We start from the raw sequence: 56,890 nt of genomic DNA, 5'->3' as shown, positions 1-56,890 counted from the left end.
TCGGCGTTGGAGACCTGGGCGCGCGTGGCCTCCGCTACCCAGGCGGACGGCAGCAGCCGTTCGCCCTCCCAGACGCCTTCCCGCAGGTACAGCTGGCCGAGTCGGGCGACGGCGTCGGTGGTGGCGTACAGGCCGGTGAAGCCGATCTCGCGGCCGGCCGGGTACTGGAGCCAGGTCACGTCCCCTATGCCGAGCGGATCGAACAGGCGCGGACGCAGGTACTCGGTCATCAGCCGGCCCGTCACACGCTGGACGATCGCGGCGAGCGAGTACGTCGCGGGCTGGTTGTACGCGAAGACGGTGCCCGGGTCGCGCTCCGGCGGGATCCGCAGGAACCCGCGCACCGGTTCCTTGGGGTCCCCCCACCACGGCCTCGTCCCGGCAGTCGGCGAGGTGACCGCTGGCCATGGCGGCGACATGGCGGACCAGCATCGCGCGGCTCCGCGGATCGGTGATGTCGGCGTCGAACTCCGGGAAGTACGAGACCACGGGGTCATCGAGGTCCAGCAGTCCTTCCGCCGCGGCCAGCCCGGCCGCGGTGGCCGTGAAGCTCTTGCTGAGGGAGTACAGGAGCTGCCGGCGCTCGGGCGTGTACGGGGCCCACCAGCCTGACGCGACGACATGACCGTGCCGCAGGATCATCAGGCTGTGCGGTTCGATGTCCGGTGCGGCCTCCAGGGCGTCGAGGAACGCGTGGATACCTGAGGAGTCGACGCCCTGTGCGGCGGGGGCGCTCACGGGCAGTGCGCGTGCGCTCATACAGACGGCCCTCCGGAGATCGGCGGTCGCCACCGGCACGTCCTGGTGGCGGCGCTGGGTGCACGGCCATCCTTCCCGCGGCGGGCGGGCCTGTCCACGACACGGCTCGCGGCGCGGGGCTTGGGTGGAGGACCGCGATCCCGGACCAGCCGGTCAGGTCGCCGGCAGACGGCGGCCGATGGCGGGCAGCGAGGCGCTTGAGCACGCGGTCGGGAGGCGTGGCCCTCGGCCTGCTGTGCAGGTGAGGACGGCGTCGAAGCCCACCGCGGGGCGATCGCCGCCGGGAAACCCCTTCCACAGTTGGACAGCCGGGACCTGGCACCGGCCCGCACCAACAAGGAGACGAGGAGAGGAGGCGGGAGACGATTAACCCGCCTCGAGCCCTTCCCTCAGCCCGATCAGGAAGCTCGGAAACGCATCGCCCCATATGTGGCCGTGTCCCTCCCCGGTCGGCAAGGCGGGAGCGAGCACCAATCGACCCGCCTCGCGATGTGTGCGCGTTATCGCGCCAAGCGCCAGACACCAGACGCCAGACGCCGCCAACCCGAGCAAGGCCCGCAACAAGGCGGCTCTTTCGGTCGGGTTGAGTCACAAAACGATGTTCTCCGTATATGTGAACCAGTGCGTTTGGGACCGAGCCGGACGGGGGCTCGGTCCTGTCCTGTCGGGCACGGCCTGGGGGGCCTTGCCTTCGGAGGGTGAGCGGTGGCTGAAAGCCGACACCTCGCAGGACCGAGTACAGCAAGGAGCAGGTCATGGCCAACAGTACGGAGACACATGAGCCGCAGGACGAGAGCGGGTCCCTGCCCGCCGACGGTGCCGTGTTCGTCGACACGAGTGGTCGACGTCGTTCGGTGCTCCGGGGACTGGGATGGGTCATCGCCGTCTACTGTGTCTCCTTCGCGGCGACCCTGGTAGTGGTAATAGCCGGCGGGAGCGCCGCGGCGCCCTGGCTGCCCATCACGGCCGACGCGGACGAGGTGCAGAACGCGGACCGGGCAGCCGGGCCCGCGTTCTCGGCAGGGCCCGTGAGCCCGCGGCCGAAGGCCGCCGACACCCCGCCCGCCGGGGAAGGCGACGCGCCTGAATGGACCGCCGACGGACCCCTCGGCGCCGGGGCCACCGAGAGCCCCGACGGGGCCGCGGAGCTGCTGATGGCATCGAAGTCGCCCGCGGCGGAGGTGGGTTCGTCGACCCAGCGGCCGGCGCCCGGTCAGAGCCGGACCACACCGGAGTCGACGAGCCCGCGGCCGGCCACACCGTCCGCGAGCGTGTCCCCGCCGGAGCCGACGGGGGACGCCACTCCCGCCCAGTCCCCGGAGCCCCCGGCGACCACGGGCGGACCGGGTGGCGGCACGGCGTCGCCCACGACGGGTCCGAGTGCCGGACCCACTACCGGACCGAGTACCGGACCGACGGCGGATCCGACGCCCACCGACGGTCTGGCCGGCGGAGTCGCTGACGTCCTGGCCAGTGCCTCGGAGCTCCTGGTATCGAGCTGAGCCGAGCCCAGCCGGAGCTCGGTGCGGCGCACACGGACGCCCCGGCGCAACATGCTCGGCCCCCTCGGGCCGGATGTTGCGCCGGGGCGTCCTTCGCTTCAACTCCCCGCTCAACTCCCTTCCGCGCATTTTCTGTTATCGCTTCGGGAGTCGTTGCGTCTCCTGTCCGTAGTGCGCAGCCGCACGCCCCTTCCCCACGTGCGGCTGCGCCTCGCAACGCCCTCGAGACGCTAAGACCGAAGCACGTGACAGCACTGATCAGCCGTCGGAGCATGCTGAAGATCACCGGCACCGCGGCGGGCGCCGCCACCGTAGCCGCCGCCGTCCCCACGACCTCGGGCCTCGGCGGCCGGGAACGCCTTCGCGCACCCCGGAATGCTGCACGCCCGGGCCGACCTCGACCGCATGGCTGCCAAGGTGAAGGCGGGCGCCGCACCCTACACGGCGGGCTTCGCCAGACTCACCGCCAACCGCCACGCGCGGAGCGACTGGAAACCCAACCCGCAGGCCACGATCTCCCGGGGCCCGGGCGGGCCGCAGAACTACACGATCCTCTTGGAGGCCCTCCGACGGATCCGGGAGGCGACCGGGGACACCCCGTTGCTGTTCAACCAGATCGCGGGCGGGAAGTCGCCCCGGCTCTCCCTCACCGACCTGTCCCGTGTCGGCGTCGACATGGCCATCTACAGCACGCCCTGTCTGTTCGCCGCGCACGAGGCGATCGACCGGGCCCTGACAGATCTGAAGCGGGACGACGGGCTGCTGCGCGATGCCGGCGCCCCGGGCACGGTGGGCGTACGCGCGGCCACCGAGCTGCTCGAACGCAACATCAGCCGCCACCACCGCGGCACCCCCTGACCAGGCGCCACCACCGGCCACCCGCTGACGCGGCGCCACCACCGCCCACCCGCCACCACCGCGCAGCCGCCACCACCGCGCAGCCAGTGACCGGCAAGGGCACGAGCGGACGGGGGACGGGGTTTCGGGGGTCGGATCGAAGCGGGGCCGGTCAGCCGGCGCCCGGGCCCGGGCCCGCCTCCCGCTCCAGGAAGCGGATCACCTGACTGGCGAGGCTGTCCCCCGCCGCGCTGGGCCGGGCCTCCGTGTCGATCGGGCCCTCGTGCAGCCCGATCCCGCCCGCCCACAGATAACGCTCGTCCCAGTCGTCATCGATCTTCGGCTGCACCTGGACATCCAGCCGGTTCAGGGCGGCTTCCGGGCCCGCGGCGTACAGGACCGCGGTGACCCGCCGGAGCGGGTAGACGTCGAAGCCCTCGACGAACTGCGAGTTGCGCCAGTCCAGGAACGCGGCTTCGCCGTCGGTGCCGAGCCGGACCTCGATCTGGCCGTCCTCGAGGTGGACGCCGCACCGGCGGGTGCTCCGGTTCTCGACCGTCACCCGGAAGCGGAAGTACGTCAGTCCCGCGGCCGCCTCGTCCCGGCCGCGCGGCGGCTCCGCCCGCTCCAGGCCGTGGACACGGACGCGCAGACCGGCATGCCCCTCGCACTCCTGCCAGTCACCCAGCACGTTCGGCTCGTCCACGCTTCACCTCTCACCTCAACAACCAGGCGCTTCCTATCCGTGCGCTCGACGCACTGTCAAACGGATCAAGAGCGCTTCGGCCGCCCGCGGCAGCACCCTGATCAGCGATCAAGCCTTGGACAGCCAGAACCCGACCGTCGACCCGACGGGCGTTTGTGGGTGCGTGCTGCACATCACGTTCCCGCGTGCCGGCCCGGGCCGCCGGCGAAGACCACCGTGCGACGGATGTGCCGTGTCCGTGTCAGGGGGTCGCATGCCATCCTGGGAGCGCGGACCATGGCGGATCATGACGGGATCGGGAGCGGCGGAGTGACGACTGTGGCCCGACCGGGGCGGACCAGGATCATCTGGGATCGCTTCGCCGCGTCGGACCCAGGGCTGCTTCGGCTCATGGCCGGGCTGCGGACCGTGGCGGCGATCGCGCTCACCCTGCTGGTCCTGGCGCTGTTGGACACCGCGGTGCCCCACCTGGTGGCCGGTGCGATGACCGCGATGGTGACGACCTTCGGTATCCGGGAGAAGAAGCGCGCCGCGCAGTCCCTCACCCTCGCGCTCGGCTTACCCGTGGCGGGGGCCGCCGTGTCGCTCGCGGCGCTGCTGCGCACCCATGTCGTCGCGGGTGACCTGGTCTTCCTCGCCCTGATCTTCGCCGCGGTCTACGGCCGCCGGTTCGGCGAGCGCGGCACCACACTGGGCCTGATCGGGTTCCAGGTGTACTTCGTCTCGCTGTTCGTCGGCGCCACCGCGGCGGAGCTGCCCGAGTTGTACGGGGTGATGGCCGTCGCCTTCGTGTGCAGCGCGGTGGTGCGCTTCGCGGTGGTTCGGGAGACCCCGCAGCGGGTGCTGGACCGTCTCCGAAAGGCCTTCCGGACGCGTCTGGCGCAGCTGCTGGCCGCCCAGATCGAGCTGCTGGACGCAGCGCCGGAGAACCCGGAGAACATGGAGAAGGCCTTCGACGAGGTGCGGCACGGCACGGCACGCCTGCACGAGAGCGCCATGCTGATCCAGGGCCGGCTGGAGGACGGCACGCAGGACGCCGCGACCGCGGCGCTGGTGCAGCGCCGTATCGCCGACGCGGAGATCGCCGCCGAGCGCCTGGGCGTGCTCCTGCTCAACGCACGCAGCTCCGAACGGGCGGACACGCTCACCCTGCATCTGCCCGACGCGCCCCTGCCGGCGCCCGGCACCCGGCTGCGCGCCCAGGACGACGTCACCAAGACCGTGCGTCGCGACCTGCGCGCGCTGCATCTGCTCGTCACGCATCCGGTCTCCCGGGAGCGCGGGACCGCACTGGCCCATGTGCGCAACCGGCTGCTCGGCTACCGCGACGAGGACAACGTGCCGTCCGGCCCGCCCGCCGTGCAGGAGGTCTTCCGCGGGATCGGTGAGATGGCGCGGGCGGTGCTGGGGCTGCGGATCGCGCTGGACGGTCCGCAGGACGACTCCGACGACACCCCGGCAACAGCCCGTTCCCGGGAGGAGCTGGACGCCGAGGACGTCGGCATCGCGGGGGCGGAGGAGGTCGAGAAGGACGCGGCGGACGACCAGGCCACGGGTCTGCGGCGGCCCACGACCCGCGCCGCGGTCCAGGTGTCCGTGGGATCGGCCCTGGCCATCCTCGGGGGCGAGCTGCTGTCCGCCCAGCGCTGGTACTGGGCCGTGCTGACCTGTTGGGTCGTCTTCCTGAACACGGCCTCGACCGGGGAGGTCCTGGTCAAGGGCTATCGCCGCCTGCTGGGCACCGTGTTCGGCGTGGTCGCCGGAGCGGCCCTGGCCGGGCTGGTCGGCAATCACACCTGGACCGCCTTCGCGCTGGTCCTGCTGCTCGTCTTCCTGATGTTCTTCACCGCGCCGCTGTCGTACGCCCTGATGTCGTTCTTCGTCACGGCGATGCTGGGGCTGCTGTACACCCTGCTCGACACCTACAGCGTCGAGGTGCTCGTGCTTCGTATCGAGGAGACCGCGCTGGGCGCCGTCTGCGGAATCATCGCCGCGGCAGTGGTGCTGCCGGTGCCCACCGACCGCCGTACGGACGAACTGCTCGCCACGGTCCTGGAGAAGCTGCGCGAGGTCAGCGTGGCCGCGGTGGAACAGCTCAGCGGCGGGCCCGCGGCCGATCTGCTGGACAAGGCGCGCGCCCTGGACAAGGCCCTGGACGATCTACGGGCGTCCACGCAACCGCTGACGCATGCGATCACTCCCCTGCGGGCGCGCCGGCAGACCGCGCGCTATGTCGTCGCGCTGCTGGAGACGTGCGCCTACCACGCCCGTGCGCTGGCTGCGACGGCCGAGCTCGTGCCGTACAGCAGGACCGTCGCCGCCGACCCGCGGCTGAAGCGGGTGGGAGAGCGGATGGCGCACAACATCGACGTGCTCCTCGCCCATGTCCGTGAGGAGTCCGGCGACGCTGCGGTCGAGTCCGGCCCCAGCATCGCCTCACTGCTGGAGGCCGGCGCCCCGGGGGCCCCGCCGCGCGGCAGCATCACCCGTCGTGTGCTGCGCCATCTGCAGCGCCTGGACGAAGGGGTGGTCGGGCTCGCCCGTGTGCTCGGCGCACCTCGGGCGGGCGCCGGGCGCACCGGGCCGGCCTCGGCCGACGGGGGCGAGGCCCGTGCGCAGGGGGGAGCTCTGGGCGGGTAGGGGCGGAGGGCAGAACCGGCCCACAACGGGCAACCCGCATCGCCCCTCGCTACGATGAGGCGAAGTCCCGCCCGTCGTCAGGGCCTGTGGACGCGGGGGCAGCCGAGTCAGGAGGGCCGCCGTGAGCACGATCGCGGTGAAGTCCGCCCAACTGGAGAACGGGCCGCTCCTCCCCTACGCCGAGGCGGGCTACCCGGGCGGGGTGCCCGTCGTCTTCGTCCATGGAATCGGGGACTCGTGGTGGAGCTTCGAGCCGGTGCTCAAGCAGATGTCCACCGCGCTGCACGCCTACGCGCCGACCCAGCGCGGTCATGGGGACGCCGAGCGCCCCGCGCAGGGGTACCGGCCGCGCGACTTCGCCGACGACCTGGTGGGTTTCCTCGACGCGGTGGGGGTCGCGCGTGCCGTGCTGGTGGGGGCGTCGAGCGGTGGAGTGCCCGCGCGGATCGTCGCGGGCAGCCATCCCGACCGGGTGGCGGGGCTGGTGCTGATGGGCGCCCCGGCCACGCTCGCGGACAGCCCCGGTCTTCTCGCCCGCTGGGAGTCGGTGGGCGAACTGAGTGACCCCGTGCCGCGCTCCTTCGTCGAGGAGCTGCTCGGCGGCATGGTGCACCGGGCGGTGGGGCGCGGCTTCCTGGAGACGATCACCGAGGAGAACCTCAAGGTGCCCGCCCGGGTGTGGCGGGAGTCCGTGCGCGGACTGCTCGAGACGGATCTGGCGGCGACCCTGCGGGGCATCCTCGTACCGACGCTCCTGCTCTGGGGCGAGGAGGACGCCTACCTGCCGCGCTCCGAGCAGCAGCTGATCCTCGACGCCCTCTTCGACGCGACACTGCTCGGCTACCCGGGCGTCGGCCACGCCCTGTACTGGGAGCAGCCGCAGCGGGTCGCGCAGGACATCACCCGGTTCGCCACGCAAGTGGTCCGGGCCTCCGGCTAGGTCCTGTCGTCAAATTCCCGTCGTCCGCCCGGAGGGCGGGCCGCGCGGCGTCATGGGGGTCCCTCCGGCCGGAGGCTGGGGGAGTGCCGGGCGGAAGTCCTCGTACCGGATGTACTCGGGCTTTCGCCCGGTGCGGCGAGTGGGGGTCCCCCCTGCTCGAAGAGCTTGGGGGAGCGTGCATGGCGTCGCGCGGCAGACGGGAATTTGACGACAGGGCCTAGGGCTGGCCTAGGGCCTGTCGGGGCAGGCCCCACGTGCCGGGCCCCCGGTTCCGCCTCGCCCGGGTGTGGCCCACGCGGCGAGAGTTCGATGCGCTCGGAGCATGACCTCGGGCACCGGGGAAAGGCGAGTGTCATGTCCGACATCCAGAGTGATTCAACGCAGTTGCGTGCGCAGTACTCGGTCCAGGTCTCCGCCGACCTCGAACGCAACGAACAGGAACAGCAGCGCATCGGCGCCGAAGTGGCCGGGCTGGAGGTGCAGTTGGAGCAACTGCGGCGCGAACAAGCGCTGCTGGCGAGTATGGAGCAGGCCTTGGGCGGCCCGGGCCGAGCGGCTGCCGAGCCCGGCCGGAAGGCCGGCCGTCGGGGGCGGGCTTCGGCCGAGCCGGGCCGGAAGACGTCCCGGGCGCGTCCGGCCCGGGGGGCGGCCGAGCCGGGGCGGGGGCAGAAACCGGCCGCGAAGGCGCCGGGGAAGCGTGCCACGGCAAAAGGTGGTCGCGGCACGTCCGGGGGCACCGGCGGCACGCCTGGGAGCAGGCGGGCCTCGGTGACCGGCGCACGCGGCACGTCCGACGCCAAGCGGGCCACGGGCACGCGGACCACAGGCGGGCGGGCCACGACCGGGGACAAGCGGCCGTCGGCCACAGGCGGGCGGGCCGGCAGCAAACGGGCGTCGGCCACCAGGGCCCAGGCCACGACCGGGAGCAAGCGGGCCGCCGTCCCGAAGTCCGCCGCCACCAGCGGCCCGGCGTCCGCACGGCCGACGCTCGTCGAGCTGGTGCGCGGCCGGTTGCGCGAGCAGGGCGAGCCGCGCTCCGCCGCCGAGATCGCCTCGGCGCTCGACCGCGCCCACCCGGACCGCGCCGTCAAGACCACGGTCGTACGGACCACCCTCGAAGGCCTGGTCGCCAAGGGCGGTGCCGAGCGCACGAAGCAGGGCGGCTCCGTGTTCTACACCGCGGCGCACGGTCCCGCGGCAACCGAAGCGCCCCGCTAGGAGCGTCGTTCCCGGCCCGGTGGTCCCCTCCCTCGGTGACGACGAGGCATGGCAGTCACAGCCTTGGGTAGTCGGAAGGGCGGTTGTGCTGCGGCTGCGGCCGCGTCGGAAAGGAGTGCACATGGGAACAGCGGTGACGAGAGAAGTGAAGCCGTCCACGTCCGCATGAAGAAGGCTGGGAAGGCGAGGCGGCGAACGAGTCGCGCGGGAACGATGAGACTGCCTTCTGAGGAGTTCCAGGATCGTCATACGACCTTTGACGGCGAACTGCGCAATGTGACCGATGCGCGTCTGGCCGCAGAGGGGTTCCTTGACGCCCTGGCCGACACGACGCCGCCGGGGGCGCCGGAGTACTGGGACGACATCCTGCTCGTGGTGTCCGAACTGGCCGCCAACGCCGTCCAGTACGCCCCGGGCCCCTTCGAGTTGACGATGCGTCGGACCTATGACGGGGTGCATGTGACGCTGCACGACACCAGCACCACACCGCCCGCGCCCCGGCCCTTCCGCCCCAACCAGGGCGGTGGCGGCATCGGCTGGCACCTGATCCACACGCTGTGCGACCAGGTGAGCGTCGTGGTGCAGGACGACGGCAAGGACGTGCACGTCTTCCTGCCCTGGTGACGCCCTGTCCCTGGTGACGCCCCGTCCCTGGTGACGTCCTCCCCGGGTGACGCCCCTGTCGCTGCGTCGCTATGACGGCCGGGGCCCGGGCCCGGGTCAGGCCGGCTGCCTCGGCGGCAGGCTGCGGTAGTAGTCGCCGACCGTGCCGAGGTAACCGGGATCGAGGGTCTCCCGGTCGGTCTTGAACCGAGGGGCCGCCTTGATCTCGTCCTTGCTGCACAGCACGGTGATCTTCCGCGCCTGCGCGTCTATGCCGGTGACGACGCCGACGGGTACGAGGACGCTCTTGCCGAAGACCCACATCCCGGTGTCCACGATGAGATGCCGCATCCCTGAGGCGTCGGCCTGCCGGTCGACCCGGCCTATCGTCCCGTCGGTGGCCTCGACGGTGTATCCGGCCAGGGACTGACCGTCCATGTGACCGCTCTCCGGTGCGTACGACCACATTCTGTCGCTGGTCATCGCCTTCCCCCTTCGTCCCGCTCGCTCGACTCGTTCCGCGCCGACCGTTGGTCCGCCGATGGTTCCCCGTTTGGATACCGCCATCTGCGCTCAGAGCAGCAGATACCCTCCGCCCGGGCCGGAAATTCCGGAAGTCGAGTTCTGGCCAGGACCTTCCGCAAAGCAACGCAGTACGGCGGGGCTACCGCGTACCTGGAAGTGACGCGTGCCACACCTCGGAACCCATCCTCAACGGGGTCACGCGGGTGCCCGGCGATCGCGCGGTGGTGCGCCCCGTCGCAGGGATCGCCCGGCCATGCGCTCCCCGGAGCGGGCCGCCGGGCGGAGGCCGGCGGACAGCGCCACGTCGGCCACTCCAGCCATTTCCGGCCACTGGCCACTCCGGCCACTCCGGCCACTCCGGCCACTCACACACTGACTGCCGCCCGCCGTTGCGGGACACACCCATGCGCCCAGAGCCACCACCATGCGCCTCGCCGGCCACCCACGGCACCTCGTCACGACCATGCGGCACCTCGTCACGACCCCACGGCACCTCGTCGGGGACGGCACCTCGCCGCAGCGGCGCGCACCCAGCGGCTGCGCCGCGCCCCGTTCTATGTCCCAGCCGACGCCCTGCCCGCCTCGGCCGCCACCGTCGTGCGCAGCGGTGGAGGGGTGGGCAGGGGGGCGTACGCTGCCGCGAGCTGTCGGCGGGCGACGGCCAGCGCCTGGCCGACCTCACGCGTGCCCGTCGAGACGCATAACGTGTAGGCCAGGTCCTGCGCACGCCCGCTCGTCCCGGACCTGGCGTCCTCGGCTCCTTCGGCCGCCAGCGCCTCGTACTCCTCGACGAGCTTGCGCAGGATCGCGGGATGCGGCATCAGTACGTGTCTCACCACTCTCTCTCACTCCTTGATCGGTGTTCGCCTGAGACGGCTGTGACAGGCGGATGGTGGTCGCCAGTCGGCCGGTGGTCAGTCGGCGGTCGGCCGGTCGGCGGCCAGTCACGGTCGGTCGGTGGTCGCGGTTCGGGCGAAGGCGGCGTCAGGTGGGGCGCGGCCCCGCGGTGTCCGACGGTCCCGGCTGTTCCCGTCGTCCGAGCACCTCGTCGCGCACCCGCGCACAGCTGCGGCTGATCAGCCGCGAGACGTGCATCTGCGAGATACCGAGCTGATCGGCGATGCGGTTCTGCGTCATGTCCTCGAAGAAGCGCATGTAGAGGATGGCGCGCTCCCGCTCGGGCAGGCGGCGCAGCCCCTCCTTCGCGGCCTCGCGGTCCACGACGACGTCGTACGAGGAGTCGGGCGCGCCGAGCCGGTCCGCGAGGCTGTGACCGTCGTCGCCGGACGACAGCTCGGCGTCCAGGGACAGCGTGCTGAAGCTCTCCAACGCCTCCAGCCCCGCTCCGACCTCCTCCTCGGTGAGCCCCGTGTGGGCGGCGATGTCGGCGACGGTGGGCTCGCCGCTGCCCGGGCTCTGGGAGAGCTCCCGGCGCGCGACCCGCACCTTGTTGCGCAGGTCCTGGACGCGGCGCGGGACCCGCAGCGCCCACATCCGGTCACGGAAGTGTCGCTTGATCTCCCCCGTGATGGTGGGCACGGCATAGCTCTCGAAGGCGCCCCGCTCGGGGTCGAAGCGGTCGATGGCCTTCACCAGCCCCAGGGCCGCGACCTGGCGCAGGTCCTCGATCGACTCACCGCGATCGCGGAACTTGCCCGCGATGCGATGGGCCATGGGCAGCCAGGCAGTGACGAGTTCGTCGCGTACGGCGTCTCGCTCCGGTCCGTCGTCCAAGACCGCCAGGCGGGCAAAGGCCCCCGCGGTGTCGGGGGCGTCGTCGTGGTCCCGCTTGCCGTCGGCGGCGGGACGGGGGGACGTACCAGAACGGCTTGCACACGTCTCAACGAGCATGTGGAATCGCTCCTGAACGATGTGGTCTCGGGGTGGGTGGCGGGGACGGCACCCGGGCCCGTCGAGGGGTTCCGGAGCACAGTCGTTCGTTCCCGCCTACGCGCCTCTGGTCCGAAGCACGAACTTCCGCTTGCCCCACGCTTGCGTGCACAAACAACTCTCTGTGCGCGAGCGATGGCGACTTCCCGCACGCGGTCCCGGAAACCCGTCCGCTCACCGGTCCTGCGCCTGGTGCGCGCACGTGTGCCGCGCCCGCTGACCTCAGGTTCCCACGGCCGCCGACACCGGGAAAGGGCCGATGGCACACATGAACGCCTGTATGTCGACTCGATTCGGGGGTAAGCGCAGAGCGCACCGGGATCAGCGCTTGTTGGAGGTATGTCATGTCTGTGGCCCAGAACCCTCTGTCGATCGAGGTGACACTGCCCCGTGAGGACACGGCGCTCATCACGGTCGAGGGCGATCTGGACATCGACACCGCGACAGAGCTGCAGCACCATCTGGCGAACCAGTTGCACCACGGCCGCCGGCATTTCCTGCTCGATCTGTCGGCCGTGCCGTTCATGGACTCGTCCGGCATGAACATCGTCCTGCGGGTGTACCAGGAGACACGGGGGAACTCGGGCAGTGTGCATGTCATCTCCCCGACCCCGGCCGTGCGCCGGATCCTGGACCTCACCGGCGTCAGCATCACCGTCCCGACGGTCGGCAGCGTCGAGGAGGCACTGGCGGCGGTGGAGTCCCGGTCGGCCGCGGACTGAAGGCAAGGCGGAGCAGTCCCGGTAGCCGGAGCGGCCCGGAGGGCGGAGCGGCCGGCCGCCCGGTCCGGTCCGGTCCCCGAGGACCGTGGATCCCGCCACGACGGCCCTCGTCCGTCAAGGCGCACCCATGGAAAACAGTTGCCGTTTGACAACTATGACCACGAGGCAACAAAGTGAGCGAAGGAAATCGCGGGAAGGGTGTGGATGTGCAGGTCAGGCCGTACGGACGTCGCTCGCGTCGTCTTCCTGGATCTGCGCTTCCGCGGCGGCACAGAACGCTTCCAGCCCCTCCAGCAGCGCGGACCGTTGCGCGGTGGGCATCTGCTCCAGGACCGACTGCAGGGCACGCTCCCGGCGGGCGCGCAGCTCCGCGAGGAAGGCGCGTCCGCGGCGGCTCAGGTGCAGCCGCAGTTCGCGACGGCTCACGACACCGGGCCTGCGGTCCACGAAACCCACCGCCTGCAGCCGGTCGCACAACCGGCTGGTCGACGGGGGCGTGGAACCGAGCGCGTCGGCAAGGGTGCGCAGATTGACGCCGTCGTTGTGCTCCAGGATGAACAGCACGCGCAACTGGGAGGCGGAGACCGGAGCCGTCGAGGCGCGGCCCCACAGTACCTCCAGCAGCTCCGCGGCCTCCGAGGTCACACGCGCCACCTCATCGGGCCACGGGCGCGAGGAGGAGGTCGTCACGGTCCCACTCTCCCAGGCTTCTCGAACGCTGTCAGCCCGGCAGGTAGGGCAAGCCGCGCGTAACACCAGATAACGAACAGAGGCGAACCGGCGAACGACCCCCGCGGGAGACCGCGGGGCCGTTCCGTCGGCGTGGACAGAATGGCATAACCGACACCGTGAACAGATTCGTGGCAGCCGAGCGCACACTTCGCTCCGCGGCTCCGCACCAGTTGCCCGACGCGGTCCGCGAGGCCCTCACGCGTGCCTACGCGGCCCAGACCGTCGAGTTCTTCATGGCCGACTACGGCCTGACCGTTCTGCAGCCCGTCGCCGCGTCCCCGAACCCGCTCAAGTCGCTGCCCATCCACAACAGCGCGGCCGGGCGGGCGTTCGTCTCCCAGGAACCCTTCGTCGAGCACCTCGGGGAGGACGGGGTACGCGTCCATCTCCCGGTCACCGTGCGCGGGGACCGCCTCGGCGTACTGTGCGTCGTCCTGCCCTCCGCGGAGCACGCCGAGGAGTGCCTGCCCCAACTGGCCGACGTGGCCGAGGTCCTGGCGCACGAGGTGATCGTCGCCGAGCGGGACACCGATCTGTACCAGCAGGCGCGCCGCAAGGACCGGCTCACCCTCGCGGCGGAGATGCAGTGGCAGCTGCTGCCCGGGCGCTCCTGCTCCCGCGCGGAGTACGCGCTCGGCGCCCAACTGGAGCCCGCCTACGCCATCTTCGGCGACAACTTCGACTGGTCCACCACCGAGGACCGGCTGATGCTCTACATCACCAACGGCATGGGCCAGGGCATCGAGGCCTCCTTGCTGACCAACCTGGGCATCAACGCGCTGCGCAACGCCCGCCGCGCCGGCATCTCCATCGCGGACCAGGCCGCCCTGGCGGACCAGGCCATCTACGCGCAGTACCGGGGCGCCGGCTATCTGTCGGTGCTGCTGCTGGACCTGGATCTCGCCACCGGCCGGCTGCGGGTCGTCGACGCCGGGTCGCCGCGGATGCTGCGGCTTCGCGAGAGAAGCGTCACACGCGTCGACTTCGAGGCCCAGCTCCCGCTGGGCATGTTCGAGGAAACGGACTACGTGGCACAGGAGTTCACCGTCGAGCCCGGCGACCGGCTGGTCTTCGTCAGCGACGGGGTGTACGCCGTGGCCGCGCCCGGCGGGGAGCAGTACGGGGAGCGTGCGCTCGCCCGGGCCATGACGTCCACCAGCCTGCTCCCCGCGGCGGAGGTGCCCGGGGCGCTACTGAGAGAACTGACCGGCCATCGGGGCAGACCCGTGCCCGACGACGACGCGCTCGTGGTCTGCCTCGACTGGTACGGACGGCAAGGGCCCCGCGACTGAGCGGTTCCGCGGGACCGAGGAAACGGACGAGGTGTCATGGTGGATCACGCCGCCACTACCGTTGTCGTGCGGCAAGAATCATCAGGAACCAGATCGGCATCTCGTCGCTCCCCGCACCGGTCGGGGAACGCGACGCATGTGAGGAGAGAGGCTCGTGCCGGAGCGGGAAGCGGCAGGAAACCAGCAGACACCGGAGCACGCGGTCGGGGACTTCCTGCTCCGACGGCGTGAGCAGATCGCCCAGCGGTGGGCCGACGCGGCGCTGTTCCGCACCGTGTTCACCGTCTCCCGGGACGAGGCGGTGGAGGCGGGCCGGGCTGTCGCGGAGGCGCTGGCCGCGGCCGCGGCCGCCGGGCGTGTCGAGGATCCGGAGGCGAACGCCTTCGCGGTCGTGCGCGAGCAGCTGTCGCGGACGGCGGCGTCCCGCTCGCGCGCAGGATCCACCATCGCCCAGATCTCGGCGGAGGTGGACGCCCTGCGGCCGCCGGTCACCGATCTCCTGCGCGCCGACCTCGCCGACGCATCGGCCGAGCGAGTGCTGGAGTGCACCACCGCGCTCACCGTGCTCATGGGCACACTGCGGCTGGTCGTCCTGGAGACGGTTATGAGCGCCGGGCAGGAACTCATCGACCGACAGCGTCTGCAGCTGCTCGAGGTCGCCACCCCCGTGATCAAGCTGTGGGAGGGCATCGTCGCCGTACCCCTGATCGGCACCCTCGACAGCGCCCGCAGCCAGGTGGTCATGGAGACGCTGCTGGATTCCGTCGTCGAGCAGCACGCACGCTTCGCGATCCTGGACATCACCGGAGTGCCCACGGTGGACTCGCTGGTGGCGCAGCATCTGATGAAGACGGTCGCGGCGGCCCGGCTGATGGGCGCGGAGTGCATCGTCTCGGGCATCCGGCCCGCCATCGCGCAGACCATCGTCCACCTGGGCATCGACCTGGGTTCGGTGCTCACCCGGGCGAGCCTGGCCGACGCCCTGGCCTACGCGCTGCAACAGCAGGGTGCCGACATCGTCTCCGCCGTCCCCTCCCCCGCGAGTCACCGGTGACCGGCTCGTTTCCCGTTCCGCACGGCGGACATGTGCCCGTGCTCAAACTGGGTGACGTACTGCTCGTCACTCTTCAGGGTGATCTGCACGACGGCACGGCGGAGCAGCTCCAGCAGGACATCAGCCAGGCCGTCGCGGACCACGGGGTGACCGGTGTGGTCCTCGACATCTCGGGCGTCGAGATCGTCGACTCCTTCCTCGGCAGGGTGCTCGCCGAGATCGCCGCCAAGGCCGGCTTACTCGCCGCGCAGACTGTGGTGGCCGGGATGCGGCCTGCGGTGGCGATCACCCTGGTGGAGCTGGGCCTCACCCTGCCCGGCCTGCGCACAGCGCTGAGCACCGAGGACGCCATGCGGCTGCTGAGCGCGGAAGCCGAACAGGCCCCGCAGGCCGCGAAAGGCGCGCAAGGCGCGCAGACCTGGGTCCCCCGTTCCGGGCGCACATGCCGGGAGAGTCCGTGATGCAGACCGCCGGCGGCGTCTCCGCCTGCCTCCCCATCCACTCGGACATGGATCTGGTGTGGGTACGACAGCACGTACGGCAGGCCGCCGCCCAGCTGGGCTTCGGCCTGGTGGAGCAGACCAAACTGGTGACCGCGGCCAGTGAGCTGGCCCGCAACACCCTGGTGCACGGAGGCGGCGGACAGATGGAGTGCGCACCGCTCGAAGGACGCTCGCCGGGTCTGCGGCTGACGTTCTCCGACGACGGCCCTGGCATCGCCGACCTCGACCAGGCGCTGCGCGACGGCTACACCTCGGGTGACGGCCTCGGTATGGGCCTGGGCGGTGCGCGGCGGCTGGTGCACGACTTCTCCGTCGACAGCCGTCCCGGAGCGGGCACCACCGTCACCGTGGCCGTCTGGAAGTCCGGCGCTCCCCGGCCCCGCGAGGAGCGCTGATGCCCCGCGTCTGGGAGGTACCGGTGCACGACTCGACCCGGGTCCGCGACGTGCGCGTGGCCGCGGAGGAGGCGGCCGGCCACGCCGGGCTCGACGGGGACCGCACCGCCGCCGCGGCACTGGTGGCCACCGAGCTGGCCACCAATCTGCTCAAGCACGGCGGGGGCGGGCACGTACTTCTGGACATGGTGCGGACGGTCCCGGAGACGGTCTTTCCCGAGGCGGTCCCTCCGGAGACCGGGGCGGTCCTTCCGGAGACCGAGGCGGTCCCTCCGGAGACGGTTGACTCTCCCACCGCGGCCGATCGATCCGACGGGCCCCGTGGGAGGTCCCCCGGCTCGTGGGCCGACGAGAGCGGGGAAAGGCCCGAGAGCCCGGCTGAGGTGCAGATCGTGGCGATCGACCACGGCCCGGGCATGGCCGACGTGGAAGCCGCCCTGCGCGACGGCTACTCGACGACCGGTTCGCTCGGCGCGGGCCTCGGCACCTGCCGACGCGTCTCCGACGCCTTCGACGTGCACAGCGCGCCCGGACGGGGCACGGTCACGATGGCCCGGATCGGCGCGCGGCGGGATCGCCGCGCCGCACGGCCCACCCTCCCTCCGGTGCGGGCCGGCGGGGTCAACGTGCCCTTCGCCGGCGCCGAGTACTCCGGCGACGCCTGGGCCTGGGCCCGGGCCGGCGACCGGGTCACGCTGATGCTGGCCGACGGGCTCGGCCACGGCCCCGAGGCGGCGCGCGCGTCGACCGCGGCGGTGCGGGAACTGCGCCGCTCGGCCCATCTGGCGCCCGTGGAGCTGCTCCGGCGACTGGACACCGCGCTGCGCACCACCCGGGGCGCGGCCGTCGCGGTGGCGCAGGCCGACCTCGGCGCGGGGCGGCTGGACTTCGCCGGGCTCGGCAACATCGGGGCCCGGCTGCGCCGCGGCGACACCTGGCAGCCCCTGCTCTCCCACCCCGGCATCGTCGGCGCTCACCGCCCACGGACCCTGCACCGGCACCGGACGGAGTGGGACGCCGACTGCCTGCTGATCATGCACAGCGACGGTCTGCCCAGCCGCTGGAGCCCCGGCCCGGCCGCCGGCCGCACCACCCTCGACCCGGCTGTGCTCGCCGCGGTGATCCTGCGCGACGCCAGCAGTTCCGCCCGGCCGGTGCGCGACGACACCACCGTCGCCGTACTGAGCCCGACTCCGCCGGACCGCACCTCATGACACGTATCTGGGACATCGCAACCGCGACCGACGCCGCGCGGGCACGGATCGCCACGGCACGGCTGGCCGCCGCGCACGGCGTGCCGGCCGTCGAGCGCACCCGCCTGGTGACCGCGCTCACCGCCCAGCTGCGGCAGTGCCTCACCAAGGGCGGCGTCTGGCGGCTCACCCTGCGCACCACCGCGTCACGGGCCGAGGGCCGGCGGCTGGTCGTCGTGGTGGACCCGGCCGAGCTGTGGCCCGGCGAGAGGCATCGTCCGTGGCGCATGAACGTCGCCTGCCCGGAGGAGGCGGGCTCCGCCGACAGCGGACACGTCGCCGACGATCCGGCCGGGCTCGCGGAGGCCCTGTTCAGCGCCGACGAGGACGCGGCCGAACTGCTGGAGAAGCTCGGCGAACAGGAGGAGCTGGTTGCCTTCCACCGGGAGGAACTGCACCAGACGAACCAGGGTGTGCTGGCCCTTCACGCGGAGCTGGACGCGGCCGGCCGGGCGCAGCGCGAGCTCTTCGCCGCCGAGCGCAGGGCCCGCAACGAAGCGGAGAACGCCCGCGGCAGACTGACGTTCCTCGCGGACGCCAGTGCCGCCCTGACGGCCTCCCTCAACCATGACGAGATCGTGCGCCTGCTGCCGACGCTGCTGGTGCCGCGCTACGCCCGGAGCGTCGACGTGTGGCTGCTCGACGGGGAGGAGGACGGCCCGGGCCGGGGCACTCCGCGTCCGGCCGCCGCCGTCCTCGCGGCCCGCCGGGCACGCCCCCTGTACGCCGCCGACCACCCCGGCGGCCTGCCCGGCGTGGACGACCATCCGCCCTCGGCGCTCGACCCCACCCGGCCCCTGCTCTGCGTCCCCCTGATGGCCCGGCGCACCGCGCTGGGCGTGCTGACGCTCTCGCCGCCCGGGGAGCGCTGGGACGCCGACGACGCCGTGATGCTGATCGAGCTCGCTCGCCGCGCCGGTGTCGCCCTCGACAACGCCCGGCGGTTCGAGCACAACCGCGACATCGCCGAGACCCTGCAGCGCGCCCTCCTCACCGACCTGCCCACCACACCGGGCCTGCGCCTCGCCGCGCGCTACCTCCCGGCCACGCGTGGCCTGAACATCGGTGGCGACTGGTACGACGCGTTCCGCCAGCCCGACGGCAGCCTGATCACCGTCATCGGCGACGTCACCGGACACGGTCTGCACGCGGCGGTGATGATGAGCCAGCTGCGCACCGCGCTACGGGCCTACGCCGTCGACGGCGGCAGCCCCGGGACCCTGCTCACCCGGCTGCACCGCTTTCTGCACCATCTGCAGCCCGACCTGTACGCGACGGCCGTCATCGCCCGGTTCCACCCGGACGATCCCACTCTGACCTGGGCCGCCGCCGGTCATCCCCCGCCGGTCCTGCGCACCCCCGAGGGGCAGGTGCGGATCCTCGACGCCAAGCCCGGGGCGATGCTCGGTATCCCGCTGCGGCAGGAGATCCAGGACCACACGGAACCGCTGCCGCCGGGATCGACGCTGGCCCTGTACACCGACGGGCTGGTGGAGCGCCGTGCGCGAGGCATAGATCCGGGTATCGAGCGGCTCGCGGCGGCGCTCGGCGCCTTCCGGCCCGCCGATCTCGACGACGATCTGCACGGCTCGGCCGACCGGCTCCTCAACCCGCTGCTGCACGATTCCGAGCGGGACGACGACGTGTGTCTGCTGTTGTGCCACATCAACAGCGGGGCGGCTCCGGCGGGATCCGGTGCGGCGCCGCCCACACCGCCGCTGTGACCTCAGCCGTGGTCGTGCGGTCGCGCCGCCGTGGCCGCACGATGACCGTCCTCCTGGAGGATTCGGTGGCCGTCCTCCCGGCCGCTCGATGAGCATTGTCCGGGCCGCTCGGTGGCCGTTCCGGTCAGTGTTCGGTCGCCGAGTCCCGCGGGGGCCGGGTGGCCGCACGGGTGCGTCGGGCCTCGTGGAAGGCGCCGAAGTCCTGTTCCAGCGCGGTCCGCCGCACCGGGGGCAGGGCGTCCAGGATGTCGGCGAGGGAGGCCGCGAGCCGCTCGGTGACGTCCGTGAGCAGCCGCCGCCCCTGAGCGGAGATCACGAGCTGCACCTCGCGCCGGTTGCGCGGCTGCACTCTCCTGTGCAGCATTCCGGCCGCCTCGAGCCGGTCGCAGAGCCGGCTCGCTGTGGGCAGTCCGATGCCGAGGTGCTCGGCCAGCGCGGTGAGGTTCAGTTCCGGCCGGTGGCTCACGACCCGCAGGGCCCTGAGCTGACGCGCGGACAGCCGGGGGGAGGCGTCCTCGACGGCCGCGAACCAGAGCCCCACCAGGTCCTCCACCGCGTCGACGACCCGCCGGGCGACCGCGTCGGGAGCCCCGGGGTCCTGTGCGCAGCCCATCCCCTCATCCTCCGCAGACCATGGCGTGCTCAGGCCCCTCCGAGACCCTTGTCATGCTCAGGGGCTACCCGAAGCGTCCGCCTGTACACAGCCGTGGCCCGAGGGAGCGGAAACGGCTTACGGAGCGTATTACCGTCCAGTAATGTGACGGGCGCCGGTGACCGCCCCTCTGTGCACGGAGACACGACGCCCCGCTCGCCCCGCTCGCCGATCATCCTCGCGGGCCTGCTGGCCACCGCGGGCGTCGCCCACTTCGCCGTACCCGAACAGTTCGACGCGACGATCCCGCGCGCCTTGCCGGGATCGCCCCGGGGCTGGACGTACGTGAGCGGCGCCGCCGAACTCGCCCTCGCGGCCGGAGTCGCGCATCCACGGACACGGCGGACCGCGGCGTTCGCCGCCGCGGCGTTCTTCGTGGCGGTGTTCCCGGCCAATGTGCAGATGGCGGTCGACTGGCGGGACCGCCCCGCCCCGCAGCGGGCCCTGGCCTTCGGCCGGCTGCCCCTGCAGGTGCCGCTGGTGCTGTGGGCGCGCCGTGTGGGCCGCAGGTCCTGAGCACCGACCCGGGGATGGGGGCTGCCGGGCGGGCACCGGTCCGGTCCCGTCATGTGGCGGGTCGGATCGGGCCGGTTCCGGACCGGTGAGCGGATGGGCCGACCGACGCCTCAGAAGTCCGTCGGCAGCCCGCTCACCTCGGCGATGCCACGCAGTTCCTCGTCCCGCTGGTGCCGTTCGCGGATGTAGTCGGCGATCTCGCGGCGGCGTTCGGGATCGGCCGCGGTGTCGGGGTCGGTGACGATCCTGACCGGCCCGGTGCCCTCGACTTCGATGCGGATCACTTCGTTGTCCAGGCGTCCGGTGACAGCTGTGGCGATGACCAGTGCGGCCTCGTCGCGGATCTCCTCGGACACCCTTTCGGCGCGCTCACCGTCCAGACCGAAGTCTGCGGGTAGCTGCCCCTCCTCCTCGATCGCCTGGAGCATCGGTTCGACCATGCTGAGCAGGACCTCGTAATCCTCGGGCGCCATACGCAGACGCAGCAGACCGAGGTGGACCTCCACGGGATGGCCGTCCGGCGGAAGATGCGATTCAGTCATACGGGCCGGGTTCCCCGATCCGGCGGTAGCTCTCAGCCCGGCGGCCACATTCGTCGCGACTCGCGCACAAGGGGGCCCGAGATGCCGAATCGGCTCAGGGGAGGGACAGGTAGCTGCGGATCGTGGTGCCGCGCTCGCCGCTGTGCACGCGGACCAGATCGGAGAGGGAATTGACCAGCAGCAGTCCGCGGCCGCCGATCTGGGCCGGTGCCGCCGGGCGCCGGCCGGCCAGCGGATCGGTCAGGCGGCCCCCGTCGGCCACCTCGCACACGAGCCGGGCGTCCTCGGCCCACAGCCGCAGCGTGCCCGAACCGCCGCCGTGCACCACGCTGTTGGTGGTCAGCTCCGCCACGATCAGCGCGAGGTCCTGCAGCCGGCCCGCGGCCATGCCGAGGGCCCGGGCCTCCTGAAGCGCGAAGTCCCGGGTGACGGCCAGGGTCCCGGCGGTGAAGTCGGCCGTGGCCGTCGCCGACGGATGCGGCAGTGCCTCGTTGCAGCGCTCGAGGACGCCCTCGACGTCGTAGGCGGCGCTGTTCACCTCGGTGCCCCCGGTGATGACGACGGGGTGTGTGGCGTAGGCGTCGGCGATCGCCCGGGCGGGCAGGCCGACCGCGTCGTACGGACACAGGATCGTCACCTCGCGGCCGGTGAACGCCCTGTTGATCAGTGCCTCGTGCTGGACGCAGGCCGGGTACTCGAGGGTGCTGCGGCCGGGCCAGACGGGTTCGCCGATGATCCGGACCCGGCCCTCGCTCCGGCCGTCGGCGAAGGCGCGCAGCACCGAGGGGATGATCCGTCCCGGGTTGCGGCCGGCCCGGGTCATGTCCACGAAGTACACGGAGTCGGCCTGGGTTCCCAGCGCGTACCTGATCAGCCGCAGCCGGTCGGGCGGCGCCGCCACCGCCGTGGACTCACCGGAGGCCAGACCTTTCAGCAGAAAAGGGACGGTGCCGTCCACGTACTCCTCGTCGCCCCGGTAGAACAGCGCGGGGTGTACGAACGGTTCTCCGGCGGTGGTGGCCGTATGGGTCATGACACCACCTCGATCGTCGGAAGTCCGGGCCAGAACATCTCGAGTACGCGCCGCAATTCGGGAGGGGGCCGGTCTAGGACGATGCGTCGTCCCTCCGCCAGCGTCTGCGCCGCGTGCGCGAGGTCCGTGACACCCGCCACGTCGACGAACGTGATCGCGGACAGTTCGAGGTGGCAGGTGACGTCCGGGCCGCCCGCCAACTCCCGCAGGGCCTGCTGCCAGGCGGGCCGGGTGCGGGAGCTGATCTCACCGGCGGCGCGCAGCCCCGGGCGGTCGATCAGCGACTGGAGGCGCAGCGGGACCAAGTGGCCGCCGGGTGCCGCAGGGGCGGCGTCGTCCGCGCCGCGACTGCCGTCCGTCATACCCTCGCCCTCGCCCAGTGATGCGCGCACCGTCACCCGTCGGCGCTCCGGCGAGCCGTCCGCAGCCCGGCGGGCGGCGACCGGCGCCAGAAGCGCATGCGACAGTGTGTCATCTTCCGAGGAGTGCGCGCCGGGGCTTTGCGTACGGCCCGTGCCGTCCGGCAGCCGCGCGTCCGGCCCGCGGTACGGCAGCAGCCGCCCGGCCCACCGGGGCCCTCCGTTCGGGACCGCGCTCGCGTCCCCGGGCACAGGTTTTTCGAGGAGGGTCATCCAGGACGGCTCCTTGCTGCTTCCCACTCGACTGGTGTGACGTCCTTGTAGACGCCTCTTGTGACGCTTCCACCTGTCCGGTTTCCCCGTTCCCGCGGATCGAGTCGCCGCGCGCCTCGGTCGTCGCCCAAGTGGCGGCCTCGGTTGGACAGGAAGACGATGGGGTGATGGGGCAAGAGTTGGGCATGTCCAGAACGGAGGCGTCCCGATGCTGGAGATAAAGACGGTCGACAAGCCGGACGAGCGGCGCGACTTCCCCCGCGGCCATCTCGAAGCCGTCCATCTGAGCGGACTGGACTTCGCGGTGGGCACCTTCGAACCCGGGTGGCGCTGGTCCGAATCGGTGGCTCCGATCGCCGGGACCGAGAGCTGCGAGATCCACCACAACGGATACGTCGTCCAGGGGCGGATGCACATCCGCATGGACGACGGCGGCGAGGGCGAAATCGGCCCGGGCGATGTGTTCGTGGCCCCGCCCGGACACGACGCCTGGGTGGTGGGCGACGAGCCGGTGGTGCTCTACGACTTCGCGGGCAGCATGGCGCAGGACTACGCAAAGGGGCAGTGACCCGGAGGGGCCCGGGGCCGCCGCCCCGGGCCCGCTTCACCTGGATCCCGCTTCCCGAGCGTGTCTGGGGCGCCCCGCCGACCGGGTGTCCGGGCGGGTCGGAATCCGCCGGTCTGACGCGGCTTCGTCGCACAACTCCGCGGAGTCCGGTGTTGCGAATGTGAGGCCGCGTCAGGAGCGTGGCGCTCAGCGACCACGTGGATGCGTGAGGTCCACCACCGCGTGGCCGTCGCCGAACAGCGCGTGCCGGACGGCGTCGGGTTCTCCCGCGACCAGCCGCGCGGCCGGCTGCCCCACGATCTGCGCGGCCGGGTGTCCGGTGAGTCGCCGGGCCCCCTCGCTCCAGCCCGTGACGATGCCCCGTGCGTCGATCACCGCCATGGCGTCGCCGGCCGGGATCGCTCGCTCGTCGATCGCTCGCTCCTCCTCGCGCGGCGACTTCACCATAAGTACAAGAATGGTCCTATAAGGGGACAGCAACAACCCGGATCCCGGGCAATTCCCGCTCATTACGCCTTGCACACCCTTGACTTCGCAGGGCTCGCGGGCGACATTCCTCACTCACTCTGCATCACGCACGGCCTCGCAATCCTCTGCCGACATCCTTTGATGACTCTGGAGCGACCTGCATGTCCACCAACACGGACTCTGCGAGACCCAGCTCTTTATTCGCGGCGGCATCCGCCACGAGACCCCCCGTAACCACCCCCGCGACCACCGCCGAGACCGTCGCCCGGGCGTCCGGTGCCGGCCCGTCCGCCCCGGACCCGGGGCCCTCCCGGCGCCGGGTGCTCGCCGCCACGGCGACAGGGGCCGCCGGGGCGGCCCTCACCGCGGGTTTCCCGGGCACCGCCGGCGCGGCCGATCTACCGCCGCTCGGTACGTACGACGTGGTGGTGATCGGTTCCGGCGCGGCCGGCATGACCGCCGCTCTCACGGCCGCCAAGAAGGGCCTGAGCTGTGTCGTCGTGGAGAAGGCGGCCACCTTCGGCGGATCCACGGCGCGCTCCGGCGCGGGTATCTGGATCCCGAACAACCCGGTGATCCTCGCCGCCGGTGTCCCCGACACGCCGGCGAAGGCCGCCGAATACCTCGCGGCGGTGGTAGGCCCCGAAGTCTCCGCCGACCGTCAGCGGGCCTTCCTCTCGCACGGCCCGGGCATGATCTCCTTCGTCATGGCCAACAGCCCGCTCAAGTTCCGTTGGATGGAGGGCTACAGCGACTACTACCCGGAGCTGCCCGGCGGTCTGCCGAACGGCCGCTCCATCGAGCCCGACCAGCTCGACGGAAACATCCTGGGCGCCGAACTCGCCCGGCTGAACCCGCCGTACATGGAAGTCCCGGCCGGTCTGGTCGTGTTCAGCGCGGACTACAAGTGGCTCGCCCTGGCCGCGGTCAGCCTGAAGGGCGTCGCGGTGGCCGCGGAGTGCCTGGCGCGCGGGACCGCGGCGGCGCTGCTCGGCCAGAAGCCGCTCACCATGGGCCAGTCGCTGGCGGCGGGGCTGCGTGCCGGACTGCTCTCCGCGCGGGTACCGGTGTGGCTGAACACCCCGCTCACCGACCTCCACATCGAGGGTGGGGCGGTCAAGGGCGCGGTCGTGACGCGGAACGGTTCGCCGGGGCTGATCCGGGCCCGGCGTGGGGTGATCGTGGGCTCCGGCGGTTTCGAGCACAACGCCGCCATGCGGGACCAGTACCAGCGGCAGCCGATCGGCACCGAGTGGACGGTGGGCGCGAAGGAGAACACGGGGGACGGTATCCGCGCGGGCCAACGGGCGGGGGCCGGGCTGGCGTTGATGGACGACGCCTGGTGGGGGCCGGCTATCCCGCTGCCGGACCAGCCGTACTTCTGTCTCGCCGAGCGGACTCTGCCGGGCGGGCTCCTGGTCAACCGGGCCGGGGCGCGGTTCGTCAACGAGGCGGCTCCGTACAGCGATGTCGTGCACACCATGTACGACGAGAACCCCACGGACCCGGCCATCCCGGCATGGCTGATCGTCGACCAGAACTACCGCAACCGGTATCTCTTCAAGGACGTCGCGCCGACCTTCGTGTTCCCGCAATCCTGGTACGACTCCGGCGCCGTCCACAAAGCGTGGACACTGGACGCCCTGGCCACCTCCATCGGCATTCCGGCGGCCGCACTGCGTACCACGGTGGACCGTTTCAACGCCCTGGCCCGCGATGGCAAGGACACCGATTTCCGCCGCGGGGACAGTGCCTACGACCACTACTACACGGATCCCGCGGTCCGCCCGAACTCCTGTCTGGCGCCACTGTGGCTGGCCCCCTACTACGCCTTCAAGATCGTCCCCGGTGATCTGGGCACCAAGGGCGGTCTGCGTACGGACGCCCGCGCCCGGGTACTGCGGCCGGACGGCTCGGTGATCCCCGGGCTGTACGCGGCGGGCAACGCCAGCGCCGCGGTCATGGGCCACAGTTACGCGGGCGCCGGTTCGACCATCGGCCCCGCGATGACGTTCGGTTACATAGCGGCGCTGGACCTGGCGCAAACTCCCTGATAGAGCAGTAAAGGGCCCGGACTTTCACCAATCGCTCGCCCAAAAGGCCATGCGGAGGGATCCAGGGATAATTCTCCGGGCGCCCGTCCATGGAATATCGGCGCCCTTGATCCGATGTTCGACGGGCCGAACCATTCGGCCCGTCGAACGCAATTCTTTCGGCGGGTCGAACGCGTCTGTGAAAAGGGAACCGCCTATTGACTGGGGGGAATTGGGCCCACCACACTCGCGCTCTGCCGCTCCGATTTTGGCGCAAACGCGATGCACCGGAGGCGAGGTGTGACCACCTGCCGACGGCTGGTCGGCGTGCGCGTGAGTACGCCCCCTGGGACGGGGGGTACGCACGCGGAGCGGCCCGGACGAGTTCGACGCGACCGAGGAGAGCCGCACGTGCCCATTCGAGACAGCGCCCGAGACGGCGACAGACCCCCCACCCCGCTCGCACCGTCCCGCCGCGGCGTTCTGAGGGCCATGGTGGCCCTGCCGGCCTCGGCACTCGTCGTCGGGGAACTCCCGGGGCTGCTCGGCACCGCCGCGGCGGCCGCGCCGAGCGCGGGCAACGCCACCCGCTACACCATCGTGCCGTTCCTGAACAGCAACGACGGCACCGTGAACGTCTACCAGGCCGACGACGCCACCGACTTCCGGCTGCTCAAGGCGAGCGCCTACACCCCGCCGAGCAACCGGATCCGTGACGCGAGCATCTTCCGCCACACGGACGGCTATTACTACATCACGTACACCACGCATACCTGGCAGGACGTCAGCACGACCATCGGCTTCGCCCGCAGCTCCGACCGGGTCAACTGGACCTTCCTGTACGACTACACCGTCCCGATCGCCAACCTGTCACGTGCCTGGGCGCCGGAGTGGTTCGTCGACTCCGACGGCAGCGTGAACATCATCGTGTCGTGCTCGGTCACCAGCGACCAGTGGATCTTCACCCCGTATCTGCTGAAGGCGACCAACTCCTCGCTCACGGCCTGGACTTCACCGGTCGCCCTGTCCGGTATCGGCGCCAACCACATCGACACGTTCATCGTGAAGATCGGTTCCACCTACCACGCGTTCCCGAAGAACGAGACGACGAAGTACATCGAATACGCCACCGCGTCCAGCCTCACCGGCCCGTACACCATCAGCAGGACCGGCAACTGGGCGGGCTGGGGCGGCACCCGTGAGGGCCCTGCGCTGATCCAGCTCGACAACGGCGGCTGGCGCATCTTCTTCGACGGCTACGGGGACAGCAGTTACTACTACAGCGACAGCTACGACACCTTCGCCACCTGGACCGCTCCGAAGAAGCTTCCCGCCGTCTCCGGCACCGCGCGGCACTTCACGGTCATCAAGGAGACGGTGTCCGGTGGCCCGAGCATCACCAAGAACGTCACCCGCTCCTTCCGGTCGGTCAACTTCACCACCCGCTACTGGCAGGAGCAGTCGGCGCTGCTCAACCTCCCCGTGGTGAGCAGCTCCAGCACCACCGCGGAGAAGCAGGCGTCCACCTTCACCGTCGTGGCCGGTCTCGCCGACGGCAACGGCTACTCGTTCCGCAACGCGGCCGGCAACTACCTGCGGCACTACGACTTCCGGGCCCGCTTCGACGCCAACGACGGCTCGTCGACGTTCGCGAAGGACGCCACCTTCATCGCCCGCACGGGCACGGCCACCGGCTCGGTCCGCTTCGAGTCGTACAACTACCCCGGCTACTACCTGCGGCACTACAACTACCAGCTGCGGGTCGACCCGTCGGACGGCACCGATCTGTTCCGGCAGGACAGTTCGTTCGTGCCGGTCACCGCCTGGGCATGACCGGGCGGGCACCGCACCGGTGACGGCTGGGCCCGGCGAACGTTCGCTACGTGCGCCGGGCCGCGGCCAGGTTGAGGGCGAGCACCGCCGGGACCTCCTCCCGCGACCAGGTGCCGTCGTCGCCCGGCCTGTCCAGGAAGGCGCCCCTGCCGGTGTCAGGCGTCGTGGGCGAGGTCCGCCAGTGGTTTGCCGGAGAGGCGGAAGATGGTCAGCTCCTTGCCCTGCACCGAGGGGATCTCGGCGCCGAGCGACCGGTAGAAGGCGGCGGTCGGCTCATTGGTGACACGCCCCCACCACTGCATGTGGCGGTAGCCGCGCTCGGCGCACAGGCCGGCCAGCGTGCTCAGCAGGGCCGTGTCGACGCCGCGTCCGACCGCGTCCGGCCGGACGTAGATGTCGTCGATGTGGATGGCGGTACCGCGCCAGGTGCTGTAGACGAGGCACCACAAGGTGTAGCCGACGAGTTCGCCCGTCTCGTCGTCGACGGCGAAGTGGGCGAAGGCGACCGGGTGGGGACCGAACAGGGCCTGGCGCAGCTCGCTTTCGTCGGTGCTGATCTGCTCGGTCGCCTCCTCGTTCTCGGCCATCCCGCGCACCATCGCGTGAAGCTGCGTGACATCCTCGGCCGTGACTGGACGAATCATCTCTGCCATCCCCTGGTCCTGTCGGTATGACGCACGAACCCCGGACGGCGCCGCGGTGGTCCGGTGACCGCGACCGCTCGGCGGCGGGCGCCGGTTCGGGCGTCCCGGCGGTCGGCCGGGCGTTCGCGCTCAGGTTCGCATGCACGTGCGGGTGCCATCGGCCGGCCGGAGATGTACTGGTGGAATTCCCAGTCTTGCCGTGCCCGACTTTCCAGCGGGACGCCTCCGAAGGTAAATAGTTGGTCGTACCACATGGCCGTACGGGAAAAGAAGACCCCGGCGGACCCCGGCCGGCATTCTCGGAACTTCCATTGTTTTCCCCACCATCCGCCGGCCGACGTATCCGGTCGACGGATCCCATGTCCAGAATGCGTTGTCCGGAGGCGGCCTGCAGGTGAGATGAGAGAACCCGACGGTCGCGGTGGCCACAACCAACGATTCAACGCCCAGAGAGGCAGCCATGATAGAGCCGGTACGGTTCGAGCTCAGCGCCCGGGACATTCCCGAGACCTGGTACAACATCGCCGCCGACCTCGACTATGTGGCGCCGGTGTTGAGCCCGGCGACCGGTAAGCCGGTCACGCGTGACGAGATGGCCCGCACAATGCCGGAGGAACTGGTCGATCAGGAACTCAGCAGGGAAGCCGAGTTCGAGATCCCCGGAGAGGTACGGCAGTTCTACGCCCGTTGGCGGCCGGCGCCGCTGCTGCGCGCCCGCGGCCTGGAGCAGACCCTGGACACACCGGCGCGGATCTACTTCAAGTACGAGGGTGTGGCGCCGACCGGCAGCTTCAAACCGAACTCAGCGATCCCGCAGGCCTACTTCAACAAGAGGGCCGGCAAGAGCGGCCTGATCGCCGAGACCGGTGCGGGACAGTGGGGCAGCGCGGTCGCCTTCGCGGCGTCCCTGTTCCGGATGGACGCCAAGGTGTTCATGGTCAATGTGAGCTTCCAGCAGAAGCCGCACCGGCGTGCGCTGATGGAGACCTTCGGGGCGAGCTGCACACCGAGCCCCAGCATGGAGACCGAGGCCGGGCGGGCGGTTCTGAAGGAGCACCCGGATCACCCGGGGAGCCTGGGCATCGCCAAGTCCGAGGCGCTGCAGGTCGCCTTCTCCGACCCGCGCTGGGGCTACACCCGAGGCAGCGCCCTGAACCATGTGTGCGCGCACCAGACCGTGATCGGCCAGGAAGCGATCCTGCAGATGGAGATGGCCGGGGACTACCCGGACGTCGTGGTCGGCTGCGCCGGCGGCGGCAGCAACCTGGCCGGTCTGGCCTTCCCGTTCCTGCGCGCCCAGTTCCACGGCGGGCCGCGCGTCCGGGTGGTCGCCGCCGAGCCGGCCGCGTGCCCGACGCTCACCCGGGGCCGGATCGCCTACGACTACTCGGACACCGCCGGGCTCACCTCACTGACCCGCACCCACACGCTTGGCCACCAGTTCGTGCCGCCGTCCGTGCACGCCGGCGGTCTGCGGGCGCACAACATAGCCCCGCTGGTCAGCCGGGTCGTGGAGGAGGGACTGATGGAGGCGGTCGCGCTACGGCAGCGCGACTGCTTCGAGGCCGGTGTGCTGTTCGCCCGCAGCGAGGGCATCGTGCCCGCGCCCGAGTCGACCCACGCGATCCGCGGCGCGGTGGACGAGGCGATCCGGTGCCGTGAGGAGGGTGTGGGCAGGACCATCCTGTTCGGCCTGTCCGGTCACGGAAACTTCGACCTGAGCGCCTACGACCGTTATCTGGCCGGCACCCTCGCCGACGACAGCATCGACGCCGGCGCCCTCGAGCAGGGCCTGGACAGCATTCCCGAGACGGCGAACACGTGACGCAGCCCGGCTCGCCTTCGAACCGCGAGCACGAGGGAAGGGACGGGACCATCGCGTGAAACGTGTGAGCGCCCTGCAGTTCGTGGCCCTGGGAATCATCTGGGGCTCCAGTTACCCCCTGATCAAGGTGTCCGGCGAAGGGCTGAACCCGGGTCAGCTCGTGCTGGCCCGGCTGCTCCTCGGGGCGGTCGTGCTGATCGGCATCGGCGCGCTGACCGGGGCCAGGCTGCCCCGCTTCGGCTTCGTCTGGGTGCACATCACCGTCACGACCATCCTGGGCATGGTCGCCCCGTTCCTGCTGCTCGCCTGGGGCGAGCAGCACACCAGCGCCGCCATGGCCGGTGTCCTCACCGGAGCCACTCCGTTGCTGACGCTGGCGCTGGCCACCGTACAACTGCGCAGTGAACGGGCGACGGTGCGGCGCAGTGCCGGGCTGGCGCTCGGCTTCACCGGAATCATCGTGGTCATCGCGCCATGGAACGGGGCGACGGGCACCGTGGGCGGCCAACTGGCCTGTCTGGCGGTCGCCGGGATCTACGCCGGCCATGCGGTGTTCGTGCGCAAGTTCCTGTCCGACCGCGGTATCGCCCCGATGTCCTCGGCGAGTGCCCAGATCCTGGTCGCGCTGGTCATCCAGGCGGCGTTGCTGCCGTTCCTGGGCTGGCGCACCCCGTCGTTCACCTGGTCGGTCTCCCTCAGCATCGTGCTGCTGGGAGTGTTCGGCACCGGACTGGCCTATGTGCTCTACAACCGGCTCATCGCGGACATCGGCGCCACCGGCGCCTCCTCGGTCAACTACCTCGTTCCGTTCATCAGTCTGGTCATCAGCGCCGTCTTCCTCGGGGAGACGATCAGTTGGAACGTGCCCGTCGGCGGCGTGGTGATCGTGGCGAGCATCCTGGTCGGCGAGAACCAACTGCGGCTGCCGCGGCTCGGGCGCGGCCCGGTCGTCTCCGGGCCCGAGCCCCGGTTCGCGACGGTCGTGGAAGCCGTCGAGGCGGAACCCGCGGGCCGGGCCGGGCGCACTCCCTGACCGGCCGGGGCGGGCATCCGGGGCAGCGCCTTCACCAACCGCAACCGGGGCAGCCCGTTCACCAACCGCAACCGGGGCAGCCCGTTCACCAACCGCAATCCGGGCAGCGCCTTCACCAACCGGGGCACCCATCACCTCGGCTTCTTGTCCAGGATGTTTGGAGGTTGACGTCACAGATGCCCACCACCGATCCCGGCACCCGGCCGGTCCGGATCGCCGTCCTGGCCCGCCGACCGCTGCTCGTCACGGCACTGCGGGCCCTCATGGCCGGGGAACCGGAGCTGGAGGCGGTCGGGGAGGCCGCCTCCGGGCCGCAACTGCTGCACCTGCTGGACACCGAGGGGCCGCGGGTCGTGCTGATCGACGACTCCGATCCCGGCTGGGATACCGGCGACATACTGCGTGCGGTCATCCAGCAGACCTCCCGTGAGGTCGCGGCGGTCGTACTCATCGACCAGTGCGCCGACGACACCTTGCTGGAGTACCTGTGGGCCGGGGCGGACGGCTTCGTACAGAACGACGCGGCGCTGAGCGAGATCGCCACCACGATCCGTGCGGTCTCGGCCGGCCACGCGATGCTCCCGCCGCCGCTCACCAGGCGGCTCGTGGAACTTCTGGTGCGGCGCGTCCCGGTGCGGGCCGGGCCGCACCAGGTGCCGACGCTGACGTCACGGGAGCGGGAGATCTTCGATCTCATAGCGGCGGGCATGTCCAACGGCGAGGTCGCCCAGGCCCTGGTGCTGAGCGAGAAGACCGTCAAGTTCCACGTCTCCAACCTGCTGCGCAAGCTCGGCGTACGCAGCCGGGCGCAGGCCATCGTCCGCGCGTGGGACGGAGGCGTTCTCGCCGGCCGGCAGAGCGGGGACTTCTAGCGCTCCCATTCGGGGCGGCGGGCCTTTCGGTACTCGGGCGGATCTCGGCACTCGGGCGGATCTCGGTACTCGGGCGGCTAGCGAGAAACGTTCGTACAAAGCCTCGTCCGGGCGGCGTGGACCGGTTGAATTCCTCCCGGTCAACGCCGCTCCGACGGGGCTTCTTGCTTTTCCGAAAAAGGTCAGCAGTAATTCACCCGAAGCACCTGTCACGGATTTAGCGGGTCGCGAGTGGAGCTCCTCGAAAAGGAGTCTGAAATACAGGTCCAAGGGACTGGTTGAAAACCCCGCCTCTGGTCCGAAGAAAAGCGCAAGCCCGCGCTGTCACGATGTACCTGACGGTTTATCCGGTCGGTGGACACGAACCATGGGTCCTCCGGTTCTCGATCGATGGGGGGCCATGTCCAGATCGCTGGCAGAAGACGTCTTGGCGCGTGCAAAGCACAGCCCGGACGAACCGGCACTGCTGTTCGGCGGCGCCGGGGACCGGGTCGTCACCTACGCCGAACTCGTCGCGACGGCGAACCGGATCGGCGCGCAACTCGCCGACCGGTACCCCGACCTCCGCCGACCGCTCGCGCTCCAGTCGGCGAAGTCGCCGGCGGCGATCGCCACGGTGCTGGCCTGCATGCACGCCGGACGGCCACTGCTGCTCGCCTCCACGGAGATCGGCCGCGGACTCTTGGCCGATCTCGTGGAACGCAGCGGCTGTCAGGCGGTGCTGGGGATCGCCGACGAGGGTCTGACACACGGTCCGGGGGCCGCCGACCCGCACGCCGCCCCGGTGCTGCCGCCGGACACCAGCCTGCTGCTGACCACCTCCGGCTCCACCGGCACTCCCAAGCTCGTACCGCTGGGCGCGCACGGCATCGACGCCTTCGTCTCCTGGGCCGGCAGCGCCTTCGCACTGGGCACCGGAACACGGGTGCTCAACTTCGCCCCGCTCAACTTCGACCTCACGCTCCTGGACATCTGGGCGACGCTGCGGCACGGCGGTTGTGTCATACCGGTGGACCACGACCGGTACGTCGACCCGAGGCGCCTGCTCGGGCTGCTGGCGAGCACCCGGCCGCACGTCGTGCAGGCGGTGCCGATGTTCTTCCGCCTGCTGACCGAGGCGGGCGACGGATCCGCGTTCCCGGAGGTGCGCGAGCTGCTGCTGACGGGTGACCATGTGCCCCGGTCGGTGCGGGCCGGGCTGTCCCGGCTCTTCCCGGCGGCACGGATGCACAACGTGTACGGCTGCACCGAGACGAACGACAGCATGATCCACACCTTCGGCGCCGCGGAGGCCGCCGACCGGGACGTACTGCCCCTGGGCAGTCCCCTGCCGGGGGTACTGGCCGAGGTGCTCCTCGCCGACGGCGAGGTCCTGCGGGGTGCCGGCACCGGTGAACTGGTCGTCTCGACGCCGTTCCAGACCAGCGGATACCTCGGCGAGACCGGGGCGAAGGACAGGTTCACCGTCCGCGGGGGCCGCACCTGGTACCGCACCGGCGATGTCGTCACCCGCTCCGCTGTCGGTGAACTGGCCCTGGTGGGCCGCACCGACTCGCAGGTCAAGGTGCGCGGCGTACGCATCAACCTGGAGGAGATCGAACAGGTCCTCCAGGCCCACGAGGGCGTCACCGAGGCGGCCGTGGTGGCCGTGCCGCACCCCGTCTCGGGACGTGCACTGCACGCGTTCGTCAGACCGAGCGACGACGCGGTGACCGGACTGCGGCTGCGCAGCTACTGCGCCGCCAAGGTCAACCGGGCTGCCATTCCCGCCGCCTTCCACCTGATGACCGACCCGCTGCCGATCGGGCCCACCGGCAAGGTGAGCCGTCGACTCCTCCTGGAGAAGATCGAATGACCATCCAACGCGACATCACCGCGCACATCGTGGCGGAGTACCTGCCCGGCACCCCCGCCTCGGAGCTGGACCCGTCCTACGACCTGCTGGAGACCGGCGTGATCAGCAGCCTGGATCTCCTGCGGTTCATCGAATGGCTGGGCGACCGCTACGACATACCGTTCGCCGACCTGGAGATCTCCCCGGACGACTTCCGGTCCGTCGCCGCCATCGAGAAGGCCGTCCAGCGCTTCGCGGGCGTCACCGCCCCCGAGTAACCCCCCGCTCCTTCCGACATCCACACTCAGGAGAAAGACAGGGAAACATGTTCATTCGCGAGAAGGCGAAGGTCACCCCGGTCGAGTGGGGAAGCGGCCCGAGCCACCGCCTCCTGGTCGAGGCGGACAACATGGGCTTCGGCATCTGCCACACCGTCGTCCGCGCGGGCACCAAGTCCCGGCTGCAGTACCGGCGCCATCTGGAGGCGTGCTACTGCATCGCCGGCTCGGGCCGCGTGGAGGCCGCCGACGGCAGCGTCGCCCAGGACCTCACCCCCGGTGTGCTGTACGTCCTCGACGACCACGACGCCCACTTCCTGATCGCCGCTCCCGACCAGGACCTGGAACTGGTCAGCGTGTTCAACCCGCCGCTGAGGGGCGACGAGCGCCACACGCTCAGCGACGAAGCCTTCTCCGAGTACTGAGGAACGGACCCCCGTGATGATGCGCTGGAGCGAGGAACAGCAGGAACTGCGTGAGGCGATCGGCGCCGTCGCCGCGAAGCTCGGCGCCGACCACCTCGAACGGGACCGGACCGGCACCTTCGACCGGGACGGCTGGCAGCGGCTCAAGGACGTCGGCCTGTTCGGGCTGCCCTTCGACCCGCGCCACGGGGGCCTGGGCAAGGACCTGCTGACCACCGTCCACGTGCTGGAACAGCTCGGATACGGCTGCCAGGACTCCGGGTTGAACTTCTCGGTATCCACCCACATGGTGAGCACCGGCGTCCCGCTCCAGCGCTTCGGTTCCTCGGCGCTCAAGGCCCGCTACCTTCCGGAGATCTGTGCCGGCACGATGATCGGCGCGCACGCCATCACCGAACCCTCCGGCGGCTCGGACGTGATGGGGATGCACACCACCGCCGTCGTGGACGGCGACGACTTCGTCCTCAACGGCAGCAAGGCGTTCATCAGCAACGGTTCCATCGCCGACCTGATCGTCGTCTACGCCCGTACCGGCGCGCCAGGGGATCTCGCGGGGATCACCGCCTTCCTGGTGCGCCGGGAGTCGCCGGGCCTGTCGGTCGGCAGCCCCATATCGAAGATGGGACTGCGCAGTTCACCGCTGGCCGAGGTCTTCCTGGACGACGTCCGGGTGCCCCGGGACCATGTGGTCGGCAGCAAGGGCGCCGGTTTCCTGATCTTCGACCACGTCATGAAGTGGGAGATCCTGTGCGGCTTCGGGATCATCGTCGGGGAGATGCGCCGGCGGCTGGAGCGGTGCGTGGAGTACGCCCGGACCCGTACCCAGTTCGGCTCGGTCATCGGCGCGAACCAGTCGGTCGCCAACATGATCGTCGAGATGCGGATCGATCTGGAGACCTCACAGAAGTGGATCTACGACACCGCCGAGAAGCTGCAGTCCAAGGCCGACGTCGCCAGTGACATCGCCATGACCAAGCTGGTGGTGAGCGAAGCGAACGTGCGCTCCGCGCTGAACGCGATCCAGGTCTTCGGCGGTTACGGCTACGTCAGCGAGTACGGGGTCGAGAAGGACCTGCGGGACGCCGTCGGCGGGCGGATCTACTCCGGTACCTCGGAGATCCAGCGCCACCGTCTGGCCTCCCTCATGGGGCTGAACCGTCCGGTCAGGTCCGCGTAGGACCTGCGAGAGAACCGCGAGAGGACCTGGAAGGGGCCAGCGACAGAACCCACTAGAGGACCTGGACGGGGCCTGCGAGAGAACCCCCGCAAGGGACCGGCCGAAGGCCCCCTGCACAAGGACCTGGAAGGAATCCCGAGAACATGGCAGAGCACACCGGTGTCGCCGATCCCGCGGCCGGCACCGTCACCGACGCGGCCACGCTGGCCGCGACAGAGTTCCTGGACCACACCTCGCCGACCGTCCGCGCGTTCGTGGACAAGACCCTCGCCCGCGCGGCCGACACCGAAACCGACATCCAGAAGGCCATAGCCCTCTACTACGCAGTCCGGGACGGCATCACCTACGAGGTGTACGGCGCCGATCTGACCCGGCACGGCCTGAGCGCGACCGGTGTGCTGGAGAAGGGCTTCGGGTTCTGCGTGCACAAGTCCATCCTGTACGCGGCCGCACTGCGCGCCGTGGGCATCCCGAGCCGGGTCTACTACGGCGACGTGCGCAACCACCTCGCCTCCCCGCGCCTTCGCGAGCTGGTCGGCGGAGACGTCTTCCGCTTCCACAGCCTGACCGTCGCGCACCTCGACGGCACCTGGGTGAAGGCCACCCCCGTCTTCAACAAGCTCCTCTGCCGGCTCTACAAGATCAAACCGCTGGACTTCGACGGCCGGACCGACAGCCTTTACCACCCGTTCGACGACAGCGGCCGACGGCACATGGAGTTCCTGCGGGAACACGGCTCCTTCGACGACGTCCCCTACGACCTGGTGGTCGGCGGGATCCGGCAGGCGCACCCGCGACTGTTCGCCAGTGCCCACACCACCGTCGCCGGCTCACTGGCCGACGAGGCCGAAGCCGCGACGGCATGACAGGGCGTCCGGTGCGGCCCGCCCCGGTCCCCCCGCCGGGCCCGGCCGCACCGGACGGCCCGTCACCCGCCGGAACCCACCCGCAGAAACGGAGGTCACTGTGCCGACAGTGGCGGAGAACCTCGGCGACCTCACCGGCTACGCCGAGTACGACGACTGGGTGCACACCCTGCACCGCAGCCATCCCGGAGGGCATCTGGTCCTGCCGGGTGCCTGCCTGAAGTGGTACGACATCCGCGGTGCGGAGCAGGACGCCACACCCGCGGTGAGCGAGGAGGCGCGGGCCTTCCTGCGGGCCGAGGAGGCGGCCGGACGGCTGGCTTTCCGCAAGGAGCTCGGCTACGTGCTGCTGCACCGCTGCGGCGACAACTACTTCATGCAGGTCTGCGTGTGGCGCGACCGCAACGAGCTGGTCCAGGCGATCTACGCCCGGACCGGCGGCGGCTTCGTCCCGTACGAACAGGAGCCCGGTCTTCAGCTCGCCACGCAGGACGTCGTCGAACTGGACGTGACCGGACACGAGCGCCGCGCCTGGTCGGTCTATCTGCGGTCGGCGCGTGACACCGCCGCGAAGCGGGCCTACCTCGACGACTTCGACACCGAGCGGCCGGTCGGGTGACCGCCCGACGACGTGCGCGGTGCCGGCCCGGCCGCGGCACTTCGGCGGGGTCGGCCACAGCACTGGCTGCGGTCGGTCCCGTCCGGGACGACAGCGAAAGGCAGGAAGCACCGTGTCCGTTCCCCCGGTCGCCGACCAGGCGTTCCGCCCTCGCCTCATCGGCGAGATCCGCCACGACCGTGCCCTGATCGTCGCGGCCGTGGAGGAGGAGGCGGCACATCTGGACGGCCGGTTCCCCGTCCTCGTCACCGGGATGGGGAAGGTCAACGCGGCGGCGTCCCTCGCGCTCACGCTGTCCCGGGACGAGCGGCCCCGCGAAATCGTCAATCTGGGCACGGCGGGAGCGCTGAAGGAGGGTTTGCTGGGAGTCCACGAGGTCTCCCGGGTCGTCCAGCACGACCTCGACACGGCGCTGTTGCAGCAGATCGGCGGCCGTGTCTACGGCGCTCCGCTCGACCTGGCCCCTTCGCCGGGGCCGACCCTGGCGACCGGGGACACCTTCGTCACGGACTCCGCCGTCCGCGAACGGCTCTCCCGCGAGGCCGATCTCGTCGACATGGAGGGGTACGCCGTCGCGACCGTGGCCCAGCACCTCGCCATCCCCGTACGTCTCGTCAAGTTCGTGAGCGACCAGGCCGACGAGAGCGCTGGCACGACCTGGCCCGAGGCCGTGGACCACGCGGCCGGGGTCCTTGCCACCTGGGTGGAGGACCACGTCGCATCGCCGGGCGCACCCCGCTGGCTCCCCCTTCCCGCACCCACGTCCGCCACCTTCACCGTCCACCCGCTGTCCGCGCCCCGCGCCTCGTAGGGCCTCGTCGCCGACAGCCGCCGCACCCAAGGGAGCGTTGTGTCCCGTCGCCTGTTCACCTCGGAGTCCGTCACCGAGGGCCATCCCGACAAGATCGCCGACCAGATCAGCGACACCATCCTCGACGCGCTGCTGCGCGAGGACCCCACCTCGCGTGTGGCGGTGGAAACGCTGATCACCACGGGGCTGGTGCATGTGGCCGGTGAGGTCACGACCAAGGCCCACGCCCCGATCGCCCAGCTCGTCCGCGAGAAGCTCCTGCAGATCGGCTACGACTCCTCCGCGAAGGGCTTCGACGGCGCCTCGTGCGGGGTGTCCGTGTCGATCGGCACACAGTCCCCGGACATCGCGCAGGGTGTCGACTCGGCGTACGAGGCGCGGAGCGAGGGGGTCGCGGGCGGGGAGGTGGACGAGCTGGGCCGGCAGGGCGCGGGTGACCAGGGCCTGATGTTCGGTTACGCCACCGACGAGACGCCGTCCCTGATGCCCCTGCCCATCGAGCTCGCCCACCGGCTGTCCCGTCGGCTGACCGAGGTCCGCAAGTACGGCACCGTGCCCTATCTGCGTCCCGACGGCAAGACGCAGGTCACCGTCGAGTACCTGGGCAGCAAACCGGTCCGTCTGGACACCGTCGTCGTCTCCTCGCAGCACGCGAGCGACGTCGACCTCGCCGCGCTGCTCACCCCCGACATCCGCCGTCACGTGGTCGAACACGTCCTGAACGGCCTGGCCGACGACGGCATCAAGCTGGAGTGCGACGACTACCGTCTGCTGGTCAACCCCACCGGCCGGTTCGAGATCGGCGGTCCGATGGGTGACGCGGGTCTGACCGGCCGGAAGATCATCATCGACACCTACGGCGGCATGGCCCGCCACGGCGGTGGCGCGTTCTCCGGCAAGGACCCCTCCAAGGTGGACCGCTCGGCCGCCTACGCGATGCGCTGGGTCGCCAAGAACGTGGTCGCCGCGGGCCTGGCCGCCCGCTGCGAAGTGCAGGTGGCCTACGCGATCGGCAAGGCCGAGCCGGTCGGTCTATTCGTGGAGACCTTCGGCACGGCCCTCGTCCCGCAGGCCACGATCGAACGTGCCATCGGTGAGGTCTTCGACCTGCGCCCGGCCGCCATCATCCGCGACCTCGACCTGCTGCGGCCGATCTACGCGCAGACCGCGGCCTATGGCCACTTCGGCCGCGAACTGCCCGACTTCACCTGGGAGCGCACCGACCGCGTCGGCGAACTGCGCGCGGCCGCCGGTCTGTAGCGGCCGGCCTGTAGGGGCCTCGTCCCCTGAGGGGCCTCGTCCTCTGTAGGGGCCCTCGTCCTCTGTAGGGGCCCTCGTCCTCTGTAGTCGAACTCCCCTTGTCCCTTGTCCCTTGTTTCTTGTCCGCCCGCGGGGCGGGACCCACGGCGCCATGGGGCGCCCCCCTTCATGGGGGGCGCCCTCGTTCATGGGGGGGCGCCCTCGTTCATGGGGGGGCGCCCTCTGTTCGACAGCTCGCGGCCGAGTAAAGCCCGGAGGCGGTGCTCAGCCGCGGGGCGCGTATGCGTGCAGCCGCTCGGTCCACTCGGGTGAGACGAGCGCGTGCGCGGTCTCGCGCGGGACGCTGAAGTGCACATCGCGGCTGTCGTCGGCCACGGGCGTCGGAGTGACCAGGAGCGTCCACGGGATGGGACTCCCGGGAAACTGGAACCAGAACGGCCGTCCCGCGCCGAAGTCCATCTCGTAGACGGGCAGCCGGCCGACGTTGTTCAGTGCGACGGTCCCCTCGAAGGCGTCCAGGGCCATGCGGCTCAGCACCCGGTTCGTGCGGCGGGCACGGCGCTGGGCCTGCAGAAAGGCGACCTCGGCGCGCACACGCTCCTCGGTCACGCTGTTGACGGCCTCGCGCACGGCCACGACGGTGTCGCCGAGGGGCGCGCGGCGCAGTTCGGCGGCCGGCAGTGCCGGGGTGACGTTCGTGACGGCGTTGCCCCAGTATCCGTCGGGGAGGAACGCCCGCAGCGCGGAACGCAGACCGACGACGATACCGAGCCGCTCCACGCTGTCGCCGGGCCGTGCCCGCAGTTGGGCGAGCACCTTCCACAGATGGGCGCTCAGGGCGTCGCCGGCGGAGATCCTGAGGCCCGTGCCGGCGAGCCCGGCGCGGGCGTGTTCCTTCAGTGCCCGCACCTCGTCGGCGGCGAAGCGCAGGGTGACGGTACGCACGCGCCGGGCCCCTGCGTTGACGCGCCAGAGGAAACCGAACTTCTGCCGCCCGGGCACCAGGACGTACTGGGTACTGTGCCGCTCGGACCCTGGCGGGGCGCCGTCCGCCACGCCGTCGAGGAGCGTGCGCGCGTACGGTGCCGCAATGTGTGGCAGTCCGTGGTGGACACGGGACCAGTGCCGGAGGAAGTCGAGGTAACCCGAGCCGTCGACGATGCTGTGGTTGATGGCGACGCCGAGCACCGAACCGCCGCCGCGCATGTGGGTGACCTGCACGGTCAGCAGCGGGACGTCGTGTCCGACGACCCGGAGGGCGCCGGCCGGGTGGATGTAGGAGCGCAGGTCCGGCCTGGCCGACCGGTCGGATCCGTACTCGGGCATGGGCCGGTCCGAGTGGCTCTCGGTGAACGGGATTCCGGCGTCGTTGCAGACGACGCCGAGCCCGCCGTCGTCGCGGACCAGCCGTCCGGTAAGGAGCGGGTAGTGCGCCAGCGTCGCGGTCAGGGACGCCCGCAGCGCCGCAGTGTCGAGGGACTGGCGGTAATAGAAGGTGCGGGGGGTCGCGAACGTACCGGTCATGAGGTCGTAGACGCTCAGCCGCACACGCTCGCCGGTCGCCTCACCGGCCCGCACGGTCACGGTGTGCCGGTGCTTGGGGGACGAAGCTGATTTGAGGGTCATCGTGCCTCACTGAAGTCGGCCGACGTACGCGGCAGTTGACCGGACAGTCCAGCGTTCCTGATAGGGCGCGAGGAAATCCCTAGGGTGTGACCGTGGTCCGGTCCGGGCCCCGCGGGCCGGCGCGTTCTTGGTGGTTCCCTAGACCTGCCCGGCATCGCTGGGCACGCCGGTGTGCCGTGTGTTGCGCTGGGCATCCCGACCGACAGATCCCGGCCTGGGGACCCCGCTCGCACTTCCTGCCGCCGAGGTACGGCTTTCGTCCCCGCCGGCAGCCACAGGGAGGCCACCAGCCGATGGGCAACGACAAGACAGAGATCCTCGATCTGGTACGCGAATACCACCGCAACAACGCCGCGTCGGGGTTCGTCCCCGGGGTCACGCCCGTCATGGCCTCCGGTGCCGTCCTCGACGAGGAGGACCGCGTCGCGCTGGTCGAGGCGGCCCTGGACCTGCGGATCGCCGCCGGGCCGAGCTCGCGGAAACTCGAGCGCGCGTTGGCCAAGTACTTCGGGCTGCGCAAGGCGCATCTGACGAACTCGGGATCGTCCGCGAACCTGCTCGCGCTCAGCTCGCTCACCTCGCCGCTGCTGGAGGACAGCCGTCTGGTGCCCGGCGACGAGGTGGTCACCGTGGCCGCCGGCTTCCCGACGACGGTCAACCCGATCATCCAGAACGGTCTGGTGCCGGTCTTCACCGACATCGAGATCGGCACCTACAACCCGACGCCGGAACGGATCGAGCAGGCGATCGGCCCCCGCACGCGGGCGATCATGGTGGCTCACGCGCTCGGCAACCCGTTCGCCGTCGAGGAGATCGCGCAGCTCGCCGAGGACCGCGGCCTGTTCCTCATCGAGGACAACTGCGACGCGCTGGGCAGCACCTACAAGGGCCGCCTCACCGGGACGTTCGGCGATCTGGCGACCGAGAGCTTCTATCCTGCGCACCACATCACGATGGGCGAGGGCGGTGTGGTCCTGACGGACAATCTGGCGCTCGCCCGCATCGTGGAGTCCATGCGGGACTGGGGCCGTGACTGCTGGTGCGAACCCGGCGAGGACAACCGCTGCTTCAAACGGTTCGAGCAGCAGATGGGGACGCTGCCGGCCGGCTACGACCACAAGTACATCTTCTCCCACGTGGGCTACAACCTGAAGTCGACCGATGTGCAGGCGGCGCTCGGTCTGCAGCAGCTCTCCCGCATCGACGACTTCGGCAAGGCCAGGCGCCACAACTGGGCGCGGCTGCGGGAAGGTCTGGACGGTCTGCCGCATCTGATCCTGCCGGAGGCGACACCGGGCAGCGACCCGAGCTGGTTCGGCTTCGCCATCACCGTGGCCCCCGGCGCCCCGTTCCAGCCCGGCGCGCTCATCGACCACCTCGAGTACAGCAAGGTGGCCACGCGCCGCTTCTTCGCGGGCAACCTCACCCGCCACCCGGCTTACGCGGGCCGGGAGTTCAGGGTCAGTGGCCCGCTAACGAACAGCGACACCACCACCGAGCGCACGTTCTGGATCGGGGTCTTCCCCGGCCTGACGGACGAGATGATCGACCACAGCATCACGACGGTGAGCGAGTTCGTCACCCTGCCGCACTGAACCCGGCGGGCCGGCCCGTGTCTTGTCCGCGGTGCGCCGCCGCCCAGTCCTGAAGGACGTCGGCGGCGCGCCGCGCACCTCCGGCGTCCCGCACGGCGGCACGCATCCGCTCCAGACAGCCGGGGGTCCGTGGGTCGGCGAGCAATCCGGTCACGGTCCGCGCGAGGACACCGGCGTCGAGGTCCGCCCGGGACACCGCGCGGCCCACCCCGCACTCCTCCAACCGCCGCGCGCTGACGTCGAGTTCATGCGCCCGCGGGACCGCCACGACCGGCGTGGCGAAGTACAGGGCTTCCATGAGACTGCCCATGCCGGCATGGCAGACGAGGACGTCCGCGTGCGGCAGCACGGCCGGATGCGGCAGCCACTCGTGCACCTCGACGTGCGGGGGCAGCGGCTCGAGCTGTGCGCGGTCGGCGCCACGCCCGAGCGTCATCACCACCTGCCAGGCGTCCGGGTCGAACGCCTCGGCGCAGGTACGGAAGAAGTCGCGCCGGTCGCCGGACTCGGTACCGAGGGACACCAGCGCGGTACGGCGGCCGTCCGTAGGCGGCGACCACAGGCCGGGGCCGCACTCGGCGACCACGGGGCCCACGAACGCGAAACGGTCGTCGAAAGTGTCTCCCCCGATCTGGAAGGCCCGGGGCAGGAAGACGAGGTTGTGCTCGTCCCACTCGGTGCCGTAGCGGGCCATCTCCTCGATGCCGATGCCGTGTTCACCCATGAACTCGATGAGGACACCCGCGCCCTTTGCCATGACCGGGTCGTCCCGGTCCCACATCTGGGTGCGCAGGGAGAAGGCCTCGTTCGCCGCGTGGCTCGGGGAGATCTGGACCGGCAGCGCGTCGAGGACCCGGGCGGCCACCCGTCCGGCGGCCACGTTCTCGAAGTCGTACAGCACGATGTCCGGCGCGTCGTCGGTGAGGGCGGACAGGGCTGTGGGGAACACGGTGCGGATGGTGTCCACCAGCAACGCGTATCCCTCCTGCGCCAATTGGCCGGGAGTGGGGTCGGCGGCGCGGTAGAAGTCGCCGCGCGCGGAGGTGTAGGTGACGGCGCGGGCGCCCGCTTCCTCGGCCAGGGCGGCGAACCGCTCGTCCACGACGCAGGTCACGCGGTGGCCGCGCGCGATGAGTTCCCGGGCGAGGCCGAGGCTCGGAGCGATGTGCCCGAAGTCGGCGAAGGGTATGAGTGCGCAGTGGAGCGGACGCTGGTCGGTGCGGTACGGCATCGGCATTCCTTCGGTACGGCGGCGGCCCGGGCGGTGCGCCCGCGGCCGCGGGGTGGGTCGGGGCCGCCTGAGCGGGGCGGGGCCGCCTGGTGGGGTCGGGGACACGTGGGCGGTGTCGGGGCCGCCTGGACGGGGTCGGGTCGGGGCCCACTGCACGTGTCCGGCGTCAGCGCGTGCCGCGCAGCGTCGCGTAGTGGGCGAGGCAGTCCTCGTAGTGCGGCAACAGGCCCGCCTGGCGGGCGGCGGCGACGGACGCGGCGGTCGAGTCCTTGGCCGACATCAGCGGCGCCTGTGAGAGCTGCCACGGCAGGTCCAGCTCGGCGTCGAAGGGATTGATGTCGACCTGGGTGCCGGGGACGAACTCGGTGGAGCACAGGTAGGAGACGCAGGTGTCGTCGGTGAGGGCGAGGAAGCCGTGCACGAGCCCTTCGGCCACGAAGACGGTGTCGCCGGATTCCGCGCTCATCCAGTTCGCCTCATGGACGCCGAAGGTGGGCGAGCCGAGCCGCAGGTCCACGACGATGTCGAGGACGGCGCCCCGCACGACGCAGACGACTTTCGCCTGGCCCGGCGGCAGCAGGGTGCCGTGCAGTCCGCGCAGGGTGCCCTTGCGGGAGACCGAGTAGTTCACCTGCGCCACGGGCACCGGCCGGCCGATCTCCGCGGCCAGCCTGTCGTGGCGGAACGACTCGTAGAAGTTCCCGCGCGCATCGCCGATCTTGTGCGGTGTGATGTGGAAAGCGTCCGGCACGGCCGTTTCTCGAACCTTCATGGTGGCAGCACCTTAGGGCGCCCCGTTCGAGGACCGTTGAAGAGTCGCACGGGCCGCGGTCGAGTCGACTCGTCCTGGAGGGGTCCTCGATGCCGGGGTGTCACAGTGACCGCACGCAGCCACGAAGGGGGGAACGGCATGGCGGTGGTCGGTACGCGAGCGTCGGCCGTACGGCGGGACGGATCGTCCGGCCGGGTGGTCGTCCTCGGCGCGACCGGATTCGTCGGACGGCAGGCGGGCGCGGCCCTTCAGGCCGCCGGTCACGAGGTGCTGGCCGTCGCGCGGCAGGCCGCCCGGACGCCGGCCTCGTGGCGGTTCTGCCCGATGGACCTGCTCAAAGACGGGCCGGACACGCTGACGAAGCTGATCGACACGGAGCGGCCGGTGGCCGTCGTCAACGCGGCCGGCGTGGCCTGGTCGTCGTCGGCCGACGTGATGCGGCAGGGCAACCACCTGTTGGTGGACCGGCTGCTGGCGGCGCTCGACGCCGCTTCCTGGCGGCCGCGGCTGGTGCATCTGGGTTCGGTGCACGAGTACGCGCCGCAGCCCGCGGGAGTGTGCCTCGCCGAGGACTGGCCCACCCGTCCGACGACGGACTACGGGAAGTCGAAGCTTGCCGGCAGCCGTGCGGTGCTGCGCTCCGCCGCGCAGGGGCGGACGGACGCGGTGGTGCTGCGGCTGTCGAACGTGATCGGCGCGGGGGCCCCGCCCAGCAGCCTGCTGGGCCGTGTGGCCCGGCAGCTCTCCGCTGCGGCGGCCCCCGGCGAGCCCGTCACGGTGCAGCTCGCTCCCCTGCGCAGCAGCCGTGACTTCGTCGACGCCAAGGACGCCTCCGAGGCGATCGTGCTGGCGACGCGGACACCTGGGGTCAGGGGGCGGGTGCTGAACATCGGCAGCGGCACCTCGCAGCATGTGCGCACCATGGTCGACCTGCTGATCGCGGCGAGTGGCCGGACGGTGCGGCTGGTCGAGGACACGGGCGGAACCGTTCGCCCGACCGCCGACGCGGACTGGATGTGCGTGGACGTCACCGCCGGCCGCGAACTGCTCGGCTGGTCGCCCCGCAGCAGCCCCGAGGAGACCGTACGGGACCTGTGGAACGCGGCGCGGAACGGCGGCTGAGCCCGGGGCCGGGGGCAGCCCGGGCGTGCGGCTCGCGGCAGGTCTGTCCGCTGTCGCGGAAGGCCTGCCGGCCGGCGTGAACGGTGGCCGAGCCCGGCCCGCGGCACCGCCGCCTCCGGCGCGGACCTGACCCGGACCGCCCTGCCGGGCTCGGAGGCGGGGTGCGGGCACGGCGCTGAAGGCGGCTGAGCGGTGCGATGCGGGCGCGGCGCGGAGCGGCGGCCGAGCCCGGGGCCGGGGGCAGCGGGAGCCGCGCCGGGGCCGGCGCTGAACGGTGGCCGAGGTCGGCCCGCGGGCCGCCGGAGGCGACGGGCGGGCGCGGCGCTGAAGGCGCCGAGTCAGGGCCGTTGGAGGCGTGTGAGGCGGCCGAGTCAGGGCCGCGGGAGGCGTGCCAGGCGGCCGAGTCAGGGCCGCGGGAGGCGTGCGGGCGGCCGAGTCAGGGCCGCGGGAGGCGTGCGGGCCGGCGCTGAACCGTGGTCGAGTCCGGTCGGCCGTGCGGCGGACTGCGGGTCGGCTTCGGGGGATCCGGTTCAGCCCGGCAGCAGGCTGAGGTCGGCGACGGTGACGCGGTCGGTGAGCACGTGCTGGCGGATCCGCTGCAGCCCCGGGGAGGGGTCCAGGCCGAGTTCGTCCCGCAGTAGCCCGTGCAGCCGCTGGTAGACCTCGAGGGCCTCGCTGCGGCGGCCGCAGCGCTGCAGCGCGATGATGAGGCCGCCCTGGAACCACTCGTGCAGCGGATGGGTGCTCGCCAACTCCTTTAGCTCGGCAATGAGTTCGCGGTGCAGGCCGAGAGCGAGCCCCGCGGTGATGCGCAGCTCCAGGGCGTGCATGTGAAGCTCCTCCAGGCGCAGCGCGTACGCCTGGAGGTAGGGGCCCTGGGTGACGTCGGCGAACGGCTGCCCGGACCACCGGGCCAGGGCGGCGGTGATCCGTTCCGTGGCCGTGCGGGCGTCACCGGCCTCGAGCGCGGACCGCGCCCGGACCGCGAGCCGTTCGAACTCCTCGGCGTCGTAGTCCTCGGGCGCCACCCGCAGCATGTACCCGGTGGCCCGGGTGACGAGCGGCCCCGTCGCGGCGGCCGTCTCGCCCTCGCTCTGCAGGAGCTTGCGCAGCTGGTAGACATACGTCTGGACGGTGGCCGTGGCGCTGCGCGGGGGATGGTGGTCCCACAGTTCGGCGGCGATGACCGAGATCGGCACCAGGGTGTTGCGCCGGGCCAGCAGCAGGGCGAGCATCTGGCGAACCTTCGGAGCGGTCGGCGTCACCGGCCGCCCGTCCCGGGTCACGTCCAGCACTCCCAGGGTGCGGAAGGTCAGCATGCGGGGGCCCCGGTCGCGGCTTCGGCGGCCTCGGTCGTGGCGGCGGCGGTGATCGGGGTGGCGGCGGTGATCGGGGTGGCGGCGGTGATCGGGGTGGCGGCCGTCGGGTCCCACCAGTCGCGGTGGTCGCGGTACCAGGCGACGGTCTCCGCGAGCCCTTCGGTGAAGTCCTTCTGCGGTTTGTAGCCCAACTCGGTGTGGGCCTTCTCCCAGTCGACCGAGTAGCGGCGGTCGTGGCCCTTGCGATCGGTGACGTACTCGACCTGGTCCCAGGACGCACCGCACGCCTCGAGCAGCCGTGCGGTGAGCTGGCGGTTGTTGAGCTCGGTGCCGCCGCCGATGTTGTAGATCTCACCGGCCCGTCCCCGGGTGCGGACCAGTTCGATGCCGCGGACGTGGTCGTCGATGTGCAGCCAGTCGCGCACGTGCATCCCGTCGCCGTACAACGGGACCTTCCGCCCCTGCAGGAGGCGGGTGACGAAGAGGGGGATGATCTTCTCGGGGTACTGGCGGTACCCGTAGTTGTTGGAGCAGCGGGTCACCCGGACGTCCAGACCGTGGGAGCGGTGGTAGACCAGCGCGAGCAGGTCGCTGGCGGCCTTGGAGGCGGCGTAGGGCGAGTTGGGGTTCACGGCCTGCTCCTCGGAGGAGGAGCCGGCCGGGACGGAGCCGTAGACCTCGTCGGTGGAGACATGCACGAACGTCCGGATCCCGTGCTGCAGCGCGGCGTCCAGGAGCACCTGGGTGCCCATCACGTTGGTGCGGACGAACTCGGCGGAGCTGGTCAGGGACCGGTCGACGTGGGACTCGGCCGCGAAGTGGACGACCTCGTCGTGCTCGGCCATGAGCGGGCCGACGACCGCGGGGTCGCAGATGTCGCCGACGACGAGCCGGAAGCGGGGCGAGTTGCGGATCTCGTCGAGGCTGGCCGGGTTGGCCGCGTAGGTGAAGGCGTCCAGGACGGTCACCGTGACGTCGTCGGGGCCGAGGGGCCCGAGGAGGGTGCGGGCGTAGTGGGAACCGATGAAGCCGGCACCGCCGGTCACCAGGATGCGTGTCTGACTCATCGGGGTTGCGGCGCCCGAGCACCCGGGCGGGGTGACCGGGGCGCCGTCCTCCTTCCTCGTATGTCCTCGAATGTGCGGTGTGGTGCGTGGAATGCCGCCCGCGCGGCTGATGTGTGCGGGGCGGCGGTGTCAGCGGTCCGCGACCAGGCCCTCGAGCTGCGTCACCAGGGCGTGCGGGCTGGGCATGGCGGCCGATTCGTCCCGCAGCCGTCGCGCGGCGGCCGCGAACGCCGGTTCCTCGAGGAGTCTGCGGGTGTGGACGAGGACCTGGCCGGCGTCGACGTCACTGTGGTGGACGAAGAGCCCGGCGCCGGCCTGTGCGAGCGTGCGTCCGCGTGTTTCCTGGTCGGCGACGTTGGTCGACAGGGCGAGCTGGGGGACGCCGTTGACGAGAGCGGTGGAGAAGGAACCCCAGCCGCCGTGGTGCACGATCGCGTCGCAGCTCGGCAGCAGTGTGTTGAGCGCGATTCCGCTGACGGCACGCACGTTGGAGGGCAAGTCCCCCAGCTGTTCGGCCTGTTCGGGCATGAGAGCGGCGACGACATCGACGTCGAGTGCGCCGAGGGCCCGGAGGATGTCGTCCAAGGGCACGTAGTCGCCGCCGTACGCCTCGGTGTTGGTCCGGCCCAGAGTGACGCAGACACGGGGCGACTTGGGCTCCTCGCGCAGCCAGTCCCACTGCACGGCCGCGCCGTTGTAGGGGACGTACCGCATCGAGAGCTGGTGCAGTTCGCTCGGCAGGCGCAGGCTCGGGGGCAGGGTGTCGATCGTGAACTGCCCGTTCAGGAGTTCCTCGTCGCAGGACAGTCCGTAGGCGCGGGACCGTTCGTCGATCCACTCGGCGAGCGGGTCGACGCGTTCGGTCTCGGGCACGTCCCGGGCGAGTTCGACGAAGGTGCGTCTGGCCTGCCCGTACACGTCGGCGCACCACAGCAGGCGGGCGTGGGCCGCGCCGCAGGCGCGTGCGGCGACCGCGCCCGCGTAGGCGATGGGGTCGCGGATGACGAGGTCGGGCCGCCAGTCGCGGGCGAGGGCCACCATGTCGTCCAGGACGGGATCGTTGTAGCGGGCGAAGCCCCACGGCACGCTGATCTCGTAGCGTTCGCGCAGGGCGGCCCAGTCGACCTGGCCGCGGCCGAGGTGGCTCCAGTTGGCGACGTCGGCGTCCTGGGAGTCGCGGGCGCCCGCCATGTCCTGGTGCAGCGCGTGGTCGGTGCCCACGGGTGCGGCCACCAGACCGGCCCCGGTGACGACGGGGGTCAGCGACGGAGAGTTGGCCATCAGCACGTCATGCCCGGCCGTCACAAAGGCCCAGGCCAGCGGCACCATGGTGTACAGGTGCGACTTCTCCGACAGGCCGGCGAACAGAACGCGCATGGCATCCTCTCGTTCGTGGTGGGTCTGCGGCCGGGCGCGGGAGGCGGGAAGGGTCCGGCGGGAGGCGGGGTGGATGACTCCGCCCCGTGGGGAGGACGACTCCGCCCCCGCCGGCTGCCGGACCTTCTCAGCTCTCCCGGAGGGTGATGGCACCCAGCGGACAGGATTCGTGGGCTTCGCGGACCGCCTCGTGCTGCTCGGTTCCCGGCCGTTCGACCAGGAGCAGGGCACGGCCGTCGGCCTCGTCCTGGTCGAAGACCTCGGGCGCGATCAGCACGCACTGGCCCGCTCCCATGCACTTGTCCCGGTCGATCACGATGTCCATGCCGGCCTTCTGCGTCGTGGGCGGTACGGTGGCGCCCCGCTGCCGGGGCGTGCCCATCTTGGGCCAGGCACAGGCTGGTTGCGGCCGCTGACCGCAACGGTCTGGGGTTTCCTCCAGAAGTTGCCGCCCGCCGGTGTGCCGTCGCGCGGGCGAGCGGCCGGCGGAACTCGGTGAATCCCTAGACTGCGCCGCCGTTCCTGGGCCGCCGTGCATGTGCCGTGCTGGAGTGGCGTGGAAGCCGGGCCCGTCGGGGCGCCGGCCGTACACGGTCCGTCGCGGGCCGCGGTCGCGACCGGCCGCACGCATGAGGCACGGTCACGACCGGGCCGCACGAAAGGGGAATCAGTGGTGGCGCAGGAAGGCACCTCGGACGTTCCCGGCGGGTCGCGGGGGACGGCCGGTCCGTCGGTCCGCGTGGCGCCGGGCCCGGACATCGGCAAGGCCCCCACGGTGGAGCCGGACGGCGGGGCGACATTGCTCGCCTGGCTCGCGCGGATGCGCGACGAATGCCCGGTCTGGCGGGACGAGGCGGGCAACGCCCATCTCTTCCGGTACGAGGACGTCCAGCGCGTCCTCGCCGATCCGGCGACCTTCTCCTCCGACACCGTGGGCCGTCTGTCGGGCGGTGAACGGCAGGCTCCGCGCGGGACCCTGCTGCTGCTGGACCCGCCGCTGCACGGCAAGATGCGCCGCCTGGTCAGCCGTGCCTTCACACCGGGGCTGATCTCCGGTCTCGAACCGTGGATCACCGACCTGACCGGCGAACTGCTGGACGCGGCAGGCTCCGACCGCTTCGACGTGGTGGACACGCTCGCCAACCCGCTGCCGGTCACGGTCATCGCCCGGATGCTCGGGGTGCCGGAGGCCGACCGGGACCTGTTCCAGGGGTGGGCGGACCAGTTGCTGTCGACGGACCCGGAGGACCCGGAAAGCGTGCGCCGCATGGAGGCGACCGGTGTCACCATCTCGGCGTATCTGCAGGGTTTCATCGACGACCGGCGCAGACGGCCGCAGGACGACCTGCTGGGCACGCTGGTACGCGCGGAACTCGACGGTGAGCGCCTGGACGACGAGGACATCTCGAGTTTCGCCACCCTGCTGCTGCTCGCCGGGCACATCACGACCTCGGTGCTGCTGGGCAACACGCTGATGTGCCTGGACCAGGATCCGGGGCTGTTCGAGCGGGTCCGTGAGGACAGGTCGCTGGTGCCCGCGGTGATCGAGGAGACCCTGCGGCTGCGTCCGCCGTTCACCCGGATCGAGCGCGTCACCACGGCCGAGACAGAACTCGCCGGGGCCAGGCTCGCCCCTGACACCCTCGTGCACCTGTGGTTGCTGTCGGCCAATCTCGACGAGCGGTTCTTCGAGGACGCGACCGCCTTCCGCCCGGAGCGTTCCAACTCCCGTCAGGCGGCCTTCGGTCACGGCATCCACTACTGCATCGGGGCCCCGCTGGCGCGTCTGGAGGGGCGTGTAGCCCTCAACGCGCTCCTCGACCGGTTTCTGCGGATCGAGGTCGACCCCGATGTGCGGCTGACCTACCACGGCACGAACGTGTTCGGCGCGCGGCACCTGCCGCTGGTGGTCAAGCGCGCCTGATCACCCGAACCGCTCCCGCCCCACGACACCCACGGCGCAGCCGGCACACCAACGGAGTGACCATGAAGTCCAGGCCCGATGCACCCGTGATCCCGACGGACCGCGGCAAGTGCCCCTTCGACCCGCCCGCGGCGTACGCGCGGCTGCGCGAGGAGGAGCCGGTCAGCCCCATCACGTTCCAGGTGTTCCCGAAGGACCCGTCGGGCTGGCTGGTGACGCGGCACGACCTGGTGCGGCAGATCCTGGCCGACAACCGTTTCAGCCACCGCAACGAGCTGCTGGCCCATGTGGTCGCACCGCCGTTCCCGATGACCGAGTACGCCCCTCAGCCCTCCCCGCCCGGTTCGTTCGCGAAGACGGACGCGCCCGAGCACTCCAAGTACCGCCGTCTGCTGGCGGGGCACTTCACCGTGCGCAGGGTCCAGGGTTACGAGCCGGAGCTGGCCCGCATCGTCGACGAGGCCCTGGACGCGATGGCGGCGAAGGGTTCACCGGCCGACCTGTTGACGGACTTCGCCGAAGTAGTGAGCGTGCGGTCGGTGTGTTCCCTGATGGGTGTCTCCGCCGAGTTGATGGCGGACATCTGGGAGCACTTCACGGCGCTCATGACGCTGACGTACACGCTGGAAGAGTTCGTGCACCACATCGAGTCGATGGACGCGGCTCTGCGGCCGATGGTCCGGGAACGGATGGCACAGCAGGGCGACGACTTCTTCGGTCAGCTCGCGGCAACCGGGGAGCTGACCGAGGACGAGCTGGTCAACCTCGCGGTCCTCACCCTGGGCGGTTCCCTCGACACGACGCCCAACATGCTGGTCCTGAGCACGTTCGCGCTGCTGCAGCATCCGGAGCAGCTGGCTCTGCTGCAAAGCCGCCCGGAGCTGTACGAAGCCGGCGCCGTCGACGAGTTGATGCGGTATCTGACGATCTCTCAGCTCGGCTCCAGCCGGTGCGCGCTGGAGGACGTCGAGATCGGTGGTGTCACCGTCAAGGCCGGGCAGACAGTCGTGCTGTCGCTGCCCGCCGCCAACCGCGACCCCGCGGTCTTCGACGACCCCGACGCCCTCGACGTCACCCGCATACCGCGCAAGCACCTGGCGCTCGGCTTCGGGGCCCACCAGTGCCTGGGCCAGCATCTGGCCCGCGCCACGCTCAGGATCGGTCTGCGCACGCTGTTCGAGCGTTTCCCGGAGCTGCGGCTGGCGGTGCCCGCGGACGAGGTGCCCCTGCGCGACCGGGCGGTGCACTACGGAGTGGACCGTCTGCCGGTCGCCTGGGACTGACCGGCCGCGAGGAGGACGACCGTGACGAAGAGCCCGACGCCGTTCCGCCGGACCGTGGAGAGCCGGGAGGAGCAGTCCTTCGTGGTCCGCGCCGGCGCGGCCGACCACACGCGGGTCCGGCTCAGCGGCTACGACCTGCTGACCGGCCCCTGGTACACACCGCTGACCTTCTTCTACCGCGGGACGCTGGACGGCGCGGAGCTGCGGGCGTCCCTGGCGCGCACACTGCGCCGCTACCCGCCGCTGGCCGGCCGGCTCGTCCGGGACCGGGACGGCGGCCTGAGCGTGGTCTGCAACGACGCGGGGGTCCGCTTCACCGAGGCGGTGTCGGCGGAGCCCATGCGGGAGTACGGCCCCGCTCTGCGCACCGAGCCGGTGATCGGCAACCTGCTGCGGGAGGTCAGCGCCTTCCGCGTCGTCGACCGGGACACCCCGCTGCTGAAGATCCGGCTGACCCGGATGCGCGGCGGCGGCTCGATCCTCGGCGTGATGATCAACCACAGTCTCGCGGACGGCGGGAACACCCTCGCGTTCCTGGAGAGCTGGTCGCGCGAGCACCACGGGCTGCCCTCCCCCGCGCCGTCCCACGACCGCGGCGTCCTGGACGCGCTGGGCCGGGAGTCCACGGATCCCGCGGTGGTGGCCTCGCGCGCGTTCGTCGGTGTGTCCCGGCTGCGGCTGCTGACCACGAACATCAAGGTGGGCCTGCACAAGCTCGCGACCGTCGCCACCCGCTTCGAGGCCGCGGAACTCGCCGCGATGAAGAGGACCGCACAGACCCAGCTCGCCGGTGAGGGTTCCTGGGTGTCCACCAACGACGTTCTGACGGCGCACATCTGGCAGGTGCTCGGGGATCTGCGCGGCCGTCCCGACGACGCCGCCGAATGGCTCGGGATGATTGTCAGCGCGCAGTCGCGGCTCGGTGCCGCGCTGCCCGCCGGGTACTGGGGCAACTGCGTCAGCAACAGCTGGACCGGGACCTCGGCGGCGACGCTGCGCGCCCGTCCGCTCGGCCGCGTCGCCCAGGACGTCCGGGCCTGTCTCGACGCCAACACCGCGGACAAGCTGCGCGACGAGATCGCCTTCCTCAACTCCTACCGTGCCGCCGGCGTGTCACGGCACGTCATGTCGGTGCGGGCGCCGGACGTCATCGAGACGGCGCTGACCGTCAACAACTGGTCGCAGTTCCCGCTGTACCGAATCGACCTGGGTGCCGGAAAGCCGTTCTGGTACGAGTTCCCGGACCTGCCGGTGCCGACCGTGCACATCGCACCGACACCTGCCGAGGACGGCGGCCGCGACGTCTATCTGTGCCTGGCCGAGGAGCATGCGGCCACGGTGAGGAGCCCGTCCTGGCTGGAACGCCTGCACTGCTACGGACGTCGCTCGGAAAGCACTGTGCACGCTGGAGAGTGAGCCTTGCGGGGCTTGCCGGGGGTCCGCAGCCGGTCTGGAAGCGGGTCTCGATGCAGGTCTCGAAGCGGGTCTCGCAACAGTGAAGTGGGGCCGGGAACGGCGGTGACGCCGCTTTCCGGCCCCACTTCGATTCGGCACCGCTCCCGATCACGGGGAAGAGGCGGACTGTCGTCCGCGACACGAGTTGGCACTGGCAGAGGTCGTGCGCTCTCAGGACGAGGCAGGAGCGAGCCGCCTGCACGACGTGCTCTTCATGCAGCGCCCGCGCCATGAAGTCGAGGTACGCACGGCGCTGGGCAGGGTGGGGCGTCACTGCACAGTGAACCCGAGACGGCGGTGCGGCGTCACAGGAGGGCACGTCCTCCATCCCTCCTCTCCGCACCGCCTCATTCCTCGTCCACCCAGGGGGAACCATGCGCACAACCACACGTGCCGTCGATCTGCTCCTCGCACTCGCCCTGTTCACTGGGGCAGCCGGTGCCGTCACCGGCTGCGGCAGTGAACAGGCCGATGGCCCCGGCGCACAGCTCCGCGACTCCGGCTCGGCGGTGCGGTCCCAGGCCCGGGCCCGCCAGGTCGCGGGAGCCTGGGACGGCTCCGCCGCCGCCGAGGCGTGGCGCAAGGGCTACTACCCGATGGGGGAGGCGGTCCAGCTGCCGGACAACGCCTTCCGCACCGAAGCCGACAAGCGCGCCTACGCGACCCAGAACTTCGTCCTGCGCGGCGAACTTCCCGACACCCCGCAGAAGACCGGGCAGGTGGCATGGGAGAGCGGAGAATCGCTCACACTGCCGCTGATGGGGGCGCGGAAGGCGTACGAGAGCGTGGCCCGCGGCAGCAACGACGGACCGCACCTCACCGTGACCGAGGCGAAGCTGAGCGAGATGACCCTGGCCACAAATCGTGGCCCGGCGACCGTCCCGGCCTGGCTGTTCACCCTGGAGGGCTATGACACCCCACTCAGGCGGGTCGCCCTCAGCCCCTCGAAGCTCCCCCGGCCGCCGATCAGGCCGGCCGGACAGCTGCCCACCGACGAACTGTCCCCGCTCGAACGGCTCGTCGAGGTGGCCGGGGACGGACAGTCCGTCACCGTCATCGCCGGCCACGGAGCCTGCGACGACGGACCCGTCGTGGACGTGCTGGAGACGGCCGGCAGCGTGGTGCTGTCCGCATCCGTCGTAGGAAGCAAGGGCGGTCCCTGTGAAGGCGTGATGCTCCTCGAGAAGGTGACCGTGGAACTCAACCAGCCGATCGGCGACCGTATCCTCCTGGACGCCTTCACGGGCCGCCCGGTGCCGTACGGGGAGCGGCACGGCTCCTCGCCCAGCTGGAGCTGACGCGGCGGACCCGACGGAGCGTCGTGCAACAACCGTGGCCACGTCAACGGCTGGACCAGCCACGATCGTGTCTTCGGTATCTGTGTTGCATTCGACGGCGTTACCCGGCCAAGGGTCGCGGGCAATGCGCTCGCGGCCGACTCCAACGACTCCTCCTAAGGGGTCCTTGCACTATGCCCGCCCGGGTCGCGCGGCCTGGCACCGCTCCCCCAAGCTCTCGGCTGCGCTCGAGCAGGGGGCACCCCCATCGCCGCGTTGCCGAAAAGCCCAGGTAGCTCCTCCCCCAAGCTCTCGGCTCCGCTCGAGCAGGGGGCACCCCCATCCAGGGCTCTCCGGCGCCTTGCGATGCACGGCACCAGACCACGCGACCTCATCGGACGCTCATAGTGCGAGGACCCCTAAGCGCGACGCTCCAACGGCATCGGGCCGCCAGGCTCTGCGGGTGCCATGCAGGTGCAGGGGAATGTTCCGGTCCGGGTGGGGAACTCCCTCTTGGGCGGCGGGCGTTCACGACTGGTCGAGTTGTCGGGTGATGAAGTCGAACAGTTCCTCGTCGGTGGCGTCGTCGAGCTGGTCGGCCACGGACGCCACCGCCTCCGGGTCGTACGCGTCGGTCTCCGTGTCCTCGACCTGAGCGAGGAGCGTCCTGAGCCGCGCCTTCAGCAGGGTCCTGACGTCGTGCCCCGGCCCGGCCTTCATGATCTTCGCCACCGTGTTCTCGACCTCGGCCAGCAGCACCGTGGCGGACTCCTGCCCGTCTCCGAAGAGCTCATCGTCCAGGTAGCGGGCGAGGTCGGCCGGCGTGGGGTGGTCGAACACGAGAGTGATCGGCAGCCGCAGGCCGGTGTCGCTGTTCAACTGGTTCCGCAGCTCCGCCGCGCTCAGCGAGTCGATGCCCATCTTGCGGAAGGCGCCGGTGGGTTCGATGTCCGAGACCCCGGTGAATCCCAGGGCTGTGGCGGCGACGCGCAGAACGTGATCCTGCAGCATCTGGATCCGTGCCTCGGCGGGTGCCGCGGAGAGCTTCTCCAGCAGGGCCCGGGAGGCCTCCCGGGCCACCGTCCCCGACCCCTCCGAGACATCGGCCGCTTCGACCGTGCGCGCCTCCGGCAGAGCGGACAGCAGCGGGCTGGGACGGCTGCTGGTGAACACGGGAAGGAACCTCCGCCAGTCCACGTCGGCCACGACCACCGTGCTGTCGCCGAGTTCGAGGGCGCGTCCCAGCGCGGCCAGCGCACGGTCGGGGTCCATCACCCGCAGGCCCCGGCGGCCCAGTTCGACCGCGGCCTCCTCGGAGACCATGCCTCCGCCGTCCCAGGGGCCCCAGGCGACGGCGGTTCCGGCCAGGCCACGTGCCCGGCGGCGCTCGACGAGGGCGTCGAGGTGGGCGTTGGCCGCGGCATAGGCCGACTGGCCCCCGCTGCCCCACACACCGGCGATCGAGGAGAACACCACGAACGCCGACAGGTCCATGTCCCGGGTGAACGCGTCGAGATGGTCCGCGCCTAGGGCCTTTGCTCCCATGACCGAGGCGACACGCTCCGGAGTCATCCCCTCGATCACGTCGTCGTCGAGCACACCCGCCGCATGGAAGACCGCGTCGAC

General features: G+C 71.1%; 52 protein-coding genes and 2 pseudogenes (1 of these 54 cut by a window edge). 34 read left to right on the top strand and 20 right to left on the bottom strand.

The window, feature by feature from the left end:
* A pseudogene (locus EF387_RS10160) lies at nt 1–759 on the bottom strand (serine hydrolase domain-containing protein); it reaches 691 nt to the left of the window's first position.
* Between the two features lie 755 nt (nt 760–1,514).
* On the opposite strand from EF387_RS10160, the gene EF387_RS10155 reads away from it, so the two are divergent.
* A complete protein-coding gene (locus tag EF387_RS10155; protein ID WP_128376194.1) occupies nt 1,515–2,261 on the top strand; it encodes a hypothetical protein in 747 nt (248 codons plus the stop codon).
* Between the two features lie 555 nt (nt 2,262–2,816).
* Nucleotides 2,817–3,119 (top strand): annotated as a pseudogene (locus tag EF387_RS10145) (isocitrate lyase/PEP mutase family protein); the annotation flags it as partial.
* A gap of 151 nt (nt 3,120–3,270) precedes the next feature.
* Here EF387_RS10145 and EF387_RS10140 read toward each other — a convergent pair.
* Nucleotides 3,271–3,804, bottom strand: coding sequence for a hypothetical protein (locus EF387_RS10140; protein ID WP_128376193.1), 534 nt, complete (start codon nt 3,802–3,804; stop codon nt 3,271–3,273).
* A 309-nt stretch (nt 3,805–4,113) separates the two neighbouring features.
* Here EF387_RS10140 and EF387_RS10135 point away from each other — a divergent pair, with 309 nt between their 5' ends.
* The 4 genes from EF387_RS10135 to EF387_RS10120 all read left to right on the top strand — a co-directional run bounded on the left by EF387_RS10135 (nt 4,114) and on the right by EF387_RS10120 (nt 9,226).
* Nucleotides 4,114–6,444 (top strand): FUSC family protein, encoded by a 2,331-nt coding sequence (locus EF387_RS10135; RefSeq protein WP_420802551.1) that lies wholly within the window; start codon nt 4,114–4,116, stop codon nt 6,442–6,444.
* A gap of 121 nt (nt 6,445–6,565) precedes the next feature.
* Nucleotides 6,566–7,384 carry an alpha/beta fold hydrolase gene (locus EF387_RS10130; protein ID WP_128376191.1) on the top strand — a complete coding sequence of 273 codons (819 nt, stop codon included), beginning with the start codon at nt 6,566–6,568 and terminating at the stop codon, nt 7,382–7,384.
* A gap of 354 nt (nt 7,385–7,738) precedes the next feature.
* Complete coding sequence (locus tag EF387_RS10125; RefSeq protein WP_128376190.1) at nt 7,739–8,602, top strand: hypothetical protein; 864 nt, start codon at nt 7,739–7,741, stop codon at nt 8,600–8,602.
* A gap of 213 nt (nt 8,603–8,815) precedes the next feature.
* Complete coding sequence (locus EF387_RS10120) at nt 8,816–9,226, top strand: ATP-binding protein (RefSeq protein ID WP_128376189.1); 411 nt, start codon at nt 8,816–8,818, stop codon at nt 9,224–9,226.
* A gap of 96 nt (nt 9,227–9,322) precedes the next feature.
* Here EF387_RS10120 and EF387_RS10115 read toward each other — a convergent pair whose 3' ends face one another.
* The 3 genes from EF387_RS10115 to EF387_RS10105 form a co-directional block, all read right to left on the bottom strand.
* Nucleotides 9,323–9,688, bottom strand: a complete 366-nt coding sequence (locus tag EF387_RS10115; protein ID WP_128376188.1) for a PRC-barrel domain-containing protein — start codon at nt 9,686–9,688, stop codon at nt 9,323–9,325.
* A gap of 596 nt (nt 9,689–10,284) precedes the next feature.
* A complete protein-coding gene (locus EF387_RS10110; RefSeq protein WP_238431428.1) occupies nt 10,285–10,566 on the bottom strand; it encodes a DUF5133 domain-containing protein in 282 nt (93 codons plus the stop codon).
* 148 nt (nt 10,567–10,714) lie between these two features.
* Nucleotides 10,715–11,581 (bottom strand): SigB/SigF/SigG family RNA polymerase sigma factor, encoded by an 867-nt coding sequence (locus EF387_RS10105; protein WP_128376187.1) that lies wholly within the window; start codon nt 11,579–11,581, stop codon nt 10,715–10,717.
* A 383-nt stretch (nt 11,582–11,964) separates the two neighbouring features.
* Here EF387_RS10105 and EF387_RS10100 point away from each other — a divergent pair, with 383 nt between their 5' ends.
* Entirely contained in the window at nt 11,965–12,342 is a 378-nt protein-coding gene (locus EF387_RS10100) for an STAS domain-containing protein (RefSeq protein ID WP_128376186.1), read from the top strand.
* Between the two features lie 213 nt (nt 12,343–12,555).
* Here EF387_RS10100 and EF387_RS10095 read toward each other — a convergent pair whose 3' ends face one another.
* On the bottom strand, nt 12,556–12,987 hold the full coding sequence (locus EF387_RS10095; protein WP_128376185.1) for a MarR family transcriptional regulator: 432 nt from the start codon (nt 12,985–12,987) through the stop codon (nt 12,556–12,558).
* A 203-nt stretch (nt 12,988–13,190) separates the two neighbouring features.
* On the opposite strand from EF387_RS10095, the gene EF387_RS10090 reads away from it, so the two are divergent.
* The 6 genes from EF387_RS10090 (at nt 13,191) to EF387_RS10065 (ending at nt 19,295) form a co-directional block, all read left to right on the top strand.
* Nucleotides 13,191–14,366 (top strand): PP2C family protein-serine/threonine phosphatase, encoded by a 1,176-nt coding sequence (locus EF387_RS10090; RefSeq protein WP_128376184.1) that lies wholly within the window; start codon nt 13,191–13,193, stop codon nt 14,364–14,366.
* 154 nt (nt 14,367–14,520) lie between these two features.
* The gene (locus EF387_RS10085; protein ID WP_128376183.1) at nt 14,521–15,420 is read left to right on the top strand and encodes an STAS domain-containing protein; all 900 of its coding nucleotides are present in this window, start codon (nt 14,521–14,523) and stop codon (nt 15,418–15,420) included.
* Nucleotides 15,417–15,881 (top strand): STAS domain-containing protein, encoded by a 465-nt coding sequence (locus tag EF387_RS10080; RefSeq protein ID WP_128376182.1) that lies wholly within the window; start codon nt 15,417–15,419, stop codon nt 15,879–15,881. Before EF387_RS10085 ends, EF387_RS10080 begins: the two co-directional genes overlap by 4 nt.
* Complete coding sequence (locus EF387_RS10075) at nt 15,881–16,318, top strand: anti-sigma regulatory factor (protein ID WP_128376568.1); 438 nt, start codon at nt 15,881–15,883, stop codon at nt 16,316–16,318. The genes EF387_RS10080 and EF387_RS10075 overlap by 1 nt, the downstream gene beginning before the upstream one ends.
* Nucleotides 16,318–17,532, top strand: a complete 1,215-nt coding sequence (locus EF387_RS10070; protein ID WP_238431427.1) for a SpoIIE family protein phosphatase — start codon at nt 16,318–16,320, stop codon at nt 17,530–17,532. The genes EF387_RS10075 and EF387_RS10070 overlap by 1 nt, the downstream gene beginning before the upstream one ends.
* A complete protein-coding gene (locus EF387_RS10065) occupies nt 17,529–19,295 on the top strand; it encodes a PP2C family protein-serine/threonine phosphatase (protein WP_128376181.1) in 1,767 nt (588 codons plus the stop codon). The genes EF387_RS10070 and EF387_RS10065 overlap by 4 nt, the downstream gene beginning before the upstream one ends.
* 124 nt (nt 19,296–19,419) lie before the next feature.
* Here the strand turns inward: EF387_RS10065 and EF387_RS10060 are convergent, their stop codons facing one another.
* Nucleotides 19,420–19,908: a MarR family winged helix-turn-helix transcriptional regulator gene (locus EF387_RS10060; RefSeq protein ID WP_128376180.1), complete on the bottom strand. Its 489-nt coding sequence runs from the start codon at nt 19,906–19,908 to the stop codon at nt 19,420–19,422.
* 144 nt (nt 19,909–20,052) lie between these two features.
* On the opposite strand from EF387_RS10060, the gene EF387_RS10055 reads away from it, so the two are divergent.
* Nucleotides 20,053–20,463 (top strand): DoxX family protein, encoded by a 411-nt coding sequence (locus EF387_RS10055; protein WP_238431426.1) that lies wholly within the window; start codon nt 20,053–20,055, stop codon nt 20,461–20,463.
* A gap of 110 nt (nt 20,464–20,573) precedes the next feature.
* On the opposite strand, the gene EF387_RS10050 is transcribed toward EF387_RS10055, so the two are convergent.
* The 3 genes from EF387_RS10050 to EF387_RS49695 form a co-directional block, all read right to left on the bottom strand.
* Entirely contained in the window at nt 20,574–21,005 is a 432-nt protein-coding gene (locus EF387_RS10050) for a hypothetical protein (RefSeq protein WP_128376179.1), read from the bottom strand.
* A gap of 94 nt (nt 21,006–21,099) precedes the next feature.
* Complete coding sequence (locus EF387_RS10045) at nt 21,100–22,038, bottom strand: anti-sigma factor RsbA family regulatory protein (RefSeq protein WP_128376178.1); 939 nt, start codon at nt 22,036–22,038, stop codon at nt 21,100–21,102.
* A complete protein-coding gene (locus EF387_RS49695; protein ID WP_338058100.1) occupies nt 22,035–22,670 on the bottom strand; it encodes an STAS domain-containing protein in 636 nt (211 codons plus the stop codon). Before EF387_RS49695 ends, EF387_RS10045 begins: the two co-directional genes overlap by 4 nt.
* Nucleotides 22,671–22,878: 208 nt before the next feature.
* Between EF387_RS49695 and EF387_RS10035 the strand changes: the two genes are divergently transcribed.
* A complete protein-coding gene (locus EF387_RS10035; RefSeq protein ID WP_128376177.1) occupies nt 22,879–23,238 on the top strand; it encodes a cupin domain-containing protein in 360 nt (119 codons plus the stop codon).
* 186 nt (nt 23,239–23,424) lie between these two features.
* On the opposite strand, the gene EF387_RS49955 is transcribed toward EF387_RS10035, so the two are convergent.
* A complete protein-coding gene (locus tag EF387_RS49955) occupies nt 23,425–23,685 on the bottom strand; it encodes a PAS domain-containing protein (protein ID WP_128376176.1) in 261 nt (86 codons plus the stop codon).
* Between the two features lie 341 nt (nt 23,686–24,026).
* On the opposite strand from EF387_RS49955, the gene kstD reads away from it, so the two are divergent.
* Together kstD and EF387_RS10020 are read left to right on the top strand one after the other, a co-directional pair.
* Nucleotides 24,027–25,760, top strand: coding sequence for a 3-oxosteroid 1-dehydrogenase (gene kstD / locus EF387_RS10025; protein ID WP_238431425.1), 1,734 nt, complete (start codon nt 24,027–24,029; stop codon nt 25,758–25,760).
* Between the two features lie 471 nt (nt 25,761–26,231).
* Nucleotides 26,232–27,572: an AbfB domain-containing protein gene (locus tag EF387_RS10020; protein WP_128376564.1), complete on the top strand. Its 1,341-nt coding sequence runs from the start codon at nt 26,232–26,234 to the stop codon at nt 27,570–27,572.
* A 155-nt stretch (nt 27,573–27,727) separates the two neighbouring features.
* On the opposite strand, the gene EF387_RS10015 is transcribed toward EF387_RS10020, so the two are convergent.
* Nucleotides 27,728–28,216 (bottom strand): GNAT family N-acetyltransferase, encoded by a 489-nt coding sequence (locus tag EF387_RS10015; protein WP_128376563.1) that lies wholly within the window; start codon nt 28,214–28,216, stop codon nt 27,728–27,730.
* 460 nt (nt 28,217–28,676) lie between these two features.
* Between EF387_RS10015 and EF387_RS10010 the strand changes: the two genes are divergently transcribed.
* From EF387_RS10010 to metK, 11 genes are all read left to right on the top strand, one after another.
* Nucleotides 28,677–30,041: a TrpB-like pyridoxal phosphate-dependent enzyme gene (locus tag EF387_RS10010; protein WP_162467112.1), complete on the top strand. Its 1,365-nt coding sequence runs from the start codon at nt 28,677–28,679 to the stop codon at nt 30,039–30,041.
* Between the two features lie 55 nt (nt 30,042–30,096).
* Nucleotides 30,097–31,074, top strand: coding sequence for a DMT family transporter (locus tag EF387_RS10005; protein ID WP_128376174.1), 978 nt, complete (start codon nt 30,097–30,099; stop codon nt 31,072–31,074).
* A 176-nt stretch (nt 31,075–31,250) separates the two neighbouring features.
* Nucleotides 31,251–31,946, top strand: a complete 696-nt coding sequence (locus EF387_RS48160) for a LuxR C-terminal-related transcriptional regulator (protein WP_128376173.1) — start codon at nt 31,251–31,253, stop codon at nt 31,944–31,946.
* 427 nt (nt 31,947–32,373) lie between these two features.
* Nucleotides 32,374–33,801, top strand: coding sequence for an AMP-binding protein (locus tag EF387_RS09995; protein WP_162467111.1), 1,428 nt, complete (start codon nt 32,374–32,376; stop codon nt 33,799–33,801).
* The gene (locus EF387_RS09990; protein WP_128376171.1) at nt 33,798–34,058 is read left to right on the top strand and encodes a phosphopantetheine-binding protein; all 261 of its coding nucleotides are present in this window, start codon (nt 33,798–33,800) and stop codon (nt 34,056–34,058) included. The genes EF387_RS09995 and EF387_RS09990 overlap by 4 nt, the downstream gene beginning before the upstream one ends.
* Before the next feature lie 47 nt (nt 34,059–34,105).
* Nucleotides 34,106–34,483, top strand: a complete 378-nt coding sequence (locus EF387_RS09985; RefSeq protein ID WP_128376170.1) for an ectoine synthase — start codon at nt 34,106–34,108, stop codon at nt 34,481–34,483.
* Nucleotides 34,484–34,499: 16 nt separating this feature from the next.
* Nucleotides 34,500–35,660 carry an acyl-CoA dehydrogenase family protein gene (locus EF387_RS09980; protein WP_128376169.1) on the top strand — a complete coding sequence of 387 codons (1,161 nt, stop codon included), beginning with the start codon at nt 34,500–34,502 and terminating at the stop codon, nt 35,658–35,660.
* Between the two features lie 143 nt (nt 35,661–35,803).
* The gene (locus EF387_RS09975; RefSeq protein WP_128376168.1) at nt 35,804–36,526 is read left to right on the top strand and encodes a transglutaminase-like domain-containing protein; all 723 of its coding nucleotides are present in this window, start codon (nt 35,804–35,806) and stop codon (nt 36,524–36,526) included.
* Nucleotides 36,527–36,626: 100 nt separating this feature from the next.
* A complete protein-coding gene (locus EF387_RS09970) occupies nt 36,627–37,145 on the top strand; it encodes a hypothetical protein (protein ID WP_128376167.1) in 519 nt (172 codons plus the stop codon).
* Nucleotides 37,146–37,257: 112 nt separating this feature from the next.
* Nucleotides 37,258–37,956, top strand: coding sequence for a nucleosidase (locus EF387_RS09965; RefSeq protein ID WP_128376166.1), 699 nt, complete (start codon nt 37,258–37,260; stop codon nt 37,954–37,956).
* 39 nt (nt 37,957–37,995) lie between these two features.
* Entirely contained in the window at nt 37,996–39,216 is a 1,221-nt protein-coding gene (metK, locus tag EF387_RS09960; protein WP_128376165.1) for a methionine adenosyltransferase, read from the top strand.
* A 264-nt stretch (nt 39,217–39,480) separates the two neighbouring features.
* Here the strand turns inward: metK and EF387_RS09955 are convergent, their stop codons facing one another.
* A complete protein-coding gene (locus EF387_RS09955; protein WP_128376164.1) occupies nt 39,481–40,842 on the bottom strand; it encodes an acyltransferase in 1,362 nt (453 codons plus the stop codon).
* 293 nt (nt 40,843–41,135) lie between these two features.
* On the opposite strand from EF387_RS09955, the gene rfbH reads away from it, so the two are divergent.
* Nucleotides 41,136–42,437 carry a lipopolysaccharide biosynthesis protein RfbH gene (rfbH, locus tag EF387_RS09950; protein WP_128376163.1) on the top strand — a complete coding sequence of 434 codons (1,302 nt, stop codon included), beginning with the start codon at nt 41,136–41,138 and terminating at the stop codon, nt 42,435–42,437.
* Here rfbH and EF387_RS09945 read toward each other — a convergent pair.
* Complete coding sequence (locus tag EF387_RS09945) at nt 42,421–43,668, bottom strand: macrolide family glycosyltransferase (protein WP_128376162.1); 1,248 nt, start codon at nt 43,666–43,668, stop codon at nt 42,421–42,423. The genes rfbH and EF387_RS09945 overlap by 17 nt on opposite strands.
* Before the next feature lie 166 nt (nt 43,669–43,834).
* Nucleotides 43,835–44,440 (bottom strand): dTDP-4-dehydrorhamnose 3,5-epimerase family protein, encoded by a 606-nt coding sequence (locus EF387_RS09940; protein ID WP_128376161.1) that lies wholly within the window; start codon nt 44,438–44,440, stop codon nt 43,835–43,837.
* 105 nt (nt 44,441–44,545) lie between these two features.
* Between EF387_RS09940 and EF387_RS09935 the strand changes: the two genes are divergently transcribed.
* Nucleotides 44,546–45,562: an NAD-dependent epimerase/dehydratase family protein gene (locus EF387_RS09935; RefSeq protein WP_238431424.1), complete on the top strand. Its 1,017-nt coding sequence runs from the start codon at nt 44,546–44,548 to the stop codon at nt 45,560–45,562.
* A gap of 530 nt (nt 45,563–46,092) precedes the next feature.
* Here EF387_RS09935 and EF387_RS09930 read toward each other — a convergent pair.
* The 4 genes from EF387_RS09930 to EF387_RS09915 form a co-directional block, all read right to left on the bottom strand.
* The gene (locus EF387_RS09930) at nt 46,093–46,881 is read right to left on the bottom strand and encodes an AfsR/SARP family transcriptional regulator (RefSeq protein WP_128376160.1); all 789 of its coding nucleotides are present in this window, start codon (nt 46,879–46,881) and stop codon (nt 46,093–46,095) included.
* Nucleotides 46,875–47,948: a dTDP-glucose 4,6-dehydratase gene (rfbB, locus tag EF387_RS09925; RefSeq protein WP_128376159.1), complete on the bottom strand. Its 1,074-nt coding sequence runs from the start codon at nt 47,946–47,948 to the stop codon at nt 46,875–46,877. The genes EF387_RS09930 and rfbB overlap by 7 nt, the downstream gene beginning before the upstream one ends.
* 129 nt (nt 47,949–48,077) lie before the next feature.
* Nucleotides 48,078–49,325, bottom strand: a complete 1,248-nt coding sequence (locus tag EF387_RS09920) for an activator-dependent family glycosyltransferase (protein ID WP_128376158.1) — start codon at nt 49,323–49,325, stop codon at nt 48,078–48,080.
* Between the two features lie 127 nt (nt 49,326–49,452).
* Entirely contained in the window at nt 49,453–49,650 is a 198-nt protein-coding gene (locus EF387_RS09915) for a ferredoxin (protein ID WP_128376157.1), read from the bottom strand.
* A gap of 345 nt (nt 49,651–49,995) precedes the next feature.
* On the opposite strand from EF387_RS09915, the gene EF387_RS09910 reads away from it, so the two are divergent.
* The 4 genes from EF387_RS09910 (at nt 49,996) to EF387_RS09895 (ending at nt 55,285) form a co-directional block, all read left to right on the top strand.
* Nucleotides 49,996–51,249: a cytochrome P450 gene (locus EF387_RS09910; protein WP_238431423.1), complete on the top strand. Its 1,254-nt coding sequence runs from the start codon at nt 49,996–49,998 to the stop codon at nt 51,247–51,249.
* Between the two features lie 62 nt (nt 51,250–51,311).
* The gene (locus tag EF387_RS09905) at nt 51,312–52,532 is read left to right on the top strand and encodes a cytochrome P450 (RefSeq protein ID WP_128376156.1); all 1,221 of its coding nucleotides are present in this window, start codon (nt 51,312–51,314) and stop codon (nt 52,530–52,532) included.
* Between the two features lie 21 nt (nt 52,533–52,553).
* Nucleotides 52,554–53,948, top strand: coding sequence for an acyltransferase (locus EF387_RS09900; RefSeq protein WP_128376155.1), 1,395 nt, complete (start codon nt 52,554–52,556; stop codon nt 53,946–53,948).
* A 413-nt stretch (nt 53,949–54,361) separates the two neighbouring features.
* Nucleotides 54,362–55,285 carry a hypothetical protein gene (locus tag EF387_RS09895; protein ID WP_128376154.1) on the top strand — a complete coding sequence of 308 codons (924 nt, stop codon included), beginning with the start codon at nt 54,362–54,364 and terminating at the stop codon, nt 55,283–55,285.
* A 507-nt stretch (nt 55,286–55,792) separates the two neighbouring features.
* On the opposite strand, the gene EF387_RS09885 is transcribed toward EF387_RS09895, so the two are convergent.
* Nucleotides 55,793–56,890 (bottom strand): type I polyketide synthase (locus EF387_RS09885; protein WP_128376153.1); only part of this gene is annotated, 1,098 nt, incomplete at its 5' end.

The sequence above is a fragment of the Streptomyces cavernae genome (genome assembly GCF_004023625.1).
Lineage (GTDB): Bacteria > Actinomycetota > Actinomycetes > Streptomycetales > Streptomycetaceae > Streptomyces > Streptomyces cavernae.
This window is presented reverse-complemented; position numbering and strand designations above follow the sequence as displayed.

Bases quoted from the DNA above. Each gene is read 5' to 3' on its own strand.
- EF387_RS09905 (WP_128376156.1), top strand. From the start codon at position 51,312: ATGAAGTCCAGGCCCGATGCACCCGTGATCCCGACGGACCGCGGCAAG.
- EF387_RS10155 (WP_128376194.1), top strand. From the start codon at position 1,515: ATGGCCAACAGTACGGAGACACATGAGCCGCAGGACGAGAGCGGGTCC.
- EF387_RS09955 (WP_128376164.1), bottom strand. From the start codon at position 40,842: ATGACCCTCAAATCAGCTTCGTCCCCCAAGCACCGGCACACCGTGACC.
- EF387_RS49695 (WP_338058100.1), bottom strand. From the start codon at position 22,670: ATGACCCTCCTCGAAAAACCTGTGCCCGGGGACGCGAGCGCGGTCCCG.
- EF387_RS49955 (WP_128376176.1), bottom strand. From the start codon at position 23,685: ATGGTGAAGTCGCCGCGCGAGGAGGAGCGAGCGATCGACGAGCGAGCG.
- EF387_RS10075 (WP_128376568.1), top strand. From the start codon at position 15,881: ATGCAGACCGCCGGCGGCGTCTCCGCCTGCCTCCCCATCCACTCGGAC.
- EF387_RS09985 (WP_128376170.1), top strand. From the start codon at position 34,106: ATGTTCATTCGCGAGAAGGCGAAGGTCACCCCGGTCGAGTGGGGAAGC.
- EF387_RS09980 (WP_128376169.1), top strand. From the start codon at position 34,500: ATGATGCGCTGGAGCGAGGAACAGCAGGAACTGCGTGAGGCGATCGGC.
- EF387_RS10060 (WP_128376180.1), bottom strand. From the start codon at position 19,908: ATGGGCTGCGCACAGGACCCCGGGGCTCCCGACGCGGTCGCCCGGCGG.
- EF387_RS09915 (WP_128376157.1), bottom strand. From the start codon at position 49,650: ATGGACATCGTGATCGACCGGGACAAGTGCATGGGAGCGGGCCAGTGC.
- EF387_RS10065 (WP_128376181.1), top strand. From the start codon at position 17,529: ATGACACGTATCTGGGACATCGCAACCGCGACCGACGCCGCGCGGGCA.
- EF387_RS10100 (WP_128376186.1), top strand. From the start codon at position 11,965: ATGTCTGTGGCCCAGAACCCTCTGTCGATCGAGGTGACACTGCCCCGT.
- rfbB (WP_128376159.1), bottom strand. From the start codon at position 47,948: ATGAGTCAGACACGCATCCTGGTGACCGGCGGTGCCGGCTTCATCGGT.
- EF387_RS10035 (WP_128376177.1), top strand. From the start codon at position 22,879: ATGCTGGAGATAAAGACGGTCGACAAGCCGGACGAGCGGCGCGACTTC.
- EF387_RS10115 (WP_128376188.1), bottom strand. From the start codon at position 9,688: ATGACCAGCGACAGAATGTGGTCGTACGCACCGGAGAGCGGTCACATG.
- EF387_RS10045 (WP_128376178.1), bottom strand. From the start codon at position 22,038: ATGACCCATACGGCCACCACCGCCGGAGAACCGTTCGTACACCCCGCG.
- EF387_RS10125 (WP_128376190.1), top strand. From the start codon at position 7,739: ATGTCCGACATCCAGAGTGATTCAACGCAGTTGCGTGCGCAGTACTCG.
- EF387_RS09945 (WP_128376162.1), bottom strand. From the start codon at position 43,668: ATGCCGTACCGCACCGACCAGCGTCCGCTCCACTGCGCACTCATACCC.
- EF387_RS09990 (WP_128376171.1), top strand. From the start codon at position 33,798: ATGACCATCCAACGCGACATCACCGCGCACATCGTGGCGGAGTACCTG.
- EF387_RS09940 (WP_128376161.1), bottom strand. From the start codon at position 44,440: ATGAAGGTTCGAGAAACGGCCGTGCCGGACGCTTTCCACATCACACCG.
- EF387_RS10070 (WP_238431427.1), top strand. From the start codon at position 16,318: ATGCCCCGCGTCTGGGAGGTACCGGTGCACGACTCGACCCGGGTCCGC.
- EF387_RS09975 (WP_128376168.1), top strand. From the start codon at position 35,804: ATGGCAGAGCACACCGGTGTCGCCGATCCCGCGGCCGGCACCGTCACC.
- EF387_RS10120 (WP_128376189.1), top strand. From the start codon at position 8,816: ATGAGACTGCCTTCTGAGGAGTTCCAGGATCGTCATACGACCTTTGAC.
- EF387_RS10050 (WP_128376179.1), bottom strand. From the start codon at position 21,005: ATGACTGAATCGCATCTTCCGCCGGACGGCCATCCCGTGGAGGTCCAC.
- EF387_RS10010 (WP_162467112.1), top strand. From the start codon at position 28,677: ATGATAGAGCCGGTACGGTTCGAGCTCAGCGCCCGGGACATTCCCGAG.
- EF387_RS10105 (WP_128376187.1), bottom strand. From the start codon at position 11,581: ATGCTCGTTGAGACGTGTGCAAGCCGTTCTGGTACGTCCCCCCGTCCC.
- rfbH (WP_128376163.1), top strand. From the start codon at position 41,136: ATGGGCAACGACAAGACAGAGATCCTCGATCTGGTACGCGAATACCAC.
- EF387_RS10015 (WP_128376563.1), bottom strand. From the start codon at position 28,216: ATGATTCGTCCAGTCACGGCCGAGGATGTCACGCAGCTTCACGCGATG.
- EF387_RS09930 (WP_128376160.1), bottom strand. From the start codon at position 46,881: ATGCTGACCTTCCGCACCCTGGGAGTGCTGGACGTGACCCGGGACGGG.
- EF387_RS10020 (WP_128376564.1), top strand. From the start codon at position 26,232: ATGGTGGCCCTGCCGGCCTCGGCACTCGTCGTCGGGGAACTCCCGGGG.
- EF387_RS48160 (WP_128376173.1), top strand. From the start codon at position 31,251: ATGCCCACCACCGATCCCGGCACCCGGCCGGTCCGGATCGCCGTCCTG.
- EF387_RS09895 (WP_128376154.1), top strand. From the start codon at position 54,362: ATGCGCACAACCACACGTGCCGTCGATCTGCTCCTCGCACTCGCCCTG.
- EF387_RS09920 (WP_128376158.1), bottom strand. From the start codon at position 49,325: ATGCGCGTTCTGTTCGCCGGCCTGTCGGAGAAGTCGCACCTGTACACC.